The organism is Ideonella sp. P3_A4 (assembly GCF_056403075.1).
In genome coordinates this window covers 1-57,064 of sequence record NZ_JBFUGE010000006.1, presented here as the reverse complement: position 1 = coordinate 57,064, position 57,064 = coordinate 1, and the positions used below count along the sequence as shown (strand labels likewise).

General features: G+C 67.2%; 51 protein-coding genes (1 of these 51 cut by a window edge). 17 read left to right on the top strand and 34 right to left on the bottom strand.

The genetic code is table 11. The features are described 5' to 3' along the window. Nucleotides 1–163, top strand: partial view of a c-type cytochrome gene (locus AC1DYI_RS01995; protein WP_477202405.1) — the 3' end only. It extends 275 nt beyond the left edge of the window; the window shows 163 of its 438 coding nt (coding positions 276–438); its start codon lies beyond the left edge, outside the window; it ends in the stop codon at nt 161–163. Nucleotides 164–179: 16 nt separating this feature from the next. Here the strand turns inward: AC1DYI_RS01995 and AC1DYI_RS01990 are convergent, their stop codons facing one another. The 3 genes from AC1DYI_RS01990 to AC1DYI_RS01980 all read right to left on the bottom strand — a co-directional run bounded on the left by AC1DYI_RS01990 (nt 180) and on the right by AC1DYI_RS01980 (nt 4,426). Further along, a complete protein-coding gene (locus AC1DYI_RS01990; protein ID WP_477202404.1) occupies nt 180–935 on the bottom strand; it encodes a GntR family transcriptional regulator in 756 nt (251 codons plus the stop codon). A 25-nt stretch (nt 936–960) separates the two neighbouring features. Further along, a complete protein-coding gene (locus AC1DYI_RS01985) occupies nt 961–1,680 on the bottom strand; it encodes a DUF6445 family protein (RefSeq protein WP_477202403.1) in 720 nt (239 codons plus the stop codon). Nucleotides 1,681–1,798: 118 nt separating this feature from the next. Continuing rightward, entirely contained in the window at nt 1,799–4,426 is a 2,628-nt protein-coding gene (locus tag AC1DYI_RS01980; protein WP_477202402.1) for a TonB-dependent receptor, read from the bottom strand. Between the two features lie 671 nt (nt 4,427–5,097). Between AC1DYI_RS01980 and AC1DYI_RS01975 the strand changes: the two genes are divergently transcribed. Then, on the top strand, nt 5,098–7,893 hold the full coding sequence (locus AC1DYI_RS01975) for a TonB-dependent receptor (protein WP_477202401.1): 2,796 nt from the start codon (nt 5,098–5,100) through the stop codon (nt 7,891–7,893). Between the two features lie 384 nt (nt 7,894–8,277). Here AC1DYI_RS01975 and AC1DYI_RS01970 read toward each other — a convergent pair whose 3' ends face one another. From AC1DYI_RS01970 to AC1DYI_RS01960, 3 genes are read right to left on the bottom strand one after another with little or no spacing between them, the layout of a single operon-like run. After that, nucleotides 8,278–8,955 (bottom strand): glutathione S-transferase, encoded by a 678-nt coding sequence (locus AC1DYI_RS01970; protein WP_477202400.1) that lies wholly within the window; start codon nt 8,953–8,955, stop codon nt 8,278–8,280. Then, complete coding sequence (locus AC1DYI_RS01965; protein WP_477202399.1) at nt 8,952–10,418, bottom strand: sensor domain-containing diguanylate cyclase; 1,467 nt, start codon at nt 10,416–10,418, stop codon at nt 8,952–8,954. The genes AC1DYI_RS01970 and AC1DYI_RS01965 overlap by 4 nt, the downstream gene beginning before the upstream one ends. Before the next feature lie 49 nt (nt 10,419–10,467). Continuing rightward, nucleotides 10,468–11,763, bottom strand: a complete 1,296-nt coding sequence (locus AC1DYI_RS01960; RefSeq protein ID WP_477202398.1) for a TIGR03862 family flavoprotein — start codon at nt 11,761–11,763, stop codon at nt 10,468–10,470. A gap of 74 nt (nt 11,764–11,837) precedes the next feature. On the opposite strand from AC1DYI_RS01960, the gene AC1DYI_RS01955 reads away from it, so the two are divergent. After that, on the top strand, nt 11,838–13,124 hold the full coding sequence (locus AC1DYI_RS01955) for a GGDEF domain-containing protein (protein WP_477202397.1): 1,287 nt from the start codon (nt 11,838–11,840) through the stop codon (nt 13,122–13,124). A 2-nt stretch (nt 13,125–13,126) separates the two neighbouring features. On the opposite strand, the gene AC1DYI_RS01950 is transcribed toward AC1DYI_RS01955, so the two are convergent. Beyond that, nucleotides 13,127–13,519, bottom strand: coding sequence for a DUF2917 domain-containing protein (locus tag AC1DYI_RS01950; protein WP_477202396.1), 393 nt, complete (start codon nt 13,517–13,519; stop codon nt 13,127–13,129). Nucleotides 13,520–13,669: 150 nt separating this feature from the next. Between AC1DYI_RS01950 and AC1DYI_RS01945 the strand changes: the two genes are divergently transcribed. Further along, nucleotides 13,670–15,193, top strand: a complete 1,524-nt coding sequence (locus AC1DYI_RS01945) for an aminotransferase-like domain-containing protein (RefSeq protein WP_477202395.1) — start codon at nt 13,670–13,672, stop codon at nt 15,191–15,193. Nucleotides 15,194–15,206: 13 nt separating this feature from the next. Here AC1DYI_RS01945 and AC1DYI_RS01940 read toward each other — a convergent pair whose 3' ends face one another. The 9 genes from AC1DYI_RS01940 to urtA all read right to left on the bottom strand — a co-directional run bounded on the left by AC1DYI_RS01940 (nt 15,207) and on the right by urtA (nt 23,984). Beyond that, entirely contained in the window at nt 15,207–15,449 is a 243-nt protein-coding gene (locus AC1DYI_RS01940; protein ID WP_477202394.1) for a hypothetical protein, read from the bottom strand. A 2-nt stretch (nt 15,450–15,451) separates the two neighbouring features. Next, nucleotides 15,452–15,931, bottom strand: coding sequence for a MarR family winged helix-turn-helix transcriptional regulator (locus tag AC1DYI_RS01935; protein WP_477202393.1), 480 nt, complete (start codon nt 15,929–15,931; stop codon nt 15,452–15,454). 87 nt (nt 15,932–16,018) lie between these two features. After that, on the bottom strand, nt 16,019–16,666 hold the full coding sequence (locus tag AC1DYI_RS01930; RefSeq protein WP_477202392.1) for a PEP-CTERM sorting domain-containing protein: 648 nt from the start codon (nt 16,664–16,666) through the stop codon (nt 16,019–16,021). A gap of 129 nt (nt 16,667–16,795) precedes the next feature. Further along, nucleotides 16,796–17,842, bottom strand: a complete 1,047-nt coding sequence (locus tag AC1DYI_RS01925) for a hypothetical protein (protein WP_477202391.1) — start codon at nt 17,840–17,842, stop codon at nt 16,796–16,798. Between the two features lie 66 nt (nt 17,843–17,908). Continuing rightward, a complete protein-coding gene (gene urtE / locus AC1DYI_RS01920; protein ID WP_477202390.1) occupies nt 17,909–18,601 on the bottom strand; it encodes an urea ABC transporter ATP-binding subunit UrtE in 693 nt (230 codons plus the stop codon). 434 nt (nt 18,602–19,035) lie between these two features. After that, nucleotides 19,036–19,917, bottom strand: coding sequence for an urea ABC transporter ATP-binding protein UrtD (gene urtD, locus AC1DYI_RS01915; protein ID WP_477202389.1), 882 nt, complete (start codon nt 19,915–19,917; stop codon nt 19,036–19,038). After that, complete coding sequence (gene urtC, locus AC1DYI_RS01910) at nt 19,914–21,023, bottom strand: urea ABC transporter permease subunit UrtC (RefSeq protein ID WP_477202409.1); 1,110 nt, start codon at nt 21,021–21,023, stop codon at nt 19,914–19,916. Before urtC ends, urtD begins: the two co-directional genes overlap by 4 nt. Nucleotides 21,024–21,088: 65 nt before the next feature. Next, the gene (gene urtB, locus AC1DYI_RS01905) at nt 21,089–22,675 is read right to left on the bottom strand and encodes an urea ABC transporter permease subunit UrtB (RefSeq protein WP_477202388.1); all 1,587 of its coding nucleotides are present in this window, start codon (nt 22,673–22,675) and stop codon (nt 21,089–21,091) included. 10 nt (nt 22,676–22,685) lie between these two features. Then, nucleotides 22,686–23,984, bottom strand: coding sequence for an urea ABC transporter substrate-binding protein (gene urtA, locus AC1DYI_RS01900; RefSeq protein ID WP_477202387.1), 1,299 nt, complete (start codon nt 23,982–23,984; stop codon nt 22,686–22,688). Nucleotides 23,985–24,543: 559 nt separating this feature from the next. Between urtA and AC1DYI_RS01895 the strand changes: the two genes are divergently transcribed. Together AC1DYI_RS01895 and AC1DYI_RS01890 are read left to right on the top strand one after the other, a co-directional pair. Next, a complete protein-coding gene (locus AC1DYI_RS01895; RefSeq protein WP_477202386.1) occupies nt 24,544–25,455 on the top strand; it encodes a response regulator in 912 nt (303 codons plus the stop codon). A gap of 1 nt (nt 25,456) precedes the next feature. Then, nucleotides 25,457–26,398, top strand: a complete 942-nt coding sequence (locus tag AC1DYI_RS01890) for a hypothetical protein (RefSeq protein WP_477202385.1) — start codon at nt 25,457–25,459, stop codon at nt 26,396–26,398. Nucleotides 26,399–26,440: 42 nt separating this feature from the next. Here the strand turns inward: AC1DYI_RS01890 and AC1DYI_RS01885 are convergent, their stop codons facing one another. The 3 genes from AC1DYI_RS01885 to AC1DYI_RS01875 all read right to left on the bottom strand — a co-directional run bounded on the left by AC1DYI_RS01885 (nt 26,441) and on the right by AC1DYI_RS01875 (nt 30,259). Further along, nucleotides 26,441–28,090 (bottom strand): GGDEF domain-containing protein, encoded by a 1,650-nt coding sequence (locus tag AC1DYI_RS01885; RefSeq protein ID WP_477202384.1) that lies wholly within the window; start codon nt 28,088–28,090, stop codon nt 26,441–26,443. 94 nt (nt 28,091–28,184) lie between these two features. After that, nucleotides 28,185–29,651 carry a peptide MFS transporter gene (locus tag AC1DYI_RS01880; RefSeq protein ID WP_477202383.1) on the bottom strand — a complete coding sequence of 489 codons (1,467 nt, stop codon included), beginning with the start codon at nt 29,649–29,651 and terminating at the stop codon, nt 28,185–28,187. 179 nt (nt 29,652–29,830) lie between these two features. Continuing rightward, entirely contained in the window at nt 29,831–30,259 is a 429-nt protein-coding gene (locus AC1DYI_RS01875) for a hypothetical protein (RefSeq protein WP_477202382.1), read from the bottom strand. Nucleotides 30,260–30,415: 156 nt separating this feature from the next. On the opposite strand from AC1DYI_RS01875, the gene AC1DYI_RS01870 reads away from it, so the two are divergent. Both AC1DYI_RS01870 and AC1DYI_RS01865 read left to right on the top strand, forming a co-directional pair. After that, nucleotides 30,416–31,399 carry an NAD-dependent epimerase/dehydratase family protein gene (locus AC1DYI_RS01870; protein ID WP_477202381.1) on the top strand — a complete coding sequence of 328 codons (984 nt, stop codon included), beginning with the start codon at nt 30,416–30,418 and terminating at the stop codon, nt 31,397–31,399. A gap of 52 nt (nt 31,400–31,451) precedes the next feature. Further along, a complete protein-coding gene (locus AC1DYI_RS01865; protein WP_477202380.1) occupies nt 31,452–31,877 on the top strand; it encodes a hypothetical protein in 426 nt (141 codons plus the stop codon). A gap of 10 nt (nt 31,878–31,887) precedes the next feature. Here the strand turns inward: AC1DYI_RS01865 and AC1DYI_RS01860 are convergent, their stop codons facing one another. The 4 genes from AC1DYI_RS01860 to AC1DYI_RS01845 all read right to left on the bottom strand — a co-directional run bounded on the left by AC1DYI_RS01860 (nt 31,888) and on the right by AC1DYI_RS01845 (nt 40,309). After that, nucleotides 31,888–32,802, bottom strand: a complete 915-nt coding sequence (locus AC1DYI_RS01860; protein WP_477202379.1) for a response regulator — start codon at nt 32,800–32,802, stop codon at nt 31,888–31,890. A gap of 196 nt (nt 32,803–32,998) precedes the next feature. Then, nucleotides 32,999–36,487 (bottom strand): hybrid sensor histidine kinase/response regulator, encoded by a 3,489-nt coding sequence (locus tag AC1DYI_RS01855; protein WP_477202378.1) that lies wholly within the window; start codon nt 36,485–36,487, stop codon nt 32,999–33,001. Nucleotides 36,488–36,646: 159 nt separating this feature from the next. After that, nucleotides 36,647–39,289: a diguanylate cyclase domain-containing protein gene (locus tag AC1DYI_RS01850; protein ID WP_477202377.1), complete on the bottom strand. Its 2,643-nt coding sequence runs from the start codon at nt 39,287–39,289 to the stop codon at nt 36,647–36,649. A gap of 96 nt (nt 39,290–39,385) precedes the next feature. After that, complete coding sequence (locus AC1DYI_RS01845) at nt 39,386–40,309, bottom strand: recombination-associated protein RdgC (RefSeq protein ID WP_477202376.1); 924 nt, start codon at nt 40,307–40,309, stop codon at nt 39,386–39,388. Nucleotides 40,310–40,505: 196 nt separating this feature from the next. Here AC1DYI_RS01845 and AC1DYI_RS01840 point away from each other — a divergent pair, with 196 nt between their 5' ends. Both AC1DYI_RS01840 and AC1DYI_RS01835 read left to right on the top strand, forming a co-directional pair. After that, a complete protein-coding gene (locus AC1DYI_RS01840; protein ID WP_477202375.1) occupies nt 40,506–41,036 on the top strand; it encodes a hypothetical protein in 531 nt (176 codons plus the stop codon). Next, nucleotides 41,033–41,524 (top strand): N-acetyltransferase family protein, encoded by a 492-nt coding sequence (locus AC1DYI_RS01835; RefSeq protein WP_477202374.1) that lies wholly within the window; start codon nt 41,033–41,035, stop codon nt 41,522–41,524. The genes AC1DYI_RS01840 and AC1DYI_RS01835 overlap by 4 nt, the downstream gene beginning before the upstream one ends. Before the next feature lie 120 nt (nt 41,525–41,644). Here the strand turns inward: AC1DYI_RS01835 and fahA are convergent, their stop codons facing one another. The 4 genes from fahA to AC1DYI_RS01815 form a co-directional block, all read right to left on the bottom strand. Then, complete coding sequence (gene fahA, locus AC1DYI_RS01830; protein ID WP_477202373.1) at nt 41,645–42,934, bottom strand: fumarylacetoacetase; 1,290 nt, start codon at nt 42,932–42,934, stop codon at nt 41,645–41,647. Continuing rightward, a complete protein-coding gene (locus tag AC1DYI_RS01825) occupies nt 42,931–43,488 on the bottom strand; it encodes a VOC family protein (RefSeq protein ID WP_477202372.1) in 558 nt (185 codons plus the stop codon). The genes fahA and AC1DYI_RS01825 overlap by 4 nt, the downstream gene beginning before the upstream one ends. 9 nt (nt 43,489–43,497) lie before the next feature. Continuing rightward, nucleotides 43,498–44,550: a 4-hydroxyphenylpyruvate dioxygenase gene (gene hppD / locus AC1DYI_RS01820; RefSeq protein WP_477202408.1), complete on the bottom strand. Its 1,053-nt coding sequence runs from the start codon at nt 44,548–44,550 to the stop codon at nt 43,498–43,500. A gap of 267 nt (nt 44,551–44,817) precedes the next feature. Beyond that, nucleotides 44,818–45,846, bottom strand: a complete 1,029-nt coding sequence (locus AC1DYI_RS01815) for a Bug family tripartite tricarboxylate transporter substrate binding protein (RefSeq protein WP_477202371.1) — start codon at nt 45,844–45,846, stop codon at nt 44,818–44,820. A 221-nt stretch (nt 45,847–46,067) separates the two neighbouring features. Here AC1DYI_RS01815 and AC1DYI_RS01810 point away from each other — a divergent pair, with 221 nt between their 5' ends. Continuing rightward, entirely contained in the window at nt 46,068–46,697 is a 630-nt protein-coding gene (locus AC1DYI_RS01810; RefSeq protein ID WP_477202370.1) for a YceI family protein, read from the top strand. Between the two features lie 136 nt (nt 46,698–46,833). Next, a complete protein-coding gene (locus tag AC1DYI_RS01805) occupies nt 46,834–47,838 on the top strand; it encodes a winged helix-turn-helix domain-containing protein (protein WP_477202369.1) in 1,005 nt (334 codons plus the stop codon). Here AC1DYI_RS01805 and AC1DYI_RS01800 read toward each other — a convergent pair whose 3' ends face one another. Beyond that, nucleotides 47,839–48,762 (bottom strand): LysR family transcriptional regulator, encoded by a 924-nt coding sequence (locus AC1DYI_RS01800; RefSeq protein WP_477202368.1) that lies wholly within the window; start codon nt 48,760–48,762, stop codon nt 47,839–47,841. A gap of 99 nt (nt 48,763–48,861) precedes the next feature. Here AC1DYI_RS01800 and AC1DYI_RS01795 point away from each other — a divergent pair, with 99 nt between their 5' ends. Both AC1DYI_RS01795 and AC1DYI_RS01790 read left to right on the top strand, forming a co-directional pair. Continuing rightward, nucleotides 48,862–49,755, top strand: a complete 894-nt coding sequence (locus AC1DYI_RS01795; protein WP_477202367.1) for a DMT family transporter — start codon at nt 48,862–48,864, stop codon at nt 49,753–49,755. A gap of 29 nt (nt 49,756–49,784) precedes the next feature. After that, nucleotides 49,785–50,090, top strand: coding sequence for an NIPSNAP family protein (locus tag AC1DYI_RS01790; RefSeq protein ID WP_477202366.1), 306 nt, complete (start codon nt 49,785–49,787; stop codon nt 50,088–50,090). An 11-nt stretch (nt 50,091–50,101) separates the two neighbouring features. On the opposite strand, the gene AC1DYI_RS01785 is transcribed toward AC1DYI_RS01790, so the two are convergent. Next, nucleotides 50,102–50,644: a DUF2242 domain-containing protein gene (locus AC1DYI_RS01785; RefSeq protein ID WP_477202365.1), complete on the bottom strand. Its 543-nt coding sequence runs from the start codon at nt 50,642–50,644 to the stop codon at nt 50,102–50,104. Nucleotides 50,645–50,793: 149 nt separating this feature from the next. On the opposite strand from AC1DYI_RS01785, the gene AC1DYI_RS01780 reads away from it, so the two are divergent. From AC1DYI_RS01780 to ureC, 3 genes are read left to right on the top strand one after another with little or no spacing between them, the layout of a single operon-like run. Beyond that, entirely contained in the window at nt 50,794–51,096 is a 303-nt protein-coding gene (locus tag AC1DYI_RS01780) for an urease subunit gamma (protein ID WP_374561777.1), read from the top strand. A 13-nt stretch (nt 51,097–51,109) separates the two neighbouring features. Then, the gene (locus AC1DYI_RS01775) at nt 51,110–51,415 is read left to right on the top strand and encodes an urease subunit beta (RefSeq protein ID WP_477202364.1); all 306 of its coding nucleotides are present in this window, start codon (nt 51,110–51,112) and stop codon (nt 51,413–51,415) included. Continuing rightward, nucleotides 51,415–53,142 (top strand): urease subunit alpha, encoded by a 1,728-nt coding sequence (gene ureC / locus AC1DYI_RS01770; protein WP_477202363.1) that lies wholly within the window; start codon nt 51,415–51,417, stop codon nt 53,140–53,142. Before AC1DYI_RS01775 ends, ureC begins: the two co-directional genes overlap by 1 nt. On the opposite strand, the gene AC1DYI_RS01765 is transcribed toward ureC, so the two are convergent. The 5 genes from AC1DYI_RS01765 to AC1DYI_RS01745 all read right to left on the bottom strand — a co-directional run. Beyond that, entirely contained in the window at nt 53,127–53,648 is a 522-nt protein-coding gene (locus tag AC1DYI_RS01765; RefSeq protein WP_477202362.1) for a hypothetical protein, read from the bottom strand. The genes ureC and AC1DYI_RS01765 overlap by 16 nt on opposite strands. Nucleotides 53,649–53,758: 110 nt before the next feature. After that, on the bottom strand, nt 53,759–54,388 hold the full coding sequence (locus tag AC1DYI_RS01760; RefSeq protein ID WP_477202361.1) for an SCO family protein: 630 nt from the start codon (nt 54,386–54,388) through the stop codon (nt 53,759–53,761). A gap of 1 nt (nt 54,389) precedes the next feature. Continuing rightward, the gene (locus AC1DYI_RS01755; RefSeq protein ID WP_477202360.1) at nt 54,390–54,995 is read right to left on the bottom strand and encodes a c-type cytochrome; all 606 of its coding nucleotides are present in this window, start codon (nt 54,993–54,995) and stop codon (nt 54,390–54,392) included. Nucleotides 54,996–55,021: 26 nt separating this feature from the next. After that, nucleotides 55,022–55,657: a cbb3-type cytochrome c oxidase subunit II gene (locus AC1DYI_RS01750; RefSeq protein WP_477202359.1), complete on the bottom strand. Its 636-nt coding sequence runs from the start codon at nt 55,655–55,657 to the stop codon at nt 55,022–55,024. After that, nucleotides 55,647–57,064: cbb3-type cytochrome c oxidase subunit I (locus AC1DYI_RS01745; RefSeq protein WP_477202358.1), on the bottom strand; the 1,418-nt coding region annotated here is incomplete at its 5' end. The genes AC1DYI_RS01750 and AC1DYI_RS01745, both read right to left, overlap by 11 nt.

Here is a 57,064-nt window from a genome sequence, read left to right as displayed (position 1 = left end):
AGACGCGATGAAAGCCCGGGCCGAGGTGTGGACGGAAGCCAGTGTGACGCTCTACGTGACACTGCCCAAGGCAGCAGTGCCCGATGGCACGATGAAGTACGACGGCCTGGCCGATGCCAAGGCACGTGAAGACCTGGTGGCTTTTCTGCTGACGGTGCGCTGAGCCGGCTCAGCGCACCTCAGTTCGCTGCCAACTCGGCGATGAAATCGTAGGTGTCGCCGCGGTAGAACGACTGCGAGAGTTCGACCGCGCGGCCGTCACGCAAATAGCCCAGACGCTCGACCAGCAGGCCGGCGTCGCCCGGCTGGGCTTGCAGCAGCGCGGCCTGCTCGTCGTTCAGCAGCAGCGCACGCAGGCGTTGCAGTGCGCGCACAGGACGGTGGCTGTTGGCTTCCAGTGCGTCGTAGAGAGATTCCTTCACCGCATCCAACGACGGCAGCGCGCTGGCGATCACGGTGGCGTATTCGAGCGCCATCGGGGCGTTGTCGGCAAAGCGCAGGCGGTGGAAGCGGTAGACCGTCGAGCCTGGGCTGAGCGCGAGCTTCAGCGCCTCTTCCGGCGACACGGTGCCCGTCGTGCGCTTGAGCCACTCGCTGCGCGGCGTGCGGCCGCGGGCTCGCATGTCCTCTGAGAACGAGGTCAGCTTGGCGAAGTTCTTGTCGATGCGGGCGCTGACGAAGTTGCCCGAGCCCTGGCGGCTGACCAGCAGCCCCTCTTCGGCCAGGCCGTCGATCGCCTTGCGCACGGTGATGCGCGACACGCCCAGGTCCGCCGCCAGTTGGCGTTCGGAGGGCAGCGCATCATCGGCCGCCAGGAATTGGCTGTCGATCGCATCGCGCAGCGCGCGCTGCAGTTGCTGGTACAGCGGCTGGCTGGCAGACGCGTCCAGCGCAGAGAGCAAGCGCTCGATCAAGGAGGGGGCGGGGCGGTTCATCGGAGCGGATTGTCGYCGGCCTGATTCAGAAGTCATAGAAGGTATTCACAGTCAGCCGCCCCTGGCGGGGATCGCTGCTCAGGCTGCGGGCCGGGTTGATGCAGGCACTGTGCAGCAAGCTCCCGGGATAAACCACCAGGCGGTTGAAGCGCGCGGGCATCATCCCCAGGAAGGTGAACCGCTCATCCGACCGGTCGAAATAACGAGCCGGTGGGCGGCGAAGGTTGACCTCCTCGTGATAGGCGTCGAGGTAGCGCTCACTGTCGTCGCCGGTGATGCGTTGCAAGCCGGTGGCGTTGTGGCGGTAGAAGCCGGTGCCGCCATGCGTCTGGTCGCACAGGTAAAGCAAGGCGGCCATGTAGTACGGGGTGCTGGCATCGAAGTGCGGTGTGCGCTGCAAGGGCCCCAGCGCCTCGGGTGAGGTGGTGGTGAGGGAGAAGGCGCTCAAGCCCACCTTGACAGCCAAGTGTTCCGGCACGCCGAAGTTGACCTTGATGAGCGGGTCCAGCAACCCGGTGATCGCCTGCGTGTAGGCCGCCGGAGCAGGCGCGCGCAGGCCGGGGTAGCCCTTGCTGTCGGCGGGGGGCTCGGCAGCGGGCGCGGCCGGCTCGAAGCGGCTGGCACAGGCTGCCTCGACCAGGGCGTGCGGGTCTTCCAGAAAGTCGTCGATGAAAACGATGGTCTGGCCGCCGACATCCACGGACTGGATGTCGCACGGCATGCGGATGGCGAAGGGCGAACTCATCGTGACGGAGCGTAGCGGCGAGCCACCAGTATCACGAAAACCCGGTGGAGCCGGGTTTCACAAAAAAGCCCGGCCGAGGCCGGGCTTTGCGACAGACTGGCCAGAGCCACCTGCAGGATCAGAACTTGAGGCTCAGGCCGACGCGGTAGGTGGTCTCGCCCTGGAACGACCAGGCCGGGAAGCCGTTCTGCAACGAAGCGCGCTGCGCGGGCGCATCGCCGGCACCGAACTGCACGTCGTCTTCCGCGGTCAGGTTGATCGCCTCCAGCGACAGGCGCAGGTGCTTGTTGATGTTCCAACCCAGACTCAGGTCCAGGCTGCCGATGTCGTCATGCATGCGGTTGCCGTACCAGCCGGTCTCGCGAACCATGTACTTGGAGCGCCAGCTGTAGGCCAGGCGAGCCGAGTACCTGTCGTTCTCGAAGTAGCCCACCAGGTTCGCCGTGTGGCGCGACGACAGCGTGAACATGTTCAGCTCGTCCTGGTAGCTGGTGGCAGGCGCCTTCGCATTCGCATAGGTGTAGTTGACCGCCACGCCGAAGCCGTTGTCGAAGGCGTGGTTGCCCTGCAGCTCGATGCCGGAGATGTTGCCGCCGCCGGCGTTGATGTAGCGGTTGATGGTCCAGTTGTCGACACCGGTGTCCGGGCTGATGACGCCGACCTTCTGGTTCAGCAGGGTCTGGGTGGTGACGAAGTTTTCGATCTTCTTGTGGAAGAGCGACGCGGCCAGCAGATTGCCGCGACCGTAGTAGTACTCGAAGCCGAGGTCGAACTGGGTGGACTTCTGCGGCTTCAACCCGGGCGAGCCGTAGTTGAACGCATCGTTGCTCGCATTCGTGTCGTCGAAGCCGACCACGGACGTGAGGAACATGTTGTCGAAGTTCGGCCGCGTGATCGCCTGGGCAGCGGCAAAGCGCAGCTTCGTGCTCTTGCTCAGGTCATAGACGGCGTTCAGGCTCGGCAGCACCTCGCTGTAGGTCGAGCTCTTGGTCGTCTTGTCCGTGCTCCAGCCGTTGTTCTGGCCGATGTCGGTGGTGGGCGTGCCGTCGAAGACGTAGCCGGTGGCCGAGACGTTCGTGCGGATGTAGCGCAGGCCGAAGTTGCCGTGCAGCGCGTCCTTCTCGAACTCGAACATGCCGTACAGCGCGCTGTTCTTCTCTTGCAGCTGCGCGTACGCCGAGCGGTCATCGACCCAGCTGGTGATGTTGTCCGAGGCCAGCGACAGCATCGCGTCGATGTCCGGGCGGGGCACGCTCCAGCCGCCCACCACGTCGAGCGAACCGTTGTACAGGTCTGCGGAGTCGCCCGGAATGGCCGTGGCCGCATGCACGCCACGCTGGCCGGTGCGGGTGAACGTGTGCTTGGTCGCACGCGCGCCGGTCTTGAACGAGGTCAAGAGGCCCCAGTCGACGTTGAATTCGCCGTCCAGCTGGAGGAAGTCTTCCTTGTCGGAGTTCGGGCCACGGCCCGAGGCCCAGGTTTCGGGCGACGAGGTCGYCGGCAGGTTGCTGACGCCGATGGTCTGGTCGGACGACGGATGGACCTGGATCTGGTGGCCGGTGGCGTCGATCGTGCCGGTCCAGTAGGGCAGCGTCGCGCCCGGTGTCCAGCTGCCATAGGCGAAGTTGGCGGTCTGGTCCGTGCCGCCCTCGGCCTTGGTCGAGCCACCGATGGCAGACACCTTGAAGCCGTCACCGCGGTAGGAGCCATCAAGCACCAGGCTGTCGGAGGACATCGACGCGGAGCGCACCCAGTTCTGCAGGAACACGTTGTCCGTCGCCGGCGTGGCCACATCGCGGTGGTGCAGCACGCACAGGCCCGAATCGTTGGTCTTCTCGCAGGTGCCGGAGTTGCCCGTGAAGATGTAGTGGCTGGTGTTGGAGTTGTTGGCGTCCAGGTTCAGGTGCAGGTAGTTCAGGCTGAGGTCGATGCCCTTGGCCGGACGGGCCTGCAAGGTCAGGTTCAGAGCCTGGCGTTCGCGCTCCTGCACGAAGGTGGTGGGCGCCACGTCGCCGGACCAGCGCATGTCGGCCTCGACGCCGCGGCGGATGTAGTCACCCTTCTCCCAGGCGCCGGCGATCAGCACGCCGAAGGTCTTGGCCTCGTTCTTCCAGCTGTAGAGGCCGGAGACCTCATAGGTCGGGTCGCTGATGGTGCCGGTGCCGTAGTGGATGCTGCCGAAGATGGTGTTGGCATCCATGTCCAGCGGCTTGCGCGTCTTGACGATCACGGTGCCGCCGATGCCGCCTTCGCTCAGGTCGGCCTGGGACGACTTGTAGACCTCCAGGCCGCCGATCAGCTCCGAGGGCAGCAGGGAGTAGTTGAAGGAGCGGTCGACCGCCTTCTGGTCGTACCAACCCGTGGAGGCCACGGTCTGGCCGTTCAGGGTGGTGTAGGTCATCTGCGGGTCGGTGCCGCGGATGGACACCGAAGCGCCCTGGCCGAAATCGCGGCCCACCGACACGCCGGGAATGCGGCCCAGGCTCTCGCCCACATCGGAGTCCGGCAGCTTGCCGACGTCTTCGGCGGACACGGCGTCCACCACGGCGGATGCGTTCTTCTTGATGTTCACGGCCGTTTCCAGCGAGGCGCGGATGCCCGTGACCACGATCGTCGTGGCTCCCGGCTCGGCCGGCGCCGAAGCGGCCGGGGCCGGTGGCTGGGCTTGCTGCGCCTGTGCGGCCAGGGCGGCACCCATCAGCAAAAGCGCGACGGCTGAAGCGATGGGGGTGGGCTTGCTATTCATGTTCACCTCTCGGGTTGGGCTTCTAGATGCACCGCGGCCAGTGGCTATGCGACTCCCCAGGGCGCCCCTCGCACCCTGACCGGAGCGGGCTGTGCCGAGCAGTGGCATTACAGTCCCTTACGCAACGATGCATGCCACTATGATACCAATACGTGCCAGTGTGGTACCACCTAGTAGAAACGCGGGTTTCCTCTTGGAACAACACTGGCTCGCGCAGACAGCAATCAGTGCCCCGGTCGGTGACGACTGAACTGGTATTCAAGTCGGGTCCCGGCGCGTCGGCGCGTTGTCGGCTAAGCGCAGGCGGTCGACATGAAAGACCGTCGCCCCCGGGCTGACTGCGGGGCTTCAAGGCCGCTCGGGGCCGTCGTGTGCTTCAACCTCGCCGCGCGGGCCTGCGGGCCATTTCCGAGAACAAGCTCAGTTTCGCGAAGCTCTCGACACCCCGAATCGCGACCACTTGGGTCTTACATACCAATAGCGCACCAAAAGTCATACCAGATGCACCGGAATACGGCGTCTGGCGACCCTGGCCGGGGCGGCGCGCAGTCCGGACACGAGACCAGCGGCTCACCTAAGGCATTTCCCCTAGCAAAAAGTGGTAGCTAAGTGGCATTAATTGGTCGTACATTGGTACGCATCAGTTGTCCACATCTGCTCTGGAGGGATCCATGAAAGCGCAACTCACACCGATCGCCGCGGCGACGGCCTTGTTCCTGCTTCACACCGCAGCGCTTGCACAGACGGCCCCGCAGCCTGCGACGGCTGCGGCGGTGCCGGCAGCGGCCAGCGATGACAAGGTTGAGCGCGTCGAGGTGATCGGCATCCGCGGGTCGATGCAGCGCTCGCTGCAGGTCAAGCGTGACGCCGACACCCATGTCGAGGTGATCACCGCCGAAGACGTGGGCAAGATGCCGGACAAGAACGTCGCTGATTCGCTGCAGCGCGTTGCCGGGGTGACGATCAGCTCAGCCGGCGCCAACGAGGGCGGCTTCGACGAGAACGACCGCGTCAGCATGCGCGGGACCAACCCCAGCCTGACGCAGACGATGATCAACGGCCATGCCGTGTCGTCGGGCGACTGGTTCGTGCTGAACCAGACCGGAACCGTCGGGCGCAGCGTCAGCTATTCGCTGCTGCCCTCGGAACTGGTCGGCCAGGTGGTGATCCACAAGAGCGCGCAGGCGAGCGACATCGAGGGCGGCGTGGTCGGCACGGTCAACATCTTGACGCGCAAGCCGTTGGATTTCCGCAACCCGCTCACGCTGGAAGGCAATGTCGGCGTGGTCTATGCAGACCTGCCCGAAAAGACCGATCCCCAACTCAGTGCGCTGCTGAACTGGAAGAACGAGTCCAACACCTTCGGCATCCTGGCCCAGGCGTTCTCCGAGAAGCGTCACCTGCGTCGCGACGGTCAGGAGTTGCTGGGCTACGAGCAAATCGCTGCTGGCAGCGCCGTTGCCAACCTGCACCCGGATCTGGCCGGCGTCTGGTACCCAACGATGATCGGCGCCGCATTGTTCGAGCAGGAGCGCACTCGCACGGGCGGTCTGATCGACGTGCAGCTCAAGCCGTCGAAAGACTTGATGCTCGACCTGACCGGCTTCGCGTCGAAGATGGATGCGCCGAACTACAACCGCAACTACCTGTTGTGGAACACGCACTTCATCAACAAGGGTGCCGGCCAGTCGCCTGATGCAGGCTATGTGGTGCGCAACGGCACACTCGTCTCGGCCAACTTCGCGCCCGTGGCGGGCACGCAGTACGGTGTGTATGACCAGATCTCGCGCCCCGACTCGAAGGCGGATTCGTCGTTCCTCAATTTCGACGCCAAGGTCCGCGCCACAGAGAACCTGACCTTCCTGACCAAGATCGGCACCACGCGTGGCACCGGCGAAACGCCGACGCAGGACGTGGCGGAATGGAACACCGGCGTTGGCGCCGGCGGCGGCTGGGGCTTGAACGGCACCGACCACGCGGCCGACTGGTCGCTCGGCAACGCGAACAATGCCAGCCCGGCTGGTGTACCGCTGGGCTGGATCTTCGGTGACCAGTTCGTCAAGGTGCGGGACAAGGAAGATTGGTTCCAGTTCGACGGCGAACTGAGTCTCGACGCCGGCGTGCTGTCGGGTGTGAAGTTCGGCGTACGCAACGCCAGGCACAGCCGCGAGTCGCATGGCGTTGTCGGCCAGGGCCCTGCGTGCAAAGACTCCTCCGGCAACACGGTGGCCTTCGATTGGTCGCAGCAGTACTTCTGTCCTGCGGGGACGCAGTCACCGTTCGACCCAGCGAACTTCCCGACTGGCGGCTACTCGCAGTACCCGAACAACTTCGGCGGCGGTCTGGGCGGAACCTTCCCGCGCAATGTCTGGTTCTACTCGCCAGCACAACTGGGCGCCTACAACGACAAGTTCACCAACCGTGCAAAGGACGGCTCGCGTGAGGACTGGAACTCGGAATACGGCTTGAGCGAACGCAGCAACGCCGTCTTCGTGCAGGGTGACCTGTCCGGCGATGGCTGGTCGGGCAACGTCGGCATGCGCCTCGTGCAAACCCGCGAGCGTGTCTTGAACAACACGGCTGTCAGCGCCGCCACACCCGGGGCGATCACCACGTCGGCCTTCGGCCCGTTCCTGCCGGTCGTCACGGAGCACACCTACAGCGACGCCCTGCCGAGCGCCAACCTGCGCGTCAACCTGAGCAAGGATCTGGTGGCCCGCTTCTCGGCATCACGCACGATGACGCGCCCCGACTACTCGGCGCTGGCCGGCGTCGTGGCCCTGTCGCCGCCGGCGGCGGACGGCGTCAACGGCAGCGGCAGCGGCGGCAATCCCGATCTGAAACCGGTGCGTTCGAACAACTTCGATGCGACGCTGGAGTGGTACTTCGCTCCGCGCTCGCTGTTGTCGGCCGGTGCGTTCTACATGGACCTCGCGAGCTACATCGGCTACGGCCGGGTCAGCAAGGAGTTCCTGACCTTCAGCAACCTGCACCCCGAGGGCCAGCTCGACACCTACGACCTGACGGTGCCGGTGAACACCAAGGGCAAGGCGAGCGGCCTCGAAATCGCCTACGAACAGCCGGTGACGTCCAACATCTCGGTGACGGCGAACTACACCTACGTGGACGCGCACGAGTCGGGTGGCAAGCCGCTGGTCGGTGCGTCGAAGAACTCCTACAGCCTGGGCGGCTCGTACGAGAACGACTACTTCAGCGCCCGCGTGAACTACAGCTTCCGCTCGAAGTTCTACAGCGGCCTGGATCGCTCGACCGCTTTCTCGCAAGACGACGTGGGCAACCTGTCAGCCACGTTCGGCTACAAGATCAACGACACGTTCTCGATCTCTCTCGACGGCCGCAACCTGAACAATCCCAAGTTGAAGTATTTCGCGCTGAACGAAGATCAGCCTCGGTCGATCTACGAGAACGGCCGCCAGTACTACCTCACGCTGCGCGTGAAGATGTGAGATCCGGTTAGGGGACACTCCTCGCTCGGTTCCAGTGCCGAGCATTTGCAAGGGCGGGTTGATCCCCGCCCTTTTTTCTTTTTTCGAAGCGGCGGCGCGCTGATTAATTGGTGGCGTGCAGAGGGGTGGCGAGGCGGCCGGACGGAACGGGCCCGGGATCACGTTAGACGCTCACCCGGACCCATTCCGACCGTCCGCTGCGCAATGTGGTGCCTTACGACGCAGGAGATCGAACGCGCTGCCACGCCGCCGACGGTGGTAGCGAAGGCAGGGGGCCGCCGTGAGGAACGTCTAACGCGAGGAGGGGCGGCCCCCTGCCTTCGCCAAGACGCCAWCTGCAGAGGCACGCATCAACCCGCCACGCCGGTTCGCGACTTCGCCCTTTCAGTCCCGCGCAAAGTCATAAGGCCCGCCCCGTTGCAACGCACGTTGGTAGGCCTGACGTGAATGGATGCGCTTCAAGAACGCCATCAACTTCGGCCGGCTCGCATCCAGCCCCGCGCGCTGCGCCGCCGCTTCGAGCGGGAAGCTCATCTGGATGTCCGCAGCGCTGAACTTCTTGCCGGCGAACCATTCGCTCTTGTTGAGCTCGGCCTCCATGTAGTCGAGCTGGCTTTGGATGTTGGGGTCGACGAAGCCGGTCAGCACCTTCTTCGCGATGCCCTTGGCGATCGGCTTGGCGAAGAATGGCATCGGCGACGTCAGGATGCGGTTGAACACCAGCTTCATCAGCAGCGGGTTCATCGCCGAACCTTCGGCGAAGTGAAGCCAGTAGGTGAAGCGCAGGCGCTCCGGTGTGCCGGCCGCAGGCCGCAGCAGGCCTTCGCCATAGGCGTCCAGCAGGTACTCGATGATCGCGCCGGATTCGGCCAGCGTGGCCGCACCGTCGGTCACCACTGGCGACTTGCCAAGCGGGTGCACGGCCTTCAACTCCGGCGGCGCCAGCATCGTCTTCGGGTCGCGCTGGTAGTGCTTGATCTCGTAGGGCAGCTCCAGCTCTTCGAGCAGCCACAGCACACGCTGCGAACGCGAGTTGTTCAGGTGATGGACAGTAATCGTCATTCGGCAAGATCCTTTCTTCGATCGTATTCGGCGTTCGCGTGGAAGGCCTTCTTCTGGCGGTACATCTGCGCATCGGCTCGGTGCAAAGCCGCCTCCAGCCTCTCGCCGGCCTGCGAGACCGAGGTGCCGACCGACAAGCGCAGCGGGTCGCCACTGTGGAACTGGTTGTTCAGTTCGACCATCTCGTGCAGCGTCGCCAGGTAGCTGTCGGCCGCGTGCTCGTCACCGCCCGGGATCAACACCGCGAACTCGTCGCCACCGATGCGGGCCGCCGTGGCTGGTGCCTGCGTGGCCTTGGCCAGCACCTCGCCGGTGCGGCGCAAGAACGCATCGCCGGCACGGTGGCCGCGTTCGTCATTGACCTGCTTCAGGCCATTCAGGTCGATCACCAGCATCGCCACGGGTTGGACTTGCTTGCGCTCGAGCCGGTTCAGTTCGTCGTCGAAGAACGAGCGGTTGCGCAGCTTGGTCAGTGCGTCGTGCTTGCCGAGGAATTCGAGATAGCTTTCTGCGCGTTTTCGGGCGGTGATGTCGGTCAGCGACACCTGCACCAGCGACCAGTCGTGTTCATGCCCCGGCAGCACCGCGAACTGAAGGTGCACATGCAGCATCTCACCGTCGAGCGCGTAGTTCACCGTCTCGCGCTGCTGGTGCAGCTTGCCGGCCCACAGGTCGATCAGCTGTTCGGTGAAGGGGCGACGCATCTCATCGCGAAAGATGTCGGGCAGGCGCCGCAGCAGCGTCGACTTGTCGGGCGCGCGGAACATCGTCAGCGTCTGCGTGTTGACGTCGATGACGCGGATCTCGGCCATGCACCTGTCGACGAACTCGGGGTGCACATCCGTGAAGATGCGGAAGTCTTCGATACCTTGCTCGCGCACCTCGTCGAGCAGGCGCTTGACGGCACTGAAGTCTTCCACCCACAGCGACACCGGCGAATGCTCGAACAAGCCTTGCGCATAGCGCTCACTGCGCTGCAGCGCTTGGCGGGCTTGTTCGCGTGCGCTCAGGTCTTCGAGCGACAGCAGCACGCGGCCCCAGCCCTGCTCGTGGCCGGGCAGCACTCGCACCTGCAGGTTGACGTCGAGTCGGCGGCCGTCGAGGGTGTAGTTGACCGTTTGGCTGGTGTAGCTGAGCGCGTCGTTCCACAGCTGCACCAGCTCCTCGACATGGCGGTCCAGCATGTCGTCACGGAACACCTTGTCCAGGTTCGCCAGCAGCGTCGGCTGGTCGGGCGCAGCGAACAGCTCCAGTGTGCGTCGGTTGACCTTGAGCACCTTCAGCTCGCGCGTGCATTGCGCGATGCGGGCACGGTCGGCGCGCAGGTAGGTGCGCAGGTCGCTCACGCCTTGCTCACGCCATTGGGCGAACAGGCGGGACAAGCCGCTGAAGTCTTCCAGCCACAGCGACACCGGCGCCAACTCGAACATCAGCGCGTCGTCCTGCTCGTTGCCAGAGGTCATGACGGGCTCCGCAGTTGGAGAGATCGGCGTCGAGTCTCGCACGCCGCCGTCAGCCGGCGCGAGCTTGCCACCCCGCAAGCAAACCTCGGGCCGCGACCACGCCGCTGGCGAAACTGGCAGTCAGCAAGTAGCCGCCCGTCGGTGCTTCCCAGTCGAGCATCTCACCCGCGCAAGCGACGCTCGGGTGTGCGCGCCAACGCAACGCCTCGTCCAGCGCCTCCAGCCGCACGCCGCCAGCGCTGCTGATCGCCTCGTCGATCGGCCGCGCGGCGCGCAGTGTCAGCGGCAAGGCCTTGATGCGCTGCGCCAGCCAGGCTGCGTCACGCGAGTGTTCATTCCATTCCGCGCTGTCGACGCCTTCGCGCAGCAGACCGGCCTTGACGCCGTGCAGCCCGGCCTGTTCCTTCAGGTGGTTGGCCAGCGAGCGGGCGCCGCGGCCTCGGGCCAGCACCTCGGTCAGGGCATCCAGCGGGCGCTCCGGCAGCAGGTCCAGCTGCAGGGTGGCGCTGCCATTGGCCTCGATCTCGTCGCGCAGCAACGCCGAGGCGGCGTAGACCAGGCTGCCTTCGAGCCCGGTCGCGGTCAGCACACATTCGCCCTTGCGGCGGAACTGGCGGCCCAGCCGGTCGGTGAAGTCCAGCAGCACGCCCTTCAGCGGTGCGCCGGCGTGCTTGGCGACCAGGTGCTCGCTCCAGCCGATGTCGAAGCCGCAGTTCGACGGCTTCAGCGGCGCGCAGTCCAGCCCCGCGGCCTGCAACGCCGGCAGCCAAGCACCATCCGAGCCGAGCCGGGCCCAGCTGCCGCCGCCGAGCGCCAGCAGCACCGCGTCGGCTTCAGCCTGCTGCTCGCCGGCGGGCGATTCGAAGCGGAGATGGTGCACACCGTCGACGGGCGCCAGCCCGCCGGGCAACCAGCGGTGGCGCATGTGAAAGCGCACGCCGGCCGCGCGCAGCCGGTGCAGCCAGGCCCGCAGCAGCGGCGCGGCCTTCATCTCTGCGGGGAAGACACGACCCGAGCTGCCGACAAAGGTAGTGATGCCCAAGGCCGCCGCCCAGTCGCGCAGGTCTTGTGGCCCGAGGACTTGCAACCAGCGGCCGACGTCGTCGGCGCGCTCGGCATAGCGGCCGACGAAAGCCGGCAGGGCTTCGGAATGGGTCAGGTTCAGCCCGCCCTTGCCGGCCAGCAAGAACTTGCGGCCGACCGAAGGCATCGCGTCGAACAGGTCGACCTGGGCGCCGCCGGCGGCCAGCACCTCGGCGGCCATCAGGCCGGCCGGGCCGCCGCCGATCACCACCACGCGCGGGGCGGGCGGTGCGGGCAAATGTGGATTCGTGTGCACTGTCATCAGGCCGCGCAGTCTATGCCCCGCAGCGCCGCCGGCTGCACAATCAGGGAGTCTTTTCGCTAACGCCCACTGCCTTGCTGTTGTTGCTCGAAGCGTCTGCGTCTGCCCTGCCGCCAGGGCTGGACGCCGTGGGAGCACACCAGCGCTGGCCACTTGCCGATGTGGCGGCGGGCGGTGCCGGCCTGCTGGCCGAGCTTCAAGGCCTGCTGGCCGAACCCGACGCGCTGCTGCTGGTCGACGTGACTGAGGCGGCGCAAGCACAGGCCGCTCTGCGCCAGCTGCAGGTCGGCGCGGTGCTGGCAACGCCGTGGCTGGCGTTGCTGCCCCCGGGGGCCGACGGCGACGCCGACATGTGGTGGCGTCTGGGCGCCTTCGATGCGGTGGCCGGCACCGACTTGCAGGCGTTGGCCCGCGCGCTGCGCCGTGCCCGAGCTCAGGCCGGCCGGCCATCGAGCGCGCTCGCCGATCTGCAGGCCCTGCGCGCGCAAGTCCACGCGATGCAGGCCAGCCTGGACAACATCCCGGCKCCGATCTTCGCGAAGAACGCCGAGGGCAGCTACACCGGTTGCAACCAGGCCTTTGTCGACTTCCTCGGCCTGCCGCGCGAGCAGATCATCGGCAAGACGGTGTACGACGTGGCGCCGCCGCAGCTGGCCGCTGTCTACGACCAGGCCGACCGCAAGCTGCTGGCCAGCGGCGGCCGGCAGGTCTACGAGGCCCAGGTCAAGTGGGCCGACGGCAGCCTGCACGACGTGATCTTCCACAAAGCGGTGTTCCACGACGGCCAGGGCACCGTGGCAGGCCAAGCCGGCGCGATCTTCGACATCACCGAGCGCAAGCGGCTGGAGCATGGCCTGCGCGAGCTGGCCCAGACCGACTCGCTGACCGGCCTGTTGAACCGGCGCTGCTTCATCGAGCGGGCCAGCGCACAGCTGGCCGAGGCGCGCACCGTGCGCGGGCCGATGGCGGTGCTGCTGTTCGACATCGACCACTTCAAGCAGGTCAACGACAACCACGGCCATGCCGCCGGCGACGCGATGCTGTGTCACCTGGCGCGCCTGGGCCGGCAGCAATTGCGCGGTGACGACCTGTTCGCCCGCATCGGCGGTGACGAATTCGCGATCCTGCTGAGCGGGGCGAGCGACGTGCGCGCGGTGGCTGCGCGCATCCCGGTGCGGGTGGCCGCAGTGCCGTTGCTGTTCGACGGCCGCGAGCTGCCGTGCGCCATCAGCCTTGGCGCGGCGGTGGTGATTGCCGATGACCACGACATCGATTCGGCGCTGCGCCAGGCCGATGCCGCGCTTTACGAGGCCAAGCGCCAGGGCCGCGGCCGCTCGGTGGTCTTCGACGCCGACAACTGACGTCAGGTGCGCAGCGTCCGCAGCACCGCGCCGAGACCGGTGTTCAAGGGCTGCGGGTACCGCGCCACCAGCCACACCACGGCCGGCGCCAGCGACAAACGCGGCTCCGCTTCGACCAACACGCCGTCGATGGTCGCCAGCGGGCTGCCCCATGGGGCGGGCGGCAACTCGCAGGACTGGCCAGCGTGCAGGAAGACATCGTCCTCGCAGCCCGGCCAGGTCAACCACACGCCGCCACGCAAGACCTGCAGCGTCACGCAGCCCACTGCKGTCTGACGGGGCCACAGCCGGCGCAGATCATGGCGGCCGGACTCGGCCCGGGGCGACAAGTGCAGTGCCCGGCCCGGCATCAGGTGCAAAGGCCGCTGCAGCGGAGTGGGCTGGATCAGGTTCATGGCCCTCACGGTAGGCGCCGTGCGGCCGCGCGCCAAGGCACAGAGTGGGCCGGAAACTGCGAACACCCCGGGTGTCTGAGCATCTGTACCGGCTGCTTGCGTGGCCATCTGTACCGGTTCAAGGCCGATGTCGCACCGCACAATCAAGCCATGGAGCCGCAGTCCAACGCTGCCCGCGCAGCCGCCCCGGAAGCCCCGATCTACCGCCAGCTGTGCGAGCGGATCGCCGCGCTGATCCACTCGGGCGCGCTGCACCGCGGCGATCGCCTGCCTTCGGTGCGGCACATGGCGCAGCAGCAAGGCGTGTCGTTGTCGACGGTGCTGCAGGCCTACCGCGAACTCGAAGCCCAGCGCCTGATCGAGGCGCGGCCGCGCTCGGGCTACTTTGTTTCGGCGATGCCGCCCCCACCGCGGCGCCGGCCCGCGCTCGCACTGGCGGTGCCCGAGATCACCCGACCGCCGACTGAATCGCAAGCGGTCGGAGTCACCAACTTGGTCGAGCGCGTGATGGGCGCCGCGTCGGACCCGGCCATTGTTTCCTTCGGCGCCGCCTGCCCTGGCGGCGACCTTTTCCCGACCGACAAACTGCGCCGCGCCATGGCGCGCGCAATGCAGCGCCACCAAGCCTCGCTCGCGCGCTACCCGTTCACGCCCGGCGTGGCGCCACTGCGCGAAGCCGTCGCCCGGCGCGCGCTAGGCCTGGGCTGCAGCCTGGACCCGGCCCACATCCTGGTCACCAACGGTTGCCTCGAATCGATCAGCCTGTGCCTGCGCGCGGTGACACAACCGGGCGACGTGGTGGCGCTCGAATCGCCGACCTACTTCGGCTTGCTGCAGATCCTCGAAAGCCTGCACCTGCGGGCACTCGAGATCCCGACGCACCCGCGCACCGGGCTGTCGCTGCCGGCGCTGGAGCTGGCGCTGGACACGCAGCCGGTCAAGGCCTTGCTGACGGTGCCGACCTTGTCGAACCCGCTAGGCGCGACGATGCCGCTGACGGCCCGCCGCGCGCTGGTGCAAATGGCCCGTGCGCGCAATCTGCCGATCATTGAGGACGTGCTCTACAACGAGTTGCACGAGCGCGCCGAGTGCCGCCGCGCGCTGAAGTCGTTCGACACCACCGGCCAGGTGATGCTGTGCGGCTCGTTCTCGAAGACGCTGGCGCCGGGCCTGCGGCTGGGCTGGGTCGAAGCCGGCCGCTGGTCGGCCCAGGTGCGGCGCCTGAAGAGCGCGCTGAGCGGCGGCYACACCGAGCTGATCGAACACGCGATGACCGAGGCGCTGAGCCAGCCGGGGCTGGAACAGGCGCTGCGCCAACTGCGCGCGACCATCGGCCACCGTATCCAGCAAGCGCGGCGCTTGATTGGCGCCAGCTTTCCGCCCGGCACCCGCGTCACCTCACCCGAGGGCGGCTTCATCCTGTGGCTGGAGCTGCCAGCCGGCCTGTGCGCGGTCGAGCTGTTCGAAGCGGCGTTGCGCGAGAACATCTGCATCGCGCCCGGCCCGATGTTCAGCACCAGCCAGCGCTACGACCACTGCGTACGGCTGGGCCTGGGCCGCGGCTGGGGCCCGGCCGAGCAGCAGGCGCTGCAGCGCGTGGGCGAACTGGCGCGGCGCATGCTCGAACGCGCTCGCCCTGGCATCGAAGGCGACACAATGAAGCGAGCCGCCTGAGCGGCCGTTCGCGTCAACCCGCCGTGGCCGACACCACGCGCGGGTGCTGCGCCCAGGCTGGCATGCGCGCCATGTAGGCCAGCGTGCGCTGCTCGGCGGTCGCGCGGTCCAGACCCTTGTCCTCACGCAGTGCCCACTGCACCATGCGCTCGAAGCGGGTGTCGAAGTCCTGCAGCTGGCCGCTGGTGTCGACGCAGTAGGGGCAGTAGCGGCCGCTCTCGATCGACATGCCGCAGCTCTCACACGAATGGCTCATGGTCATCGGTCCTCGGGGGGTGAAGAAACGGGGGGCGCCACGGCTGCAGCGTGTGGTGACGGCACCGCGGCGATCAGCTGGCGCAAGCTCTGCAACAGCGCAGCGCGCTGCACCGCGTCCAGCGTTTCCGCAGCCACCGCCAGACGCGGCGTGTCGAGCACGTCGACCGCTTCGTCAAGCACAGCACGACCGACGGGGCTGAGCCAGATCTCGGCGCGACGGGCGTCGGTCGGATCAGGCTGCCGACTCAGCCAGCCTTGCGCTTCGAGCGCGGCTACCTTGACGCTCAGCGTCGACATCGCGCGGCCGAAGTGCTGCGCCATCTCGGACAACGTCATCGGCCCAGTCTGCGCCAGGTGCAGCAGCAGGGCCGTCGTCTCGGCCGATACCTTGTCGCGGCTGTCGTCGATGCGGCGCACGGCGACCCGGTACAACTCGCGGTAGAGCGAGCCGAATTCGCGTGCGAAATCTTGTTCGTCCATGCCGCTCAGTATCGCGACCGGACAATGCTTCGAACAGACCGAAGCATCTCCATCCGCCCAGCAGCGCCGGGCGGATGGCGGCCCCGATCAGGGCTTCTTCGCCAGCACCAGCGACAACGAGTCAGCGTAGCCGTCGTTGTAGGCGCCTTCGGTGCGGGTCATCACCAGCGTCACGCGGGCCGAGCGCGCACCCACCGGCACATCACCTACGGCCTTGCGCTTGAGCAAGCCGGTCACGCCACCACGGTCGGTCGACGTGACGGTGAGCAGGCTGACACTGCGCAGCTCAGCGCCAGCCGCATCGAGGAAGACAACCGCCAGGTCGGCATGATCGTTCTGCGTGGAGTAGCCGCCCAGATAGCCCGACAGCGTGCCGCGCACGGTACCGGCATCGATGTCGACGGCCAGCGGCTTCAGGTTCAGCGTGCGGGTGATCGACGACTGGGCGTTGTTCGGCCCACCGGCAAAGAACTGCATGCCGCGCTCGGCGGGTCCCGGGCTGTCCAAGGCCGGGAAGGCCGGTGTGCCGTAGACCACCACCGTGAAGTCGCCTTCGGCGGTCCACTTGGGTACGTCGACCACGGTGTAGCCGTCGGGCGATGCCGAGCCGGCCTCGGCGCCGCCATTGGTCAGCAGGTTCTTGTTCAGTGCCACGCCCCCCGCGATGGCGACCGGGACAAGGAGTTGGCTGGCCAGCAACAGGCCGAGCGTCCGGATGGTTCTTGCGTTCTTCATGTCAATTGTCTTCACGAAACGCAACGGACAACGCGCCCGCCGCGGCGCGCAGGGTATCGACAGGTATGGCGCGGGGCCATCCCTAGTGCCCCGTCTTCGACGCCGCAGGCGCTTCGGTGCCAGACGGGCTCAGCGCACTGGCGTTAGCAGCACAGTGCCAACTCCGGCCGGCCCGATGCCCTGGCCGACGATCTGTCCGCGCTGGTTGATGGCGGTCGGGAAGAAGCTGGTGAAGCCGTTGCGCAGCGGATCAGCCGCGTCGACGAGACTCCACAGCTCGCGCGTACCGTGGGTGGCGTCCCAGTAGAAGGCGGTTTCGTTTTGGCCGTCTTGCCACTGACGGCCCACGACCTGGCCGGCGTTGTTGATGTCGATCACGAACGTGTGCCCACCATGGGTCGCTTTGATCTCACGCAGCCCCTTGACGGCCGACCAGACGAAGGCGCGGCTGGTTTCGAACGGGTTCATGTTGCCGACGACCTGGCCACGGTCGTTCAGCGCCACGGCTTCGCTGCGGCACCTGGCGGCCTCATCGGCCTGCGTCGCGATGCAGCCCAGATCCTGCGGTGCCGCGCCGCGTGCCAGCACGGCCGCATGGCGTTCGCCGTTGGCTCCAACCACAAAACCGGCCACTTGGCCGTTGCGGTTGATGTCCAGCCCACCACTCTCCGATGCATCAGCCGGATGCAGGTCCACCATGCCGTCGGCCGCGCTCCAGACGAAGGCGTGCGACTGGCCGTCGGCCGCGCCACTGCTGCCGGCCGCCATGCCCAGGTTGTTCAGACTCTTGACGTCACTGTGCCGGCCTGGGCTCAAAGCCCCAAGCGCCTGCACGCCGCCCTGCCGATCACCCACGAACGCGGTCTCGTCGGCCAGCGTGCCGCCWACCTGCCCTGCCGTGTTGAAGGCGTAGGCGAGCGTGGCGTCAGGTCGCGAGTGCCACTGGTGCAGCGCGCCGGTCTTGGGCGTCCACACCACATAGGTGAGTCGCTGCCAGTAGGGGCGCAGGATCAGCACCTCGCCGCGGTCGTTCAACGCCATCGGCTGGTCGTCCTTGAACCAGCCCGGCGTCGGAAGGTCCACGAAGTCGATGCGGTAGGTCGGCAGTGCGGCCTGGGCAGACAAAGCCAGCGACAGGCCGAGCGCGGCCAGCGCGCGCGAAATCATGAATGACAAGGTGGATCCTCCGGTTTTATGCCGGCCCAGTCTAACTCGATTCCTCCGCGGCCCAGGATCCGGTCATCAGATCGACATGCGCGCGCGGACACCGTCAGTGCCCATGTCAGCGCCGCGCCCGCGGGCAACGATCTCGCCGCGCTCCATCACCAGGTACTGGTCGGCCAGTTCGGCGGCGAAGTCGTAGTACTGCTCGACCAGCACGATGGCCATCGTCTTGCGGTCGGCCAGCATGCGGATCACGCGGCCGATGTCCTTGATGATGCTGGGCTGGATGCCCTCGGTCGGCTCGTCGAGGATCAGCAGCTTCGGGCCCGCTGCCAACGCCCGGGCAATGGCCAGCTGTTGTTGCTGTCCGCCGGACAAGTCGCCCCCGCGGCGCGCGAGCATCTGCTTGAGCACGGGGAACAGTTCGAACAACTCGGGCGGGATCGCGGTACCGCCGGGCTTCGTCGCCAGGCCCATTCTCAGGTTGTCTTCCACCGTCAGACGACCGAAGACTTCGCGGCCTTGCGGCACATAGCCGATGCCGCACCGCGCACGTTCGTACGAAGTGGCTCGAGTGAGGTCAATGCCGTCGAGCTTGATGGTGCCGCTCTTGATGGGCACCACACCCATGAGGCTCTTCAGCAAGGTGGTCTTGCCGACGCCGTTGCGGCCGAGCACGACCGTGACTTCGCCGAGCTTGGCTTCGAAGCTCAGGCCCCGCAGGATGTGCGAGCCGCCGTAGTACTGGTTCAGAGAGTCGACGGCCAGCATCTCAGTTGTCCCTCGAACGTTGGCGGTTCGTTGACGCAAAGCCGCGTACGACGGTCGAGCTGGGCCGGCGGCTTGGGGCACGTTCTCCGGCCTGGCTCGCGGGGTGCCGGGGTGCGCTTGCCGAGGGATCTCGGTCGACACCGCGTTCTCGTGCAGCGGTTGGGGCGACCGCGAATGAAGGCCTGCGAACGCACCCCAAACCACCGGCCAAGGCACCACGAATGGCAGGCGACTGCGTGCCACGCCACCGGCGGTGCCTGCAGGGTGGCGGTGGTGACTCCGGGCGCCGGCCTTCATTCGCGGTCGCCCCAACGAAGGCTGGGCACCACGTTGTTGATGGAGATGCGCCGCGCAGTCTGCCAACAGCGGTCCGCGAGCGGCCGGCGACCGGGGGCACCGCTGCCACCCTGCCGCCGCAAGCGCCGCAGGTGGAATCAACGCCCAAGGTACACCTCCACCACCTGCTCATTCGCCTGCACGTCAGACAGCGTGCCCTCGGCCAACACACGCCCCTCGTGCAGCACCGTGACCTTCTTCCAGCCTTCGGTCAGCTGCTCGACGAACTTCATGTCGTGCTCCACCACCACCAGCGAATGCTGGCCCTCGAGCGAGAGGAACAGCTCCGCCGTGCGCTCGGTCTCTTCGTCGGTCATGCCGGCCACGGGCTCGTCGAGCAGCAGCAGCTTCGGGTCCTGCATCAGCAGCATGCCGATCTCCAGCCACTGCTTCTGGCCGTGGCTGAGCAGGCCTGCAGTGCGCTGCGCCTGGGGCAGCAGGTGGATTAGTTCCATCACCTCGCCGATGCGGTCCAGCTGTGCACCAGTCAGCCGCGAGAACAGGCTGGCGCGCACACGGCGGTCGGCGGCCAACGCCAGCTCAAGGTTCTCGAACACGCTGAGTTGTTCGTAGACCGTCGGCTTCTGAAACTTGCGACCGATGCCGATCTGCGCGATCGCGTTCTCGCGCAGCCGCAGCAGATCGATGTTCTGGCCGAAGCTGGCACTGCCCACGTCGGGCCGCGTCTTGCCGGTGATCACGTCCATCATCGTGGTCTTGCCGGCGCCGTTGGGGCCGATGATGCAACGCAGCTCGCCGACGTTGATCGCCAGGCTCAAAGCATTCAGCGCTTTGAAACCATCGAAGCTGACGGTGATGTCGTCAAGGTACAGCGCCACGCCATGGGCGAAGTCAGGCTCGTGCGCGTGGACCAGGCGGCCGAACGACGCACTGCGGCCACCCGAGCTTGCCGACACCTGCTCCTTCTGGCGCCAACGTTGCAGCGCCTCGGCACCAGCCTGTTGCAGCTCGGGAGTCATTCGGCAACGTCCTTCTTCTTTCGGCGCAGCTGGCTCGCCAAGCCCACCAGCCCGTTCGGCAAGAACAGCGTCACCGCGATGAACAACGCACCGAGGAAGTAGAGCCAGAACTCCGGCACCACCTGCGTGAACCAGCTCTTCGCGCCGTTGACGAAGAAGGCGCCGACGATCGGGCCGATCAATGTCGCGCGCCCGCCGACCGCGGCCCAGATCGCCATCTCGATCGACGCCGCCGGGCTCATCTCGCTCGGGTTGATGATGCCGACCTGCGGCACATAGAGCGCACCGGCCACGCCGCACATCACCGCCGACAGCGTCCAGATCGCCAGCTTGTAGGCCAGCGGGTCGTAGCCGGTGAACATCACGCGGCTCTCGGCGTCACGGATGGCCTGCAGCACGCGGCCGAACTTGCTGGTGACGATGGCCCGCGCCATCACGAAGAAGCCAATCAGCACGCAGCCGGTCAGCACGAACAGCAACATGCGCGTGGACGGTGTCGCGATCGGCGTGTCGAGGATGCGCTTGAAGTCGGTGAAGCCGTTGTTGCCGCCGAAACCAGTCTCATTGCGGAAGAACAGCAGCATCGCGGCGAAGGTCAGCGCCTGGGTGATGATCGAGAAGTACACGCCCTTGATGCGCGAGCGGAAGGCGAAGAAGCCGAACACCAGCGCCAGCAGCCCCGGCACCAGCAACACCATCAGCATCTGGAAGACGAAGCTGCCCGAGCCGGCCCAGTGCCAGGGCAACGCCTTCCAGTCGAGGAAGACCATGAAGTCCGGCAGCTCGCTCGCGTAGTTGCCGTCGCGACCGATCTGGCGCATCAGGTACATGCCCATCGCATAGCCGCCAAGTGCGAAGAACAGCCCGTGGCCCAGCGACAGGATGCCGGTATAGCCCCAGATCAGGTCGATCGCCAGCGCGCAGATCGCGTAGCACATGATCTTGCCGGTCAGTCCCACCGCGTAGTCGCTGAGGTGGAACACACTGTCCGCCGGCGCCACCAGATTGGCCAGCGGCACGGCGATCGCCACAAGGGCCAGCGCCAACAGCACACCGCCCCAGCCGGCCGGCGTCAACAACCGGCGGCGGTTGGCTGCCTGCAGCATCGACGCCTGATCCTGCACGGGCTGAATGTCGAGTGACCCGGATGCTTCGGGCATGCGGTCACGCCTCATGCCTCGGCGCTCCGGCCTTTCATCGCGAACAAGCCTTGCGGCCGCTTCTGGATGAAGACGACGATGAAGACGAGCACCATGATCTTGGCCAGCACCGCACCGGCCCAGCCTTCGAGCACCTTGTTCAGCACGCCCAGGCCCAGCGCGGCCAGCACGGTGCCGGCCAGCTGGCCGACGCCGCCGAGCACGACGACCATGAACGAGTCGACGATGTAGCTCTGCCCCAGGTCCGGCCCGACGTTGCCGACCTGCGCCAATGCACAACCGGCGAGCCCGGCGATGCCGGYGCCGAGCGAGAACGCATAGGTGTCGATGCGCGCCGTGTTGACGCCCACGCACGCGGCCATGCGGCGGTTCTGCGTCACGCTGCGCACGAACAAACCGAGCCGCGTGCGCGCGATCAGCAGCGCCACGCCGGCCAGCACCAGCAGCGCGAAGGCGATGATCGCGATGCGGTTGAACGGCAGCGTCAGGTTGCTCATCACCGCGACGCCACCAGACAACCAGGCCGGGTTCTCGACCGGCACGTTCTGCGCACCAAACAGCGTGCGCACCGACTGCATCAGCACCAGACTGATGCCCCAGGTGGCCAGCAAGGTTTCGAGCGGCCGGCCATAGAGCCAGCGGATCACGCTGCGTTCGAGCACGGCACCGACCAGTGCCGCGACGATGAACGAGGCCGGCACCGCGGCCCACAGGTAATAGTCGAACGCACCCGGCACATGCGCCCGGAACAGGTTCTGCACCACATAGGTCGCGTAGGCGCCGATCATCATCAGCTCGCCATGGGCCATGTTGATCACGCCCATCAGCCCGTAGGTGATCGCCAGGCCCAGCGCCACCAGCAGCAGGATGCTGCCCAGGCTGATGCCGGTGAAGACCACGCCCAGCCGCTCGCCCCAGACCAGCCGACGCGACACCTTGTCGATTGACTGGCGCAGCGCGGCGCGCACGTCGGCGTCGGGTTCCACGCCGTCGGCCAGGCGCTCCAGCAGCAGCGCCTTGACCGTTGGCTCGCCGCTTTCACCCAGTGCCTGCGCCGCGTTCAATCGCTTGGCCGGGTCACTGCTCGCGACCAACACGCCGGCACGCATGCGGCCCAGTTGCGCCTTCAGCGCCGCGTCGCTCTCGGTGGCCCAGGCCTTCTCAATGAGAGGCAGTTGTGCTTCGTCCGTCGCCTGTTTGCCCAGCTCATCCAGCGCCGCCGCGCGCACGCTGCGCTCGGGCGACAGCAGGCGCAACGAGGCCAGTGTCGCTTGAAGCGCCCCGCGCATGCGGTTGTTGTTGACCACGTCTTCGGCGTCGCTGGGTAAGGCAGTGGCTGCGCCGGTCGCCGCGTCCACCGCCTTGTCCCCCTCCACGACCAGCACCTGCGTCGGCGTCAGCTTCACCGCATCGTCGAGCAAGGCCTGCACGAACGTGGCCAGGCTCGGCTCGGCAGCCGCGGCAGCTGCGCCAAGGGCCGCCACCCGCGCATCGGTGTCGCCCTCGGCGATGGCCCGGGTCTGCAACGCCGTCAGCGCGTAGGCTGACGACGCTGCACACAAGACACAGATCAGCAGCAGATGACGCAGCCCCCGCATCACGCTACGCTCAGCTCTTCTTTTCGGGCACGTTTTTCTTGCCTTTGTTCTCGGGGATGTAGTCGCTCCACGGGTCGGCCTGCACCGGACCCGGTGTCTTCCACACCACGTTGAACTGGCCATCGGCCTTGACCTCGCCGATGAACACCGGCTTCCACAGGTGGTGGTTCTCCTTGTCCATCGTGCTGACGAAACCGCCCGGCGCCTTGAAGGTCTCGCCGGCCATCGCGGCGATCACCTTGTCGGTGTCGGTCGACTTGGCCTTGGCCACCGCGTCAGCCCACATGTGCACGCCGATGTACGTGGCTTCCATCGGGTCGTTCGTCAGCGGCTTGTCCTTGTGGCCGGCCACCCCCTTGGTCTTGGCGTAGTCGCCCCACTTCTTGACGAACTCGGTGTTGGCCGGGCTCTTGATCGACATGAAGTAGTTCCAGGCCGCGAGGTGGCCGACCAGCGGCTTCGTGTCGACGCCGCGCAGCTCTTCTTCGCCGACCGAGAAGGCCACGACCGGCACGTCGGTCGCCTTCAGGCCCTGGTTGCCCAGCTCTTTGTAGAACGGCACGTTGGAGTCGCCGTTGATCGTCGACACCACCGCGGTCTTCTTGCCCTCGGCCGAGAACTTCTTGATCTTGGCGATGATGCTCTGGTAGTCGGCATGGCCGAAGGGCGTGTACTCCTCGATGATGTCGGCGTCGGCCACGCCCTTGCTGTGCAGGAAGGCGCGCAGGATCTTGTTGGTCGTGCGCGGGTAGACGTAGTCGGTGCCCAGCAGCACGAAGCGCTTGGCGCCGCCGCCGTCCTTGCTCATCAGGTACTCGACCGCGGGGATCGCCTGCTGGTTCGGCGCGGCGCCGGTATAGAAGACGTTCTTGCTCAGCTCTTCACCCTCGTACTGCACGGGGTAGAACAGCAGCGAGTTGGTCTCTTCAAACACCGGCAGCACCGACTTGCGGCTCACGCTCGTCCAGCAGCCGAAGACCACGGCCACCTTGTCTTGCGTGATCAGCTGCTTGGCCTTTTCGGCGAACAGCGGCCAGTTCGAAGCCGGGTCCACGACCACTGGCTCCAGCTTCTTGCCGAGCACGCCGCCCTTGGCGTTGATCTCGTCGATCGCCATCAGCACGGTGTCCTTCAGCACCGTTTCCGAGATGGCCATGGTGCCTGACAGGCTGTGCAGCACGCCGACCTTGATGGTGTCGGCGGCCTGGGCCCACATCGGCAGGCTGAGTGCAGCGGTGGCCAGCGCCACGGCGCCAAGCTGGCGAGCGAACTGGCGGCGGGGGCGGGCAGATGGGCGGTGCGTGCTCATGGTGGCGATACTCCTGCGGGGTTGAAACAGACGCCCYGCAGGGTAGGCAGCCAAGCTCCGTGACGAAATACGCCGGATGGCGTACAGACCTCTCCACTTGCCCAGAAGGGAGCACCGTCTCGCCATGGAAACGCGAGGGCCTGCTAACGCATAAATCGCGGTCGCGTGGCCGTCCAGAGCGGGCGCAATCTAGGCGCGAGGWCATCGACGTGGTCGATCCCACGTCGGTGRYCTCGTAACAACGARTSCGCCCRCTCTGGMCGGTCACCCGAAGGGCCGGGGTGCTYTGGGGCGCATCGCGTCGTTRCCGGCMGCGGCWCGGGCACCAAGCCCGTGCCGTTGCCGGCGTCTAGCGCTGCATCCCCAGAGCACCCCGGCGCGGCCGTGATTTRTGCGTTARCAGGCCCTACCTGTCACGTTCGCGACATGCGACCCTCAAGCTGGCCGCTGGCGTTGCCGATACCGCGACATGGCCTGGTTGTGAAGGGCCTTCCCGAATGCAAAAAATGTCACGCTGCTGTTTGTATCCCCGCTGCGCTGGCACCCTGGAGGTCCACTCGTGAGCGCGGTCGCCACTCCGGTGGGGACCCGTCGCGTGCTCGTGGTCGACGACAGTCGGGCCATGCAGGCCATCATCCGGCGCGTGCTCGAAAGCCAGGCGCTCGGGCGCACCGAGGTGGAGACCGTCGCCTCCGGCGAGGCCGCACTCGACGCGCTGGAGCGGGGGTTGCCGAACCTCATCGTGTCCGACTGGCACATGCCCGGCATGAGCGGCATCGAGCTGTTGCAGACCGTGCGTCAGCTGGGCCACAGTGAGCTGGCGATAGGCTTCGTGACCACCGAGACCACGCCCGCGCTGCTGCAGCAGGCGTTGACCAACGGCGCCGCCTTCATCGTGCACAAGCCCTTCCACGACCACGAGCTGCTGGCCGCGGTGGGCAATGTGCTCAGCCGCCCGGCCGTGGCCGAGCCCAACGCCGGGTCCGCCGAGCCGGTGCAGGGCGTTCGTGCGCTGCGCCGTTTCATCCAGGCCTGGATGCCGGGCGTGCCTTTCCGCGTGATCGAAGGCGAAAAATTCGACAGCACCCACCTGACCCAGCAGAACCTGCTGGCGGTGTATTCACCCGAAGAGGGCGGCAACCTGTGCGCACTGGCTGCGGCCAACCTGCCGGCGCTGTGCATGCTGGGCGGCAGCGCGATCCAGGCCGACCCGAAAGACATCCGCCGCGCGATCCAGGAGGGCACGCCGAGCCAGGAAATGGTCGACAGCGGCATCGCGTTCTTCCGCGACATGACCCCGCTGCTGCTGAGCCAGATCGGCGTGAGCGACGCCCGCTTCAAGGGCGCCAACCTGGTGGCGCGCGATTTCGCGAAGTTGCGCGCCGCGGTCGACGACTCGGTCGCGCGTGCCGATTACCGTCTTTCCGTCCCTGGCTATGGCGACGGGCRCCTGGTCTTCATCAGAGCCTGAGATGAGCCTCGCTGACCTGGGCATCCTCGCGGTCGTCGTGTGCAACGTGCTGTTCCTGGCACTGTGCACCTACATGGCCTACCGCATGATGATCCACATGCGCGACAGCCAGGCCGATTTGTCGGCCTTCGCGAACAGCCTGAAGGCCCATGCCGCGCGGCTGAACCGCACCGCCGACAACACGCTGGAGGTGTTTGCCGACACCAGGCGCGAACTGGCCAAGCTGATCGAGACCGCCCGCGGCGGGCTGGGTGGTGGACGTGCGCAGCAACAACCCAATGGCCGCCCCAGCGACCCCTATCAGCAGTGGGCCGCACGTGACCCGAAGGCGCTGAACCGGTTGATCGACCAGCAAGGCAACATCCTGGACGAGGTGTCGAAGGTCGACGCCAAACAGTTCGATGAGTGGCGCCGCGTCAAGCAGGTCGAGCTGGACCGTTTGCTGCAGCAGAAGCAGCACGTGCAGCAAGAGTTCCAGCGCCTGCGCCAGGCCCATGACGACGCAGTGCACAAGCTGCGCGAGCACGAGCTGCGTAGCCGCCAGTATCAAAAGGCCACCGCCGAAGCCGGCACGCTGCGCGGCGAGCTGGGCGAGATGCGCCAGCAACTTCAGCAAGCCCAGGCACGCGCCTTTGCCGCGGAGCAACTGGCCGAGGCCTCGCAAGCAGCCGGTGGCGGCCGCAGCGGTGACGGCGACAGCGCCGCCGCACCTTCACCGCGGGTGAAGGAGCTGGCCGCGCAACTGGCCGAAGCCGAAGCCGACCGCCAGCGCCTGCGCCGCCAGCTGGAGCAGATCCAGGACAACCTGAAGCGCACGCTGACGGAAAAAGAATTCATCGAAGACCGCTTCCTGCAGCTCGACGCCGACCGGCAGGAAGCCGCTGCGCCGGCGGCGGAGGCAGCCGCGCAAGAGGACTCGACGATGGTCGTGCTGCCGGCTTGAGCTTGGCTTAGCTGACGCGAATCCACGCGGCGCGGCGCCGCCTCAGCTGCCGCTCTCGACGCGGTTGCGTCCCGCTGTCTTGGCCGCGTAGAGCCGCTGGTCAGCCAACGCCAGGCCACTCGCCGGGTCGGTGCAGGTGGCGATGTCCACGAGCCCCACGCTGATCGTCACTTTCAGGCCGCGGGCGATCGCGCCCCAATCCGTCGCCTCGACGGCGGCGCGCAACCGTTCGCAAGCGACCCGCGCCAACACCAGATGAATGCGCGAGAACGCGACGGTGAATTCTTCGCCGCCGTAGCGCGCCACCAGGTCGCCGCCTCGGCACTGAGCCTGCAGCACCCGGCCCAGTTCGCGCAACACGGCGTCGCCCACGGCATGCGAGAAGTCATCGTTGACGTGCTTGAAGTGATCGACGTCCAGCATCGCCACGCACATCGGCATCGACGCTTGGCGTGCCGCCAGGTGCATGCGCGCCAGCTCGGCGTCGAGATGGCGGCGATTGGCCAGTCCGGTCAGAGGGTCCAGCAGCGCTTCACGGCTGAGCAGCCGCGCGCGTTCGGCCATCTCGGAGTGCGAGCGCAGCAGCGACTCGGCGCGCAGGCGCTCTTGCTGCGCTTCGGCCCGTGCACGTTCGGTGTCCAGGCGCACCGCCAGGACCTGCGCGCGCTGGTTGGCGCGCACCAAGGCCTGACCGCTGCTGAGCTGGTGGAACCGCTCGTGGTGAGCAAGCGCACGCTCGAACTGGCCTGCCTGCTTTTCGATCTTGTAGGCGGTCTCGTAAAGGCGGTCGGTGCCATGCTTGCTGCCCAGGCTCTCTGCCAGCGCGATGCCCTCGTTGGCCGCCTGCCGCGCAGCGTCCAGGTCGCCCCGGTCCAGATGGATCTGCGCCGCACAGGTCATCGAGTAGATCTCGGCCATCGAGGTGCCCGAAGCCCGGGCCAGCGCGCGGTGCTGGTCCAGTTGCTCCAAGGCCTCGTCGACACGGCCCAGTTCGTACAGGGCAGAGGCCAGGTTGGGAATGAACGTGACACGCAGGGACGGCAGCGCCGCCGCTTCGGCCAGTTCCAGCGCCTTCCGCGTGGACTCGGCGCTCGCCTCGAACGCAGCGATCGCCTCAGGGCTGCGGCCGGCGGCGCGATGAAGGACCCCGAGATCGAGCTGGCGGCCACCGATGTTGCCCATCGCCATGATCTCCTGGCGGCGGCTGGGCAGGCGGCGGGCTGTCTGGCTCGCCCGCTCGTGCCACAGCGTGGCGTGCAAAGGGTCTTCGAGGTTGGCGTAGACCACGCCAAGGCGGTTCTCGGCGTGAAACCGCAGCAGCGGCTCGTCCTCTGCTTCGGCCTGGGGCAACGCCCCTTCCAGCTCCTTCAGCGCCGTCTCGAAATCGCCGATCGCGATCAAGACCTGCGCCGAAGCGGTGGCCACCCGCGCGTTCAGTGATGGATCGTGGAGTTCACGGGCCAACGCCTGCGCCTGGCCGACATGGCGCGCCGCGAGCGGGAAGTCGGCACTTCGCTCGGCCAGGGTCGCGGCCAGCAGCAAGGCCCGTACCTCATGCGTCTTGGCGCCCGTCTGCGCGGCATACGACAGGGCCTCGGTGACCAGCCTGCCGGCTTCGGCGTTGGCATCTGCGTCCAGGGCTTGCACAGCCTGCTGGAGCAATTCATCAAGGGTGCTCGTGGTGCCCTCCATCGGCAGGAACTGGCGAAACACAGCTCACCATGATAGGCAAGCTGGCCCCGCCTGAGGGCGGCACTTTTCATGCCGGCGCCGTCACCGGCGCCGGTCAATTCGCCGCAGGCACTCCATCCAGCCGCGGCTGCGGCTTGGCGCTGAAGTCGTCCGCCGTCAGCAGCTTGCCGAAGAAGAAACGGCAGACCAGCAGCAGCACGCCGGCACTGGCCACCAGCAGCGCGTGCAGGCCCCAGAAGTCGCGGCCCGGCATGGTCTCGAGGAAGCCCGCCAGCCAGCCGACAAAGGTGTTGCCGATGAACAGGTGCAGGTAGTAGATGCCGATCACCAGGCCTTCCAGGCTTCTCGGCGCGGCGCGCGAATACAGCGCCAGGCCCACCGGCAGGATGTTGGCGAAGCCCAGGTCGTTGACGATCGTGTATGCCAGCGTCCAGACGAAGCTGACCTTCTGGTCCGTGCCTTCGACCATGCCGGCGGCCAGCGCGATCAATGCCGGCCCGCCCGCCCCCACCAGCGCGCCGAGCGCCATCTTCATCAGGTCGTCCGGCTCGCGCCGGCGCGTGGCCCACCAGCGCCAGAACGCGATCGACAGAATCATCGTGCCGGTGCTGATGAACGCGTCCACCGCCTGCAGCCAGGTCACCGRAACCTGCCAGCCGAACAGCACCAGGTCCATGTACTTCTGCGACCACAGCGGGAAGGCGTTGTTGTATTGCTGGTTGCCGACGATCGACAACGYCAGCACCGGGATCAACAGCAGCAGCAGCGACAAGCGCAGCTTCTCTTCACCGGTCATGCGCGGGTGAGCGACGGCAGCGGCCGCCGCGCCCTCGCGCCGGGCCTTCAGGTTGTGCTCGGGCGGCAGCCAGCGCCGGCCGGCCAGGTAGACCACCAGACCCACCAACATGCCGACACCGGCGGCGCCGAAGCCCCAGTGCCAGGCCACTTTTTCGCCCAGCGTGCCGCAGACGATGGGGGCCAGGATCACCGCGATCTGTACCGCGAGCATGAAGATCTGGAACGCGCTTGCCCGCCGCTTGTCGCCCGGGGCGTACAGGTCACCGACCTGGGCCGCGATGTTGCCCTTGAAGCAACCCACGCCGAGCAGCAGGCAGGCCAGTGCGAACAGCAGGCTGCCTTCGAAGGCCATCAGGAAGTGGCCAAGCGCCATCAGACAGGCGCCGATCACGACCGTCCTCGTGCGGCCGAGCCAACGGTCGGCGACCAGGCCACCAAACAGCGGCGTCAGGTAGACGAAGCCGGCGTACAGACCGAAGACGACCGAGGCCAGCTGCTGCGGCGAGCGCGAGCCGGTGACGCCTTCGATCAACCCGCGCAGGCCGTCCATGCCGGTCACGTGGCCGATGTTTTCCGGCAGGAACAGGTAGTTGCTGAGGTACAGCACCAGCAGCGCCTGCATGCCGTAGTAGGAGAAGCGCTCCCACAGCTCGCAGAAGGCGAGCCAGCCGAGGCCGGCCGGGTGGCCGAAGAACGCGCGGTCGGCGCGGGCGCTGCCGGCAGAGCCAGCATCGAGCGGGGTCGGGGTGGAGCTCGAAGACACGGGAGTAGGTGAACCAAAGTGGTGCGAAGCCCGCGACTGTCGTCGAAACCGGCCGCGATCACAACTCCCAACGACCCTCAGGGGGTTCTCACCCAGCGACGCGCAATCAGGTTCGTGGCGGCCGCGCCGAGCCGCCGCAGGAATTCCTGTCGAATGGCCTATCGATCAGCCATCCGCTGTCATCGGCCCGATCCACTGCCCGATGGGGGCGGTGACGTGTCGCTGGCGACTGGCGCGTGCACGCAGGCGGCTTGACGCTGCGGGTCGGCCAGCGCCTTGCACCGTGCGACCCGGTCGTCGACCTTGCCAGGTACGGCCGCAGCATCCCGAGCTGCAGCGTTGGCTGCCGTGTCGGGCGGGGGCTTCCTGCCGAACGGCACGACCACCTGCGCCTTCGCCGGCCGCTCGGGCTGCGAGCCATCGGGAAACTGCGCGAGGTCGCGCTGCTCTTCGCCGGTCAGCGACCGACGGACGGGCTTGGTTGGCACAGGCGCAGAGGCGCCGGAGGCTGCCACCGCGGCGGCGGGTGGTGGCGCCTGCACGGGCGGCTGCGATTGCGTCAACGCCGACGCTGCGAGCACGATCATCGCGATGAGTGGTCTTTTCATGGCGCCTCCTTCGTGCGGCATTCGCCACACATTCCACCAGCCTGCGCTCGCATTCGCTTCGGGGCTGTAGGAACACCGGCCGTTCACGCCTCGGCGCGCGCCGCACGGGCCGTTGCCCCGCCGCGCGCTTCCACCAAGATGTGACACGATTCGCCCATGCCACCTTCCACCTCGTTCGACCTGCTCGTGCTCGGCGGCACGGTCTTCCTGGGCCGCCATGTCGTCGAAGCGGCCTTGGCTGCGGGCCACCGCGTGACGCTGTTCAACCGCGGCAGCCACGCCATCACCTGGCCGGGCTCGGTTGAATCGCTGGTGGGGGACCGCGACGGCGACACCTCGGCACTGCGCGGCCGGCGCTTCGACGCGGTGATCGATTGCAGCGGCTACCGGTCTGGGCAGATCGACTCGGTGGCCGCCTCGCTCGGGCCGGACCTGCCGCACTGGGTGTTCGTCTCGACGATCTCGGTGGTGGAGCGCTATCCGGCCGGCCAGTCGTACGACGAAACGGCACCGGTCACCCCGGCCACCAACGGCTACGGCGGCGAAAAGGCACGTGCGGAAGAAACGCTGCGGGCGCTGTGCCCGGACCGGGCGGCGATCGTCCGGCCAGGTCTCATCGTTGGCCGGCATGACCCGACCGGCCGCTTCGCGTACTGGCCCTGGCGCGTCGCGCAAGGCGGCGAAGTGTTGGCACCCGGCCGGCCCGAACGGCCGGTGCAGGTGATCGACGTGCGTGACCTGGCCGCCTGGTGCGTCCGGCTGGCCGAATCACGCACCGCCGGCACGTTCAACGCCGTGGGCCCGCAGATGGCCATGCAGACGGTGTTGGACACCTGCCGCGACGCCTGCAGCGCCGATGCCCGTTTCGTCTGGTGCTCCGACGCCGACTTGCTCGCCGCCGACGTGGCACCGTGGACCGGCCTGCCGCTGTGGATCCCACAGGACGATGCCGACTTCGGCGGCATGCTGCTGGCCCGCAACGACCGTGCCGTCGCGGCGGGCCTGCGCTGCCGTCCGCTGGCCGACACCGTGGCCGACACRCTGGCGGCACTGCTCGCCGAGCCCGACAGCGTGGCCTTTCCGAATGTGATCTCGCGCGAGCTCGAGACCCGGCTGATCGGCACCAGGCCGGTGACCTGAGCACGCGCCTTATCCACGGCACCGCCCCACGACCCTTGAAGGCACTTCGACCATGCCGATCGACAAGCCCACCCTCGACGCCATCGCCAGGGCCTACGTGGTCGGGATGACCAGCATCCGCGGCCGGCGGGTGCATCGGCTGTTGGTGCGCGAATGGGCGCACTACGACCGGGTGCTGCGGGCCACGGCGGAAGACGGTGTGGTGGCGCTGCTCGCGCTGGGTGAGGACGGCGGCGCCGCGGTGTGCCGAACCGACGGGCGTGGCACCGCCGTGACGATCGAGGCCTGGGCGCGGCTGGACGGCGCCCGCGTGTCGACCTCGTTCGACCTGAGCAAGGACTCGCTGCCGGTTGTGGGATGGACCGTGTCGCACCCCGGCTTTGCCCGCGTCGGCGGCGCGCTGATGATCCATGCGGCCGATCTGCCGCCCGGCGAACACAAGCAGGTGATCGACGTGCTGCGCCGCCTCGGCCAGTAGCGTTGCGTCGCTAGCCGCGCGCCTTGCTCATCGCCAAGCTGGCCGCGGCGGTGCGCGTCTCGACCCCCAGCTTGCCAAAGACCCGCTCCAGGTGCTTCTTCACCGTGGCCGGGCTGGCGCCGAGGATGTCGCCGATGTCGCGGTTGGTCTTGCCCTGGATGACCCAGTACAGCACCTCGGCCTCGCGGGTGGTCAGGCCAAAGGCTTGCACCCAGGCGGCCAGCATGGCGGCTTCAGAGGCTTCGCGCAACACGATCAGCCACTGGCCTTCGCTCGGCGTCGCGTCTTCCAACGCGTGCAGTGAACAGGTCAGGCGGCCGGCGCCGCGGCTGAGCGTGATGGTCTGCGCATCGGCACCGGCACGGTGGCGGATGGATTGGCGACCGACCCAGGCCATCAACTCGGCCGGCGCCAGATGGTCGGGCAGGTCATTGAAGTAACGCGACAGCAGCTCGCGCGCCAAGGCCGTCTGCCAGATGCGGCGACCATCGCGCTCGCGCACCACCAGCGTCGCATGGCCGAAGGCATCGAGCGCCTGGCGGGCCTGGCGCTGGCTGCGCGCGTTGTTCAGGTGAGCGGCGATGCGCGCCAGCACCTCGCGCGGGCGGATCGGCTTGGTCACGTAGTCGGCACCACCGGCGCCGAAACCTTCGAGCACGTGCTCGGTCTCGGTCAGGCCGGTCATGAAGATGATCGGCACCGCGGCGGTCGCGGGCTGCGCCTTCAGCTGTCGTGCGACCTCGAAACCGTTGAGACCCGGCATCACTGCATCGAGCAGCACGATGTCGGGCGGCGCCTTGGCGGCCAGTGCGAGCGCGGCCTCGCCCGACGTGGCGACCAGCACGGTGTAGCCGGACTCGTCCAGCGCGTCGTGCAGCACCGCCAGGTTGTCCGGTACGTCGTCGACGATCAGCACGACTTCCACCCCATCGCTCAACGGTAGCGAGGGCAGCCCAGGCCGTGCCGGGCCGTTCCCAAGGGGCCTGGGCGCCCCCTCGGGCGGCGGCGGCGGTACCCCGCTGCCGGGGGCMGACATCCCAGGCCGTGCCGGGCCGCTCCCAAGCGGCCTGGGCGCCCCCTCGGGSGGCGGCGGCGGTACCCCGCTGCCGGGGGCAGACATTTCAGGCGCGCTGTTGTTCATCGAGGGTCTGGCTCAGCAGCCTGTTCATCGCATCCAGTTGAATCTCCCGTGCCATCACGCGCAGCCGCGCCACATAGCGGGCGCTGGTGGGCTCGGCCGCTTCGATCTCGTCGAGCTTGCGGGTGATGCCGCGCAGATAGCCCAGGCCAACCAGTTCGCGCAGTGCGCGCAGGTGGTCGCTCGTCGGTACCGCGCCGGTATCTTCTGACGACGGAGGAACAGGCGCAGCGGCGTCTTCGAGCCAATCGATCTCGAGCCGTCGGCCCAGCCAGTCCAACAGCGTGGGCAGGCGCACCGGTTTGACCAGGAAGTCGGCCGGCGGCAGGCCGACGTCGTTGTCCAGCCCCTGGTCGAAAGCATTGGCCGAGACCACTGCCACGGGCACCTGTGCCAGCGCCGCGTCTTCGCTGCCGCGCAGGCGGCGGATGGTTTCCCAGCCATCGATGCCGGGCATCGCCAGGTCCATGAACACCGCGTCGGGCCGCAGCGCCGCGGCGCGGGTCAGACCGTCTTCGCCGTTTGCTGCGCCCTCGATCACAAAACCCAGCGGCTGCAACAGGTCCGCCAGCAGCTGTCTGTCGGCCTCTTCGTTGTCGACCACCAGGATCGTGCGGCGCGGGCCCGCGTAGCCACTGCGCCGGCGCGGTGCAAGCTGGTGCTCGACCGCCTCGATGCGCAACTCGGGCAGGAACAGGCGCAGCGTGAAGGTGCTGCCGACACCGGGCACGCTGGCCACGCGCATCTCGCCGCCCATCAGGTCGGTCAGCATCTTGCTGATCGTCAGGCCCAACCCGGTGCCGCCGACCACTGTCGACCCGGCCGCACTGCCGGCTGCCGAGCCACGCGCAAACGGCTCGAACACCCGCTCCAGCTCGTCCTCGCTCATGCCGGGGCCGGAATCGATGATCTCGACCAGCGCCATCTCGCGCGCATAGCGCAGCCGAAAACGCACCTGGCCTTGCGCGGTGAACTTGACCGCGTTGCCGAGCAGGTTGATCAGGATCTGGCGCAGGCGCTTCTCGTCAGCGCGCACCACGTCGGGCAGTGGGCCTTCGGGCTCGAAGGAGAACGCGATGCCTTTGGACAAGGCCTGCAGTTCGAACAGGCCGGCGATCTCTTCGATGCTTTCGCGAAAGCGCATCGGCTTCTGGTCGAGCCGCAGCTTGCCCGCTTCGATGCGCGCCAAGTCGAGCGTGCCTTCGATCAGGCCGAGCAAGTGATCACCGCCGCGGCGGATCACGCTCACCGCATGACGCCGATGGGCGGGCATCGCCGGGTCGTCCTCCAGCAATTGCGCGTAGCCGAGCATGCTGTTCAGCGGCGTGCGCAGCTCGTGGCTCACCGTGGTGATGTAGCGCGTCTTCGCCCGGTTGGCCGCATCGGCGCGGCGTTTGGCTTGTTGCAGCGCGAGATCGGTCTGGCGGTGCGAGTCGATCTCGCGCTGCAGCGCCTCGGTCTGGCGCAGGCTTTCTTCTTGCGCGACGCGGCGGCTTTGCTGGGCCAGCACCAGCCACCAGGCGACGACACCCGCCACCAGCAGCAAGGCCGCGTAGGCCTTCAAGAAACCGGCACGCAACGCCGGCTCCAGCCAACCGGCCACCTCGCTGCCGCGCAGTTGCATCGTGCGCAGTTCCTGGTGGTACAGCAGGCCGAACAGCGCCGCGAGCAACGGCACGATGAAGGCCATCAGCAGCAGGTACTGGCCGAGACCCGAGTCCACCTGCGGCTTGAAGCGGTGCGGCAGCACACGGTGCAGCAACGTGGCCCAGCGCGACCAGACCTCGTCGATGAAGCGCGGCACCGGCTTGCAGCGGTCACCGCAGCGCGCGTCGAGCGTGCAGCACAGCGAGCAGATCGGCCCGCCATAGGCTGGGCAGCCGGCCATGTCGTCGGCCTCGTAGTGGCGATCACAGACGACACAGCGCTGGGGTTTCAGACGCTGGTAGTCGCTCGTCTCCACCGGCCGCGCCAGGTAGTAGCGCCCCTTCGTGGCCCAGGCGATCAGCGGCGCAGCGACGAAGGCGGTGACCAGCGCGATCATCGCGGAGAAAGCCTGCGCCAACGGGCCGAAGGCGCCCAGGTGCGCGGCCACCGACAACACGGAAGCCAGCGCGGTGGCGCCAACGCCGACCGGGTTCACGTCGTGCAGGTAGGCGCGGCGAAACTCGATGCCGGGTGGGCTCAGGCCCAGYGGCTTGTTGACCACCAGGTCGGCCACCACCGCCATGATCCAGCTGATCGCGATGTTGGCGAACAGGCCCAGCACGCCGCCGAGCGCCTGGAACACGTCCAGCTCCATCAGCATCAGCGCGATCAGCAGGTTGAACACCATCCACACCACGCGGCCGGGGTGGCTATGAGTCAGGCGCGAGAAGAAGTTCGACCAGGCCAACGAGCCGGCGTAGGCGTTGGTGACGTTGATCTTCAGCTGCGAGACGACAACGAACAGCGCAGTGACCGCGATCGCCCAGCCGTAGTGCGGCAGCAGCGGCTCCCAGGCCGCGAGGTACATCTGGTTTGGGTCGACCGCCCGGTCGGGCGAGACCATGTGCGTCAGCGCGAGGTAGGCCAGCAGCGCGCCGCCCAGCATCTTGGCCACGCCCAACAACACCCAGCCCGGCCCGCCGACGATGACAGCGAACCACCAGCGCTTGTGGTTGGACGCGACACGCTCGGGCATGAAGCGCAGGTAGTCGACCTGCTCGCCCATCTGCGTGATCAACGCGATGCCCACCGTCAGCGCGGCGCCGAAGCCGGCCAGCGTGAAGCCCGCCGTGCCGTTCTCGCCGGCATAACCGGCCAACTGCGCAGGCAAGCCGGGGTTCAGCCACAGCACCGATACGTAGGGGATCAGCAGCAGTACCAGCCACAGCGGCTGCGTCCACACCTGCAGCCGGCTGATCCAGGTGACGCCGTAGGTGACGAGGGGGATCACGGCCAAGGCGCAAAGCAGGTAGCCCCAGGCTGGTGGGATGTCGAACGCCAGCTCCAGCGCATAGGCCATCACCGCCGCTTCAAGTGCAAAGAAGATGAAGGTGAAGCTGGCGTAGATGAGGGACGTCAGCGTCGAGCCGAGGTAGCCGAAGCCGGCGCCGCGCGTGAGCAAGTCCATGTCGACGCCGTGGCGCGCGGCGTAAACGCTGATCGGCCAGCCGGCCGCGAAGATGATCAACCCTGTGGCCAGGATCGCCCAGAAGGCGTTGACGAAGCCGTAGCGCACCAGCAGCGTCGCGCCCACGGCTTCGAGAACCAGGAACGACGCGGCGCCGAACGCGGTGTTGGCAACGCGCCATTCAGACCACTTGCGAAACGCCCGCGGCGTGAAGCGCAGCGCGTAGTCCTCGATCGTTTCACTGGCGACCCAGGCGTTGTAGTCGCGCCGAATCTTGATGACGCGCTGCAGGCGCGGCAATGCCTCATGCCGCGGGGCAGCAGGCGGGTGGGCAGCGGCGGTGGACGTGGGTCGCATGGCGGTGAGTGGGCCCCCATGCGATTCAAGAAACGCACCCAGCCACGACGGCCTTCACGCACCAGCCCGGCCCATCGGTGGGGCCTCGCACCTATCGCGGCGCAAAGTGGTCACCAGATGCGTGCACCGGCGCACTGCGGCGGTGCCACCACGTCGACGTCAGGCTGTGCTGGCGATCGCCCGGCCGCGGCCGGCGGCCTTGGCGCGGTAGAGCATCGTGTCCGCGCGCTCCAGTGCCTGCGGCCAGYCGTCGCCACTGTCGCCCGGCCGCCAGAAGGCCACGCCGACGCTGGCGCTGACCTGCAGCGGCGGCACCGACGGCAGCTCGAACACCTGCTCGGCCGCGGCCACCACCTTGCCGGCCACGATCATCGCGTTGGCTTCCTCGTGCAAGCCGTCGAGCACGATCGCGAACTCGTCGCCGCCCAGGCGGGCGATCAGGTCGGTCGGCCGCACCAGGTGGCGCAGGCGCGTGGCGAACATCTGCAGCAGCTGGTCGCCCACCGCGTGGCCATACAGGTCGTTGACCGGCTTGAAGCGGTCGAGATCGATGTAGAGCAAGGCCACCAGCGTGTCGGTCGCGCCCTGTGCAACCCACATGGCACGATCGTCCAGCGCCCRCTCGAAGCCGGTGCGGTTGAGCACCTGGGTCAGCGGGTCGGTCTGCGCGAGATCGCGCAAGCGGCGCTCTTCGGCGCGGGCGGCCGAGATGTCGGTGGTGACGGCGACAAACCCCTCGACCTTGCCGGTCTCGTCGTACAGCGGGATGTAGTCGACCCGCACATGCCGGTGCTGCTCACGGGTCGGGTCGTCGCGCTCGAACGTGACCCGTTCGCCGGCCAGCACCCGCTCGATCCAGGGTTGGCGCAACTCGTATTCCGCATGACCCAGCACCTCCCGTGCGGTGCGGCCCAGCAGTTCGTCGCGCGAGCGACCGATCCAGGTCTCGAAACCCTGGTTGACGAAGACGCAGCGCTGGGTCTTGTCGACCACCGAGATGGCCATCGGTACGACCTCGGTCACGGAGCGCAGCACCGCCTCGCTACGGTGCAAAGCCTGCTGGGCAGCTGTCTGCGCGGTGATGTCGCGCATGATGGCCGAGAACGCCTCGACCTGACCGTGCCGGTCCTTGTGGGCGAGCAGCAGGTGGCTGACCAGCAGCTCGTGGTGTTGCGCGTCCCACTGCACGGTCTCGCCGGCCCAGACGCCCTTTTCCACTGCTGCGGGCGTGATCTCGACCGCATGGCGCGCCACCGTCGCCGGCGGGTTGAACGACAGCGCGGTCAGGTGCTTGATCGGCGCATCGAGCGCCAGCCCCATCATGCGCCGTGCGGCCGGGTTGACATAGAGCAGCCGCCCCTTGCGGTCGGTCTGTATGACGTAGTCGGTGGTCGCTTCGAAGATCGCCGCCTGGGTGCGCAAGGCCCGATCGCCCTCGATGCGCTCGGTCACGTCGGCCACGGTGCCCACATGACCTTGCACCTGGCCGTCGATGACGATCGGCGCGCTGCGCACGACGACCACGATCTGCCGCCCGTCGGCGCGTTGCAGGCGCCGCGTCACGTGCATGCCCACCGGCTCGGTGACGATCTTGCGCCAGGCCTTGCGCGCCTCGTCCTGGTCGGCCGGCGGCAGCATGCCGATCCAGCCCTCGGCCGCCTCTTCGCGGTTGGCAAAGCCATGGATGCGCAAATAGGCGTCGTTGATGTAGGTCAGGCGCCCGTCCAGCCCGGCGCGGAACAGGCCGAGCGGCGAGGTGTCGCTGACCGCCGCCATCTCAGCCCGCTGGGCTCGCAGCTCGTGCATCAGCCCCTCGAACTCGCGCGCCAGCTGGCCCCGCTCGTCACCGGCATGGGTGTCGATCGGCACCACCACGTCAGGCGTGAGGCGCTGCTGGCGCATCGAGCGCCACAGCGTCTCCAGCGGCCGCATCAGCCAGCCCAGCCCCGCGCTGACGGCCAGCACGGTGCCAATGCCCGTCAACAACAACGCCAGCAGCAGCGTGTGGCGCGCCCGCAGCAAGGGCCCGTGTGCCTCACGCGCCGGGATCACGATGCGCAGTTCCCACGGCGCATTGCGCAAGGTGCGGCGGGTGACGAAGTCACGCTGGGTGTCGAAGTCGTCCAGCGTCGCGATGTTGGTGGCGGGCTTCAGCAGCAGCGCCGGGTCCGGGTGCATCACATAGACCGGCGACGGGTCGCGTGTGACGATCTCGTAGCGCCCGCTTGCGCCGATGTGGGTGCGGCCCATTTCGCCCAGCGCGTTGTCACTGAGCAGGTCCAACCCGCCGGCCAGCGCACCAATGAAGCGGTGGTCGGCGTCGAACAAGGGCACCGTCATCAGCACCGACGGGTGGCCGATCGAGCGCGCCATCAGCGGCGCAGAAATCGTCGACTGGCCGGTCACCCTGGCCTGGCGAAAGTAGTCGCGGTCGCCGATGTTGACCGGCCCCGGGTTCGGTGGGTCGTTCAGCGCGACCATGCCGTCGGCGGCCACGATCGCCACACCGTTGAACGGCGGGCGCAGCGCACTGGCCTCGAAGAAGCGGGCCTGCGCCTGCGGACTGGCCAGCACCGCCTCGTCAACGCGCCGCGCCGCACGGGTGAGCACCGCCAAGTTGGCGGCCAGCTTGTAGTCGACGTCGGCGGCCATCGCGCTGGCCAGCGTGTCCTGCTGGCTGCGCAGCAACGCGACATGGTCCCGGGCCTGCTGGTGGTAGAGCCAGCCCCCAGCCAACGAGACGGTGGCCAGCACCACCAGCGTGGTCACCAGCGCAGCCTTGGTCTTCAGCGACAGGTTCATGCAGGTGCGCGTCGTGGCCCGGCGCACCGGGCGCGTGGGCAGCCCAAGCATAGCGGGCGCGCAGGCCCGGCGCCACCCGTGGTCGCAGCAGCCCGGTTAGGCTGGCGCCAGTTCACCATCCAGCGCGGCCACCAGGTCCGGGATCAGCTGGCACAGTTCACCGGTGGCGATGGCGGCATCGGCGTCGAAGCCTTCGTCGGCGCGCGAGCCGGCATCGAACAGGCCGTCGTCGACGCTGAGCTTCTTGATCTGCAGCGTGTCGGTCAGCACGAACGAGACCCTGCCCTTCCAGGTCAGCGCCAGCCGGGTGGGCTGCTTGCCGCCGGCCATCACGTGGGCGCGCACCTCGTCGGTGTCCAGCGGGTGGCGTGCATACCGTACGACGGATTTCATCTCGTCGGCCGATTTCAGCTCACATTCGCGGTCGACACTGAAGGCCGACGGCGGCTCGCCACCGGCCAGCCAGGCCGTCATCGCGGCGGCCGGCGACAGCGTGGTCTGCACCAGGCGCAAGGCCAGGCCGTCCAGCGACTGGATCAGCATCGTCGCGGCTTCCTCGGCCCGCTTGGCGCTGCTGGCATCGATCACCAGCAGCTGGGCCTTGGTGTCCATCCACACATTCACCGAGGCTTGCTTCGTGAAGGCCTGCGGCAATAGCGCCAGCACGGCTTCTTCCTTCAGCTCCTTGGCATGCCGTTTGCCAGGCTTGCGCCCAGTGGCCTGTTCGGACTTTTTTGCCAACTCTTCCACACGCCGTTTGACCACAGCTGACGGCAAAACTTTCTGCTCGACCATCAAACGCATCAGCCATTGACCACCGATCGACTCGACCAGCGGCGCCATACCGCCCTCACCGCCTTCGCCGTGGCGCGGCGAGACCCAGCCGGCCGACACCGGTTGCGTCGTCCCGCACGGCACGAAGCGCGCCTTGGCCAGGCCGTCCTCCACCTCGGTCAACGTGGCCCCCCAGGGCTCACCACCCAAGGCGCTGAGCCGGTAGACCACCAAATTCTTGAACATCAACAAGGCCACTTGGCCCCCTTCTCATGCATCACGTTGCTTCACAAGACAAACGGGCCGTTGCGCTCACGCATCAGCCCGCTGCCTGGATTGTCTGTCATCCCGACATGGGCATAAACTGCCTCAGAACTTGCCTGTTAGGCTGGGCTACACTTCAGAACACTGGGGGGTTCAACAGCTGTACCGGGGAATCTCAATGAAATACCGCGAAGTAGTGATTTTCAATGGCGACACCTACACGGTGCCGCAAAACGTCCAACGCATCGACCACCTGGCCACACACGGCTGGCAGTTGCGCTATGGCGGCACCAAGCTGTTCTCGGACCACACCAACGACGGCAGCGGTGCTGCGGCGTCGCTGGATGCGGCCACCAAAGAGCTGCTGAAACGCATCGCCAAGCTGCCCGCGCCTTCGCGCCTGCAGCAAAAGCCCAACCACAACAAGACGAGCGACCTGCCGGTCGGCATCTCGGGCCCGATCGTGCGGCAGCGCCGTGGCGGCCGGGTGCGTGACTGCAGCCTCGCCGTGTTGCTGCCGCGTTATGGCGAGCCGGCACGCCGGGTCAATGTCTACATCGGCACCGAGAACACCTACACGGTCGAGCGCTTCCAGGAAGCCTTGGCCAAGGCGGTGGACATGCGTGAACGCGCGGTATCGGCCTATGAAACGGCCACCACGCGGGCCATGCGTGCCGCCGGCCGCGAGTTGCGCGCCAACCTGCGTTGACCGCGCCTGACCTGACCACCGCGCCCCCCGCGGGCGCGGTGCCTGTCGTGCGCCGAGCGCTGCCAGATGACCTGGAAGCGCTCGCCGCGCTTTTCGACGCCTACCGCGGCTTTTACGAGCAGCCGTCCGATCCCGTATTGGCGCGGCAATTTCTCGCCGAGCGGCTGGAGCGCGGTGAAGCCATCGTCTTTGTCGCGCCCAGTGTCGATGGTCACGGGCTGGACGGCTTCTGCCTGCTCTACCCGACCTTCTGCTCGGTGGTGGCGCGGCCATTCCGCTGGTTCAACGACCTGTTCGTCCGCCCCGAGGCCCGTGACCGCGGCCTGGCGAGCGCACTGATGCAGGCCGCCGAAGACGACTCGCGCCAGGCCGGCTGCGCCCGCCTGGACCTGCAGACTGCCCACGACAACCTGCGCGCGCAGGGCCTGTACGAGGCGCGCGGCTGGCAAATGGACAAGATCTTCCGCGTCTACAGCCTGGCGCTGTAGTTCGCTGGTGGCGGGTGACGCCACCAGCACGTCCGTTAGGGCAGCAATGACCGTCCTGGCTGTCCCCTCGTTAGGGGACACGCGACGAGCCTGATAGGCCCGTCGCACGCTGCGGCACCGTCAGCCCTTGCGCTCGCGCGCCGGCAGCACCGTGCCGCGGCATTCGCCGAAGCCGATGCGGCGCGCACCTGGGCGCTCGCAATGCGCCTTCAGGATCACCGTGTCGCCGTCTTCGAGGAAGCTACGCTGCTCACCGTTGGACAGTGTCAGCGGCTGCTTGCCGCCGTTGCTGAGCTCGAGCAGCGAACCGGCCTGATCGGGCGTCGGGCCCGACAAGGTGCCGCTGCCCAGCAGGTCGCCGGCTTGCAGGTTGCAGCCGTTGACGGTGTGGTGCGCCACCAGCTGCGCGATCGTCCAGTAGGCGTCGGCGTAGTTCGAGCTGGAGACTCTGTCCCCGGCGTGGCCGGCCTCGCGCATCGCCGCGGTTTGCAGCCACACCTCCAGCTTGATGCCGATCGCACCCTGATCGCGGTTCGAGGCCGAGTCCAGGTAAGGCAGCGGCGCCGGGTCACCTTCCGGGCGGCGGAACGGCTGGCGGAACGGCGCCAAGGCCTCCAGTGTCACCATCCAAGGGGACACGGTGCTGGCGAAGTTCTTGGCCAGGAAGGGTCCGAGCGGCTGGTATTCCCAGCCCTGCACGTCGCGCGCGCTCCAGTCGTTGAACAGCGTCAGGCCGAACACATGCTCTTCGGCCAGTTCCATGCCGATGGGCTCACCCAGCGCGTTCGGCCGCGCGACGAAGATGCCCAGCTCCAGCTCATAGTCGAGCCGGCGGCTGGGGCCGAAGTTCGGTGCGCTGCCTTCAGGCGCCGTCGCTGGTCGCGTCTGGCCCCAAGGCCGATGGAAGGACTGGCCGCTGACGCCAATCGACGAGGCGCGGCCGTGGTAGCCGATGGGCACCCACTTGTAGTTTGGCAGCAGCGGGTTGTCCGGCCGGAACTGCTTGCCGACAGTCGTCGCGTGGTGGATCGAGGTGTAGAAGTCGGTGTAGTCGCCGATCGCACAGGGCAGCCCCAACTCGACTGCGCTTTGCGGCACCAGCGCTTCTTTCCAGCGCGTGGCCAAGGCCGAGCCGGCGCGCAGCCCTTCGGACAAGGCTGTACGCAGCGCGCGGCGCGGCTCGGGCGCGAGGCTCATCAGCCGGCTCATGTCCGACGAGTCGAACAGGCCCGCCGCACGCAGATCGAGGATCTGGTCGCCGATCGCCACGCCGATGCGCCAGTCGGCATCGTGCGAAGTCCTGAACCGCCCGAACGGCAGGTTCTGGATCGGGAAGTCGGTGTGCGTGTCGTTGGCCGATTCGACCCAGCTTTGCAGCGCCGGGTCCAGCGTGTCGTTCAGGCCGATCATGAGCTGGCCTTTTCAGCGTCGTGGAACTCTTTCTCATGCAGGAAGGCCGCATGCTTGGGCGCGCGCTTGGTCTTCGACCACTCTTCCAGCATGTCCCACTTCACGGCGTCGAGCTGCTTGATCTGTGCCTCTTCGGTCGGATCCGGGCAGGCCAGCTCAACGCGGTGGCCGTTGGGGTCGAAGAAGTAGATCGAGTGGAAGATGCCGTGGTCGGTGACGCCGAGCACGTCGACATCGTTGGCCTCCAGGTGGGCCTTGAACTCGAGCAGCTCGGCACGGTCCTTCACGCGGAAGGCGATGTGCTGTACCCACTCGGGCGTGTTCGGGTCGCGGCCCATCGGCGGCTGCGTCGGCAGCTCGAAAAAGGCCAGCACGTTGCCCATGCCAGCGTCGAGGAAGACGTGCATGTACGGATCCGGCGCTTTCGTCGAAGGCACGAAGTCCTCGGCGATCGCCAGCACGAAGTCCATCTTCAGCATCTTCTGGTACCAGAGCACCGTCTCTTTCGCGTCCTTGCAGCGGTACGCGACGTGGTGGATGCGGTCAATCTTCATGGCGTTCCTTCAGGCGGTTTGCAGCACACCGCGGCGGATCTGGTCGCGCTCGATCGACTGGAACAGCGCCTTGAAGTTGCCTTCGCCGAAACCGTCGTCGCCCTTGCGCTGGATGAACTCGAAGAACACCGGGCCCAGCATCGTCTGCGAGAAGATCTGCAGCAGCAGGCGGTTGCTGCCGCCGGTGGTCGAGCCGTCCATCAGGATGCCGCGCGTCTGCAGCGACGGCACATCTTCGCCGTGGCCCGGCAGGCGCTCGCCCAGCATCTCGTAGTAGACGTCGTTGGGCGCCGTCATCAGCGGCACGCCGGCCATGGCCAGCTGGTCGATCGTGGCCTTCAGGTCTTCGGTCAGCAGGGCCACGTGCTGGATGCCCTCGCCGTTGAACTGCATCAGGAACTCTTCGATCTGGCCCGAGCCTTTCGACGATTCCTCGTTCAGCGGGATGCGGATCTTGCCGTCCGGCGCGGTCATCGCCTTGCTGGTCAGGCCGGTGTATTCGCCCTGGATGTCGAAGTAGCGGATCTCGCGGAAGTTGAACAGCTTCTCGTAGAAGCCAGCCCAGAAGGTCATGCGGCCGCGGTAGACGTTGTGCGTCAGGTGGTCGATCAGCTTCAGGCCGACGCCGGCCGGATGGCGCTCGACGCCGTCGATGAATTCGAAGTCGATGTCGTAGATCGATTTGCCGTCTTCGAAACGGTCGATCAGGTACAGCGGCGCGCCGCCGATGCCCTTGATCGCCGGCAGCCGCAACTCCATCGGGCCAGTCGGGATCTCGATCGGCTGCGCACCCAGCTCCAGCGCGCGGGCGTAGGCCTTGTGCGCGTCTTTCACGCGAAAGGCCATGCCGCAGGCGGACGGGCCGTGCTCGGCGGCGAAGTACGCGGCCTGGCTCTTGGGCTCGTTGTTGACGATGAAATTGATGTCGCCCTGCCGGAACAGCAGCACGTTCTTCGAACGGTGCTTGGCGACGAGCGAGAAGCCCAGCTTCTCGAACAGCGGTTCCAGCTGGCCAGGGTTGGGCGAGGCGAATTCGACGAATTCGAAGCCCATCAACCCCATCGGGTTGTCAAACAGGTCGGTGTTGGTGTTGCTCACAGGGATGCTCCTTGATGCGATGACGGTCATTGACGGCAGAAGAGTCAACAACCGCACGCGGCGGAGCACCCGGCACCCCTCGCACACTGCGCGCCAAATGGTCACCGACGACACCTTGAAAAACGGGCGTGGTCATGGCGTTGGGGGGCAGTTGGAGTGGGGTGGCGGCGAAACCGTCAGTGTACGGTCGAATTCCCGGCATGCCAAGCGTGGCGCCACCAGCCGCCGCTGTCAATCGAGCTGGACACCTGCCTTCTTGACCAGCTTGGCGTACTTGGCCACCTCGCTGCGGAAGAAGGCCGCCGCCGCTTCCGGCGTGCTGGGGTGGATGTCGTTGCCCTGCTTGGCCATCGCCTCCTTCACCTCGGCCGTGTTGAAGGCCGCGACGAAGGCATCGTGGATGCGCTTGACCTCGGCTGCCGGCAGCTTGGCCGGGCCCAGGACAGCGAACCAGGCCTCGACCTCGACGCCGGGCATGCCCTGCTCGGCAAAGGTCGGCAGGTCTGGTGCGGCCGGGGTCCGCTTGGCACTCATCACACCGATGGCGCGCAAGGTGCCGCTCTTCAGCTGGCCCTGGATCGACGGCAGCGCCAGCACGCCCAACTCGACCTGGCCGCCCATCAAGTCCGCCAGCATCGGGCCAACGCCCTTGTAGGGGATGTGCTTGAGCGGCACAGCGGCTTCATCGACAAAGACTGCGGCCGCCAGGTGCAGGATGGTACCGTTGCCGGACGACGCGTAGTTGTAGGCATCGGGCTTGGCCTTCAGGAAGGCGACCAGCTCTTTCGCGTTCTTCGCCGGCACCTTGTCCGGGTTGACCACCAGCACCAGCGGCGTGGTGCCCAGCACGCTGATCTCGGTGAAGTCTTCTACCGTGTCGTACGGCATCTTCTTGTAGACGCTGGGGTTGATGACATGGTTGTTCGAGACCATGCCGATCGTCAGCCCGTCCGGTGCCGACTTGGCCAACGCCGAGGCGCCGGTCATGCCGCCCGCGCCAGGCAGGTTTTCGATGATGACGGGCTGGCCGCCCAGCGCCTTGATCAGCGCCGGCTGCGCGGCGCGGGCAATGGTGTCAACACCGGACCCCGGCCCCACCGGCAGGATGATCTTCAGCGGCTTGTCGTTGGCCTGGGCGCGTGCGCTGCCGGGCAACAGCGCGGTTGCGGCAAACACCAGGGCGGGCCAACAGGCGGCGACCAGAACCATGCGGCGCTGGTTCTGGCGGGCCGCAACGGGTCGCGCGATTCTCAGGGTCATGCACTTGTCTCCGTCAGGTCGGGATGGTTTCTTGGCGGCGAATCAACAGGCCAGCCGGGGAAAACTTCGCACCGATCGCTTGCTCAGATCAATTCAGCGAGTTTCAGACGTCTTTTCAGGATTCGCGAGCGCTGGCTGGGTAAGAAAGAAACGCGATGTGCGCGGCCATCGGCGGCCGCGCCGCTCCTACCCGAGTCACTGAGTTCAACCAAGGAATCCCGATGTTCTGTTTTCGCCATGCCGCTGTCGCCGCCGCTATCAGTCTCGCGGCCGCGGCAGCCCCATGCAGCCCCGTGACTTATACGATCGTCAGCAAGATCTCCCGCGTCTCGTTCAATATCGAGCACCAGGGATTCATTCAATTGTTCGGCACGTTGCGGCTTGCGCCCGGCACGTTTGTCTTCGACAGCGACGACTGGTCGAAATCGTCGGTGACGGTCACCATGCCCATTGTTTCGCTCGACATGGGCGACGCGATATGGAACAACCAGATCCGCGGCGATGAGAGTTGGGGGAAGTTGTTCAAGTCCCCGGCGATTGCCTTTCGCAGCACCCGGCTCGAACGCACCGACAGCACGCACGGCACGATGCATGGCGACCTGACACTGGCCGGCATCACGAAGCCGGTGGTGTTGCAGCTGCGGGTCAACAAGATCGGCAAGAACGAGGTCTCCGAATTCCCCTCGGTGGGCATTTCTGCCACGACGACGCTGAAGCGATCCCAATTCGGCCTCGACGCCTATGACGACCTGGTGGGTGACGAGCTCGCCGTGCAGATCCAGGTTGAAGGCGCTGTGGGCGCTGACCCGAACGCACTCGACGACAAGGCGGCGGTGGGCGTGAAGCACTAGCCCGCATCGAGCGCGAAAAGTGTCGGGGATGGCGCGCCGGTGGCGAGGCACGCGCGCGTTACCCCGGCAGCGCCGTCAGAGAGTCCATTGGGCCCACATGCGTAAGATGCCGCCCGGCACCTTACTCAGAGTTGGCATGGACACTTTCGCGCAACACGCCTACCGAATCGGTGACTGGCGTGTGGACCCTTCAGCGGGACGGATGACGCGCGGTACCGAAGCGGCCCAGCTCGATGACCGCGCGATGCGCCTGCTTGTCTGCCTGGCCGAGCGCGCCGGCCAGGTCGTCAGCATCGATGAATTGCTGAACTGCGTGTGGGCGGATGTCGTCGTCAGCCAGGACTCGGTGTACCAGGCCGTCACGACCTTGCGGCGCGCGCTCGGTGACAGCACCAAACAGCCCACCTACATCGCCACGGTGCCGCGACGTGGGTACCGGCTGGTGGCCGGTGTCAGCCAGATCGACCCTGGCGTCGATGCCAACACACCCTGGCCGGCAGAACCGACCGGCGACGCTCACACCGTGGTGGACCCGCCATCGCCGGTGGCCGCTGCGGCCACGCCAGGTCCGCGCGCTATCAGCTGGCGGAAGCCACGCGCGTGGCTCGCCTTGGGCGCCGGAGCTGCCGTGCTGAGCGTAGTGGCGATCGTGTTCTTCGGCATGCTGGGCGGCTCATTGCCGGGCCGGCCAGCGCTGGCTGCCGCGGCGGCGGACAAGGCCATCGCCGTGATGCCGTTTCTCGACCTGACCCACCAGATGGACGAGGAGCCGTTTGCCGATGGCATGACCGAGCAGCTGATCGACATGCTGGCCAGGATTCCCGGCGTCCGCGTGCCGGCGCGCACCTCGACCTTCTTTTACAAGGACAAGCAGCCGACGATTGCCGACATCGCCCACACGCTGAACGTCGCCTACGTGCTCGAAGGCAGTGTGCGCAAGTCGGGCAAGACGCTGCGGGTCACGGCGCGGCTGGTCCGCGCGAGCGACAACTTCCTGGTCTGGTCAGAGGCCTACGACCGGCAGGCGTCCGACATCCTGGTGATCCAGGACGACATTGCGGCGCAGGTGCGCCAGGCTTTGGAAACCTCGTGGGCCACGAAGCCACACGCCGTGACCATGGCGACGCCGGCGCTGAGCTGATCACTCCTTCAGCACGCCGCCCCCCGCCGCGGCCAAGTGGTCGATCAGCACCCGCACCTTTTGCGGCAGGAAGCGAGACGGCGAGTAGACGGCGTGGACGGTGCGAACGCCGTAGCCGCCCACCAGTCGCCAGTCGGGCAACAGGCTGCGCAGCCGTTCACCGTCCAGCGCCTCGGCGGAGGTGAAGTCCGGCACGATGCCGATGCCCAGCCCCGCTTCGACGGTCGACAGGATGCCCTTGCTGTTGTTGATCGTCAGCGGGCCACGCACCCGCACCGACACCGGCTCGTGCCCGTCGCGTTCGAACTCCAGCCGGTCCTGGAACGGGCCGTAGCCGAGGTAGATGCAGCGGTGCGACGCCAGCTCTTCAGGCGTTTGCGGCTCGCCGTGCTTCGCCAGGTAGGCCGGTGACACGACGAGGCGGTACGACATCTCGAACAGCGAGCGCGCCACCAGCCCCGGCGACAACGATCCCGGCGTGGCAATGCGGATCGCTAGGTCGTAGCCTTCGTCGACCAGGTCGACCATGCGGTCGATCAGCGTCAGCTCGACTTCGACCTCGGGCCAGCGGGCCAGGAAAGCCGGCAACTGCGGCGCCAGCCAGACCTCGCCGAACACGGTTGGCGCACTGACCCGCACCCTGCCCTGCGGCGCCATCGCGTAGCGCCCGGCCAGCGCCGACACCTCACGCGCCGTCTGCGCGATGCGGGCGCAACCGGGGTAGACCTCGGCGCCGAGTTCGGTCAGCGAAACCGAGCGGGTCGTGCGGTTCAGCAGCTTGACGCCCAGGTGGCTTTCGAGCCGGGCCACCGCGCGGCTGACCGCCGAGGTGGTCAGCCCCAGTTGGCGAGCGGCCGGTGCGAAGCCGCGCAGGTCGACGACCTTGGCAAAGACCAGCATCTCGGACAGCAATTCAGCGGCCATTTGTTGAACCTTGGGAATCAATCTGGTGCTTGGTTGCTGGATTGTGAGCCGAAAGGCCTCGTGTCATCGTGGCACCTCCATTTCCTGAGCCCCACCACGATGAACACCGACTCCCGTTCCGGCACCTGGCGCATGCTGGTCGCGATGGCCTTGTCCGGCACCATCGGCCTGCTGGTGGTCGAAAGCGGCCAGCCACCCGCGGTGGTGGTGTTCTTTCGCTGCCTGATCGGCGGCGCCGGCCTGCTGGGCTGGCTGGCCTGGACGCGCGGCTGGCAGCCGATGAGCCGGCGAGACCTGGGCTGGCTGGTGCTGGGTGGCGCCGCGCTGGTGGTGAACTGGCTGTGCCTGTTCTCGGCCTACCGCTACACCAGTATCTCGGTCGCCACCGTCGTCTACCACACGCAACCCTTCATGCTGGTCGCGCTGGCCGCGCTGTTCCAGGGCGAGCGCATCGCCGCTGGCCGTCTGCCTTGGCTGGTGCTGGCGATGGTGGGCGTCGTGCTCAGCAGCGGCCTCGAATGGGGCGGCGCCTCAGCCTCACCGGCTTGGCAAGGCGTCGCGCTGGCATGTACCGCAGCGGTGCTCTATGCGATCGTGACGCTGGCCACCCAGCGCCTGAAGCACCTGCCCTCTGCCCAGATCGCCGCGGTGCAGATGGGTGTGGGCGTGCTGATGCTGGCGCCGCTGGCACTGCCGCTGGACGCACCGCTCAGCGCGCGTGGCCTTGCCGCAGTCGCCGTGCTGGGTGCCGTGCACACAGCCTTCATGTACACGCTGATGTATGCCGCCTTCCAGCGTCTGTCGTCACAGACGATTGCGGCGCTGTCGTTCACCTACCCCGCTGTCGCGCTGCTGGTCGACCTGGCGTGGTATCACGCAGTGCCGAGCACCGGGCAATGGCTGGGCATGGTGCTGATCGTTGTCGCTGTCATCGCCCACCGGCTCGGCTGGGATCTTCTCAACCTCGTGTCACGCAGCGTGCGCCCCGCGTGACTCCACCCCTTCACCACCACGTCAACCTCATGGTCACGATCTACCTGCGCTACGTCATCGACCCGTTCAAGCTGAAGGAATTCGAGCACTACGGCCGGCTCTGGATTCCGCTGGTCGCCCGCTTCGGCGGCCAGCACCACGGCTACTTCATGCCATCGGAAGGGGCCAACAACATTGCGTTGGCCCTGTTCACCTTCCCGAGCCTGGCCGAGTACGAGCGCTACCGCCATGCGTCGTTCGAAGACGCGGACTGCCAGGCCGCCTTTCGCTACGCCGAAGAGACGCGCTGCATCGTCAGTTACGAGCGCAGCTTCTTCCGGCCGGTGTTCGGCTGAGCCAGGCTGAACTACTCGGTCGACGTCGCCTGCTCTCGCAGGTAGCGGTGCATCAGCGTGAAGAAGCGGTCGTAGAACGGGCCGGCGGGGATCGTCTCGCTGGCCACCTTGACCAATGAGTCGTCGCTGGACATGAACGGAATCGATACCGAGCCGATCGCCGATACCCCCACGCTGGCCGAGTTCGGGCTCTTCTTCAGGGCGTAGCGGTCCTGCAACGCGCTGACATAAGCCGTGGCCAGCTTGCCGCCGTTGCCGTCGGCCGCGCAGACGACGTGGAACTCGATCTGCACATGCACGTCGCCTTCCGGCTGGAAACTCTTGGTGCCGTTGATCGCGTCAGGCTTCAGCATCGAGACCACGTAGCCCTGGCTCAGCAGCGCGCGGCGCGCGGCCTCGCAGGTCAGGTCGACCGATGCGTCGAACAGGCGTGAGAAGGTCTCGCTCGATTCAAAACCTTCGTCCTGGTAGACCTTGACCTTGGGCGCGGTGGAATTGCAACCGGCGGCCAGCGCCAGCGCGGCCGCCGCCAGGGCCCAACGGAGAGAGGGCAAGAGGGTTTTTGCGTGCATCACAGGCTGAATTATCCGGGCTGAGTGGACACAGGCTGGTGACCATCGGTTCCATCTTGGTGCTGGCATCGGCCTTGCAGGTGACAGGGTCACGCCCACCGGTCCCGCACCGCGGCGCCGGAGACAAACGGATGGACCTGACCCCACGCGAAAAAGACAAGCTGCTGATCTTCACCGCCGCCCTGCTGGCCGAACGCCGGCGCGCCCGCGGCCTGAAGCTCAACCACCCCGAGGCGGTGGCGCTGATCAGCGCCGCGATCATGGAAGGCGCCCGCGACGGCAAGACCGTGGCCCAGCTGATGAGCGAAGGCAAGACCGTGCTGACTCGGCACGACGTGATGGACGGCGTGGCCGAGCTGATCCCGGAGATCCAGGTCGAGGCGACCTTCCCCGACGGCACCAAGTTGGTGACCGTGCACCAACCCGTGGCATGACGAGGCGCATCCGATGAACCCCGGTGAACTGCTGACCGACCCGGGCGAGCTGGTGCTGAACCCTGGCCGCCGATGCACCACGCTGGTGGTCGAAAACGCCAGCGACCGGCCGATCCAGGTCGGCTCGCACTACCACTTCGCCGAGACCAACGCCGGCCTGCGCTTCGACCGCACCGCCGCCCACGGTATGCGGCTGAACATCGCCTCGGGCACCGCCGTGCGCTTCGAACCCGGCCAGCAGCGCACCGTCGAGCTGGTCGACTTTGCCGGCGGCCGAGTGGTCTTTGGCTTCCGCGGCCTCGTGCAAGGGACCTTGTGATGGCGACCATCGGGCGACGCGCCTATGCCGAGATGTACGGCCCCACGGTAGGCGACCGGCTGCGGCTGGCCGACACGGGTCTGGTGATCGAGGTCGAGCAAGACTTCACCTTGCGCGCAGGTGGCTACGGTGAAGAAGTGAAATTCGGCGGCGGCAAGACCATCCGCGACGGCATGGGCCAGAGCCAGGTGCCCAACGGTCCCGGCCCGCACGAGGCGATGGACTGCGTCATCACCAACGCGCTCATCCTCGACCACTGGGGCATCGTCAAGGCCGACATCGGCCTCAAGGGCTCGCGCATCGCGGCCATCGGAAAGGCCGGCAATCCGGACGTGCAGCCGGGCGTCGACATCGTCATCGGCCCGGGCACCGAGATCATCGCCGGCGAAGGGATGATCGTCACCGCCGGAGGCATCGACAGCCACATCCACTTCATCTGCCCGCAACAGATCGACGAAGCCTTGGCCAGTGGCGTGACAACGATGCTCGGCGGCGGTACCGGCCCGGCCACCGGCACCTTCGCCACCACCTGCACGCCGGGGCCGGAAAACATCCAGCGCATGCTGCTGGCGGCCGACGCCTTCCCGATGAACCTGGGCTTTCTCGGCAAGGGCAATGCGAGCCGGCCGGATGCGCTGCACCAGCAGATCGACGCCGGCGCGATCGGGCTGAAGCTGCACGAGGACTGGGGCACCACGCCCTCGGCAATCGACTGCTGTTTGAGCGTGGCCGAAGAGACCGACACCCAGGTCTCGATCCACTCGGACACGCTGAACGAGTCGGGTTTCGTCGAAGACACGGTCGCGGCGACCAAGGGCCGCACGCTGTGCGCCTTTCACACCGAGGGCGCCGGTGGCGGCCACGCGCCGGACATCCTGAAGGTGGTGGGCGAAGCGAACTTCCTGCCCTCGTCGACCAACCCGACGATGCCCTACACCGTCAACACGGTCGACGAGCACCTGGACATGCTGATGGTGTGCCACCACCTGGACGCCAGCATCGCCGAGGATCTGGCCTTCGCCGAAAGCCGCATCCGGCGCGAGACGATCGCGGCGGAGGACGTGCTGCACGACCTGGGCGCGATCAGCATGATGTCGTCCGACAGCCAGGCCATGGGCCGCGTCGGCGAAGTGATCATCCGCACCTGGCAGACGGCGCACAAGATGAAGGCGCAGCGCGGGCCGTTGCCCGGAGACTCGGAGCGCAACGACAACACCCGTGCCAAGCGCTACATCGCCAAGTACACGATCAACCCGGCGCTGGCCAACGGCATCGCGCACGAGGTCGGCTCGATCGAGGTCGGTAAGTGGGCGGACCTGGTCTTCTGGCGCCCTGGCTTCTTCGGCATCAAGCCCAGCCTGGTGCTCAAAGGCGGCTTCATCGCGCTGGCCGCGATGGGCGACCCGAACGCGTCGATCCCAACACCGCAGCCGGTGCACATGCGGCCCATGTTTGGCGCTTTCGGTGGTGCGCTGGCGCGCGGCTCTCTCACCTTCGTCAGCCAGGCCGCACTGGCCGGCGGCGTGGCCGAGAGCTATGGCCTGCACAAGCGCCTGGCCACGGTGAAGGGCAACCGCAGCGTCACCAAGCGCGACATGGTCCACAACGCGTACCTGCCGCAGATGCAGATCGACCCGCAGACCTACGAAGTCAGGGCCGACGGGGTGCTGCTGACCTGCGAGCCGGCCAAGGTATTGCCAATGGCGCAGCGCTACTTTCTCTTCTGACCGGTCGAAGCCGAGATCGCCAGCTCCGGCGGGTCGGCAACGCGACGCTGCAGTCCCAAGCGCCACAGCCAAAGCGCCAGCACCCCGGCAGCGATCCAAACCAGCGCCAGCCCGAGGTCTTGCTGGTCGTCCAGCCGGTAGGCATTGCAGACGCGGGTCACGGCGTCCTGGTAGAGGGTGCCGACCACGGCCATCATCGGCAGCAGGTTGCCCAGGAAGAAGACCTGAACGACCGTGCCGGCGCGTTGCCAGGACAGCCTGAGTGCGGCACCGGTCAGCACAAGCGTGACCAGCTTCAGGCTCTCGACGCGTAAGTCGACCAGGGCCAGGTCCAGCACGCGCGGCACCATCAACACCGCCAGCGAGACGGCACTGCCCACCAGGCCGGCGATGCCCAACTCGTTCCAGCGTTGCAGGGCTTGTTGCCGGCGCGCTGATAGCCCCTGGACCAGCAGGCCGCCGGCCAGCAACAGCGCCGTGTACTGCACCAGCATGTGCGCGGTCATGCTGGCTTCGGTTGCCCGCCTGATCGGTGGCAAGACCATGACCATCAACAGGATCACCCCAGCGAGCGGCTGCCAGGCATCGTGCACAGCACCTGCGAGGCGCCCGCGAGTCATCCCGCTGCTCCTCGCCGCACGATGGAGCGCGCGTAAGCCAAGGCAGTGTCACGCTCGGCGTCATCGAAGATGCGAACCAGGCGGCCACGTTCGTCCACGATCAGCAGCGCGGCGTTGTGTTCGTACCCGCCCTGCCCGTCGGGGATCACGACGACCTGGAAAGCATCCAGCAAACCTTGCAGCTCAGCGGCATCGGGCACGGTCACGACACGCCAGTGCCCCGGGTCGGCGCGCCATTGCAAGGCGTACTGCTGAAGGTGTGCCGTGTCGTCATGGACCGGGTCGAAGCTGATCGACAGCAGCCTCACACCGCTGGCAGGTGTGGCGGCGATGGCTTGCTGAAGCTGCTGCAATCCGCTGCCCACGGCTGTGCAGACCGTGAAGCAGCGTGTGTAGAAGAAGGTGACGATCGTCACCTCGCCTGTGTCGCCCAACCAGTCGGGCAGGCTGCGCTCCGTCATGCCCGGCCCCGCCAACATGGCAGCGGGCGCGGGCACCGGGCGCTCGATCACGCTGAGCCGGCGCGCACCCTCGGCGGTCCAGACCTGGAAATCTTCGGTGAGCCAGGACGCGCTCGCCCAACCCAGCAGGGCCAGCGTCAGGCTGAGCGACGCCGTGCGCAGCATCTCAAGGGGCCTTCGCAGTCAGCGCCTTCAGCTCCTCGCCACCCGCGAACGGCGTCGAGCGTGCGGCCGCCTTGCGCTCCTTCTCGACCAGCGCCGCCTTCAGCGGTGCCGACTTGTTGGACCACGCGCCACGCACATGGCTCAGCACCGCCGCCAGGTCGGCGTCGCTGAGTTGGGGAAAGGCGGGCATCGCGCCCTTGTAGGTCTGGCCGCCGACGCTGATCTCACCGGTGATGCCGTACAGCACGATGTTGGCCAGCACCCGCTCGTCGCCGTTGACCCACTCCGAACCGTCCAGCGGCGGGAACACACCGGGCAGGCCCTTGCCGGTGGCCTGGTGGCAGGCCACGCAGTTGGCACTGAAGACCTGTTGGCCGTCGGCCGCCTGGCCGGGGCGTGCGGCCACCGGGCGCAGATCGGCCAGCGTGCGCCGATCGCCCAGCTCGGCCGGACCGAAGGATTCGGACAACAGGATGTAGGCCACACCGGCCCCCACCACCGCCAGCGTGGTGACTGCGACGATCAGCGGAATCGGCCGCCCGCGCTCGGACGGCTCGGATTCTTCGCGTTGCTGCGCACGGCTGCGAGGCTTCGGGTCGTTCGGCATGGTGCTGTGTGGGCCGTCGAGACGGCTCAGGGCTTGGGTGCTGGCGTTGGGGTCGATGCGGGCTCGGGCTTGGGTTCAGGCGGAAGCACCGGGTAGGTGTGGTCCAGCCCCTGCAGGTACTTGACGAGGTCCAGCGCCTCGGGTGTGGGCACCACCACCCGCTTCTCCCGGCCAGCCGGGCCGTAGCCGGGTGGCAGCGTCAGCACCTGCTCGCCGGGCTCGGCCGCGGCCTTGACGTAGAACAGGAAGGGGTAGGCCGGCATGATCGAGCCCGGCACATAGGCCCGCGGCTGGTACAGGTGGCCCAGGTGCCAGTCCTGGCTCGGCTGGCGCACGCCGATGTTGAACAGGTCGGGGCCGGTGCGCATGCTGCCCAGCAGGTGCGGACTGTCGTACACGTAGTCGGCCGGCACCGAAGGGCGGCCCCAGCCGCGGGCCAGATCGGGGCCGAAGTTGCGGTCGCGCGGCTGCTGGGTGTGGCAGTAGACGCAACCGTTGGCGATGTAGACCTGGCGCCCGCGCCACTGCGCGCTGGTGTACGGCTTCAGCTCCTTCGGCGGCCGGATGTCGCGCACCTCGATGTACGGCATCACGACCAGCGCGGCGGTGGCCACGCCCAGCGCCACCATCGCACCACCCGCCAGCTTGACTTCATTTTCCATGTGCCGGCTCCTGTTGGCCCTGCTGCCAGAACAGCGCCGCGCTGGTGCGCGTGGGGCCGAAGCGCAGGGACATCGCCAGGAAGTGGTAGACGAAGATCAGGTGGCTCAGCACCATCAGCGAGCCGCCCACCGTGCGCGAGATCAGGTAGGGCTGGGTTAGCACCACCGAATCCATGAACGGCCGGTTCGCGTCGAGCATCGCCACGCCCTGCAGGTAGCCGCCGATCGACAACCCGGTGAAGTAGATCAAGATGCCGATCGCCGCCAGCCAGAACTGCAGCGTGATCAGCTTCGGGTACGGCCACTCCCAGTTCAGCACGCGCGGCATCATGAAGTAGATCGCGCCGAACAGCACCATCGTGACGAAGCCGTAGGCGCCCAGGTGCGCATGGCCCACCGTGTGGTGCGTGAAGTGCACCACCTGGTTGACGCTGCGCAGTGCTTCGAACGAACCCTGCAGCGAAGAGGCCAGGTACATCAGCCCGCCGAACATCATGAAGCGCAGCGTCGGCGAGAAGCGCGCCAGGTGCATGCGGCCGCGCAGCGTGCCGCCCATGTTGATGCTGAAGGCAATCACCGGGATCACCATCATCACGCTCTGCACGATCGACAGCGTGGTCAGCCAGCCCGGCACCGGGCCGCCGATCAGGTGGTGACCACCGACCTGGCCGTAGAAGAAGGCCAGCGTCCAGAAGCCCAGGATCGACAGGTTGTACGAGCTGATCGGCCGGCCAATGATCTTGGGCAGGAAGTAGTAGATCGCGCCCACACTCACCGGCGTAAACCACAGGCCGAGCACGTTGTGGCCGTACCACCAGTTGGTCGTCGCCTGCTGGACGCCGGTGTGCACGCCCGGCAGCTTGCCGACCAGGAACAGCAGCGCGATCCACAGCAGCGCCGCCACCATGTACCAGACGCTGACATACAGGTGCTCGACCTTGCGGTTGACCAGCGTGTAGAGCACCGGCAGGATCACCAGCGCGAAGCCGACGAAGATGAAGATGGCGATCTGCCACGGAATCTCGAGGTACTCCATGCCGTCGGTCCAGCCAGCCGCGATGGCGCCGATGCCGCCGGCGATGCCGGTGTTGATCAGCGCACCGCCGAGCATGGCCCAGATGCCGCCCACCAGGCGGCTGCCCAGCAGGCGCGGCAGCACCCACAGGATCATGCCCAGCGCGGCATTGGTGATCCAGCCATACAGCACCGCGTTCAGGTGCACCGTGCGCAGGCGACCGAAGCTCATCCAGGCCTGGCTGACCAGCCAGTCGGGCTCGTGCAGCTTGATCGACGACACCAGGCCCGCCACCGAGCCGACCAGCAGCCACATGCAGGCGAAGGCGATGAACATGAAGACCGGAAACGCGGTCGAGGTGTCGGCCTCGACGCGGGCGCGCAGCTCGGTGG

Coding starts and splice junctions, on each gene's coding strand:
- AC1DYI_RS01960 (WP_477202398.1), bottom strand. CDS start 11,763: ATGACAGTGCACACGAATCCACATTTGCCCGCACCGCCCGCCCCGCGC.
- AC1DYI_RS01810 (WP_477202370.1), top strand. CDS start 46,068: ATGTTCTGTTTTCGCCATGCCGCTGTCGCCGCCGCTATCAGTCTCGCG.
- urtC (WP_477202409.1), bottom strand. CDS start 21,023: ATGCTGCAGGCAGCCAACCGCCGCCGGTTGTTGACGCCGGCCGGCTGG.
- AC1DYI_RS01795 (WP_477202367.1), top strand. CDS start 48,862: ATGAACACCGACTCCCGTTCCGGCACCTGGCGCATGCTGGTCGCGATG.
- AC1DYI_RS01825 (WP_477202372.1), bottom strand. CDS start 43,488: ATGAAGATTGACCGCATCCACCACGTCGCGTACCGCTGCAAGGACGCG.
- AC1DYI_RS01760 (WP_477202361.1), bottom strand. CDS start 54,388: ATGCTGCGCACGGCGTCGCTCAGCCTGACGCTGGCCCTGCTGGGTTGG.
- AC1DYI_RS01975 (WP_477202401.1), top strand. CDS start 5,098: ATGAAAGCGCAACTCACACCGATCGCCGCGGCGACGGCCTTGTTCCTG.
- AC1DYI_RS01755 (WP_477202360.1), bottom strand. CDS start 54,995: ATGCCGAACGACCCGAAGCCTCGCAGCCGTGCGCAGCAACGCGAAGAA.
- AC1DYI_RS01805 (WP_477202369.1), top strand. CDS start 46,834: ATGGACACTTTCGCGCAACACGCCTACCGAATCGGTGACTGGCGTGTG.
- urtD (WP_477202389.1), bottom strand. CDS start 19,917: ATGACTCCCGAGCTGCAACAGGCTGGTGCCGAGGCGCTGCAACGTTGG.
- AC1DYI_RS01940 (WP_477202394.1), bottom strand. CDS start 15,449: ATGAGCCATTCGTGTGAGAGCTGCGGCATGTCGATCGAGAGCGGCCGC.
- AC1DYI_RS01890 (WP_477202385.1), top strand. CDS start 25,457: ATGAGCCTCGCTGACCTGGGCATCCTCGCGGTCGTCGTGTGCAACGTG.
- AC1DYI_RS01840 (WP_477202375.1), top strand. CDS start 40,506: ATGAAATACCGCGAAGTAGTGATTTTCAATGGCGACACCTACACGGTG.
- AC1DYI_RS01790 (WP_477202366.1), top strand. CDS start 49,785: ATGGTCACGATCTACCTGCGCTACGTCATCGACCCGTTCAAGCTGAAG.
- AC1DYI_RS01865 (WP_477202380.1), top strand. CDS start 31,452: ATGCCGATCGACAAGCCCACCCTCGACGCCATCGCCAGGGCCTACGTG.
- AC1DYI_RS01845 (WP_477202376.1), bottom strand. CDS start 40,309: ATGTTCAAGAATTTGGTGGTCTACCGGCTCAGCGCCTTGGGTGGTGAG.
- AC1DYI_RS01775 (WP_477202364.1), top strand. CDS start 51,110: ATGAACCCCGGTGAACTGCTGACCGACCCGGGCGAGCTGGTGCTGAAC.
- AC1DYI_RS01930 (WP_477202392.1), bottom strand. CDS start 16,666: ATGAAGAACGCAAGAACCATCCGGACGCTCGGCCTGTTGCTGGCCAGC.
- AC1DYI_RS01985 (WP_477202403.1), bottom strand. CDS start 1,680: ATGAGTTCGCCCTTCGCCATCCGCATGCCGTGCGACATCCAGTCCGTG.
- ureC (WP_477202363.1), top strand. CDS start 51,415: ATGGCGACCATCGGGCGACGCGCCTATGCCGAGATGTACGGCCCCACG.
- urtE (WP_477202390.1), bottom strand. CDS start 18,601: ATGCTGGCCGTCGACTCTCTGAACCAGTACTACGGCGGCTCGCACATC.
- AC1DYI_RS01935 (WP_477202393.1), bottom strand. CDS start 15,931: ATGGACGAACAAGATTTCGCACGCGAATTCGGCTCGCTCTACCGCGAG.
- urtA (WP_477202387.1), bottom strand. CDS start 23,984: ATGAGCACGCACCGCCCATCTGCCCGCCCCCGCCGCCAGTTCGCTCGC.
- hppD (WP_477202408.1), bottom strand. CDS start 44,550: ATGGGGTTGATGGGCTTCGAATTCGTCGAATTCGCCTCGCCCAACCCT.
- AC1DYI_RS01875 (WP_477202382.1), bottom strand. CDS start 30,259: ATGAAAAGACCACTCATCGCGATGATCGTGCTCGCAGCGTCGGCGTTG.
- AC1DYI_RS01965 (WP_477202399.1), bottom strand. CDS start 10,418: ATGACCTCTGGCAACGAGCAGGACGACGCGCTGATGTTCGAGTTGGCG.
- AC1DYI_RS01990 (WP_477202404.1), bottom strand. CDS start 935: ATGAACCGCCCCGCCCCCTCCTTGATCGAGCGCTTGCTCTCTGCGCTG.
- AC1DYI_RS01885 (WP_477202384.1), bottom strand. CDS start 28,090: ATGGAGGGCACCACGAGCACCCTTGATGAATTGCTCCAGCAGGCTGTG.
- AC1DYI_RS01800 (WP_477202368.1), bottom strand. CDS start 48,762: ATGGCCGCTGAATTGCTGTCCGAGATGCTGGTCTTTGCCAAGGTCGTC.
- AC1DYI_RS01765 (WP_477202362.1), bottom strand. CDS start 53,648: ATGACCGCGCACATGCTGGTGCAGTACACGGCGCTGTTGCTGGCCGGC.
- AC1DYI_RS01970 (WP_477202400.1), bottom strand. CDS start 8,955: ATGACGATTACTGTCCATCACCTGAACAACTCGCGTTCGCAGCGTGTG.
- AC1DYI_RS01815 (WP_477202371.1), bottom strand. CDS start 45,846: ATGACCCTGAGAATCGCGCGACCCGTTGCGGCCCGCCAGAACCAGCGC.
- AC1DYI_RS01750 (WP_477202359.1), bottom strand. CDS start 55,657: ATGGAAAATGAAGTCAAGCTGGCGGGTGGTGCGATGGTGGCGCTGGGC.
- fahA (WP_477202373.1), bottom strand. CDS start 42,934: ATGATCGGCCTGAACGACACGCTGGACCCGGCGCTGCAAAGCTGGGTC.
- AC1DYI_RS01780 (WP_374561777.1), top strand. CDS start 50,794: ATGGACCTGACCCCACGCGAAAAAGACAAGCTGCTGATCTTCACCGCC.